The sequence below is a fragment of the Nocardioides sp. CFH 31398 genome (assembly GCF_022436705.1).
Lineage (GTDB): Bacteria > Actinomycetota > Actinomycetes > Propionibacteriales > Nocardioidaceae > Nocardioides.
In genome coordinates, this window is sequence record NZ_JAKUHT010000028.1 from 1 (window position 1) to 55,158 (window position 55,158).

A 55,158-nucleotide genomic window follows, 5' to 3' on the forward strand; every position below is an offset into this window, starting at 1 on the left:
GGCCCGAACGCCTCGTGCGGGTGGTCTCGACGACGCGGAGCCGCCGGCGCGGCTCGGCTGCTCGACCAGCTGGGGCCGGCTGCCACCGGTGGTCGAGGTGTGACGAGCCCTGGCGAGGAGCCTCGAGACCCGGTGAGAGGACCCGGGTCCGGTCGCGGTGGTCTCGACGACGCGGAGCCGCCGGCGCGGCTCGGCTGCTCGACCACCTGGGGCCGGCTGCCACCGGTGGTCGAGGTGTGACGAGCTCTGGCGAGGAGCCTCGAGACCCGGTGGGAGCACCCGGGTCTGGTCGCGGTGGTCTCGACGACGCGGAGCCGCTGGCGCGGCTCGGCTGCTCGACCACCTGGGGCCGGCTGCCACCGGTGGTCGAGGTGTGACGAGCCCTGGCGAGGAGCCTCGAGACCCGGTGGGAGCACCCGGGTCCGGTCGCGGTGGTCTCGACGACGCGGAGCCGCCGGCGCGGCTCGGCTGCTCGACCACCTGGGGCCGCGCGGGAGCCGTTGGCGCGGCTCGGCTGCCCGACCAGCTGGGGCCGCGCGCGGGTCAGGCGTCGAACCGGTAGCCCATGCCGCGGACGGTGGCGATGGTGGAGGCGCCGAACTTCCTGCGGAGGTAGCCCACGTAGACGTCGACCACGTTCGAGCCGGGGTCGAAGTCGAAGCCCCACACGTGGTCGAGGAGCTGCTCGCGGGAGAGCACCTGGCCCGGGTTGAGCATGAAGATCTCGGCGAGCGTGAACTCGCGGGCGGACAGGTCGACCTGCCGGCCGCCCACCGTGGCGCGGCGGGTGCGGAGGTCCAGGGAGACGTCGCCGACGGTGAGGGAGTCCTCCCGGACGGCGGGCCCGTCGGAGCCCTGGCGCAGCCGCAGGCGGATCCGGGCGAGCAGCTCGGCGAACCGGAACGGCTTCGGCATGTAGTCGTCGGCGCCGGTCTCGAGGGCCGCGACCGTGTCGGTGACCGAGTCCCGGGCGGTGAGCACGACCACCGGCACCCGCGAGCCCGACGAGCGGAGCTGGTCGAGCACCTCGAAACCGTCCATGACGGGCAGGCCAATGTCGAGCACGACCAGGTCGTAGGCACCCGACAGGGCCTCGTCCAGCCCGGAGCGGCCGTCGCCGACCGTGGTGGCGACGTGGCCGTCGGCCTTCAGCCCCTTGGCGACGAAGGACGCGATGCGGTCCTCGTCCTCGACGATCAGGATGCGGGCCACGGCTGCTCCTCGGGGGTGGGGGCGGGGTCGGACGCCGGGACGCGGTCGGTCCTCGGCGGGGCGGTGCGGGGGAGCGTCAGGACGAAGCGGGAGCCCCGGGGCTCCGCGTCCTCGACGTGGACGGTCCCGTGGTGGGCGGCGACGATCGCGGCGACGATCGACAGACCGAGGCCGAAGCCCTCGTCGCCGTCGCGGACGATGCTGCGTCCGAAGCGCTGGAAGATGCGGCCGCGGTCCTCCTCGGGCACGCCGTCGCCGGTGTCGCGCACCCAGAGACGCACCGCGGTGGCGTCGGCCGACGACCCGACGGCGACGACGTCCCCCGGGCCGGTGTGCTTGACGGCGTTGTCGGCCAGCTGCAGCAGGGCCTGGGTGAGGCGCTGGGCGTCGGCCTCCACGTGCGCGTCGGACACGCCGTCGTCCTGCCACGCACGGTCGCCCAGGGCGCGCGCCCTCGCGAGGACGCCGCGGGTCAGCGTGTCGACGCCGACGGGTCGCAGCCGCGTGAAGTCCGGGCGGCCGGCCTTCGCCAGCAGGATGAGGTCGCCGACCAGGCGGGACATGCGGTCGATCTCCTCCAGGAGGAGCTCACGGGTTTCCTCGACGTCCGTGGCGTCACGCGGGTCCAGCAGCTCGAGGTGGCCGCGGAGCACCGTGAGCGGGGTCTTGAGCTCGTGGCCGGCGTCGTCGAGGAACTGGCGCTGCGCGCCGAAGCCGTCCTCGAGCCGGTCCAGCATGGTGTTGACGGTCCGGGTCAGCGCCGTGATGTCGTCGTTCCCCCGCTCGGGGATGCGCCGCGACAGGTCGGTGGTCCCGATGTCCTCGGCCGTCTCCCGCAGGGTGCGCAGGGGCGCGAGCAGGCGACCCGACTGCGAGCCCGCCAGCAGGACGATGAGGCCCAGGCTGAGGAGGGCGACGATCGCGTAGGTCTCGATCGTGTTGCTGATCTCGTCGCGCTCGTCGGCGAGGAAGTTGACGATGACCAGCGCGCCGGGCGCCGGGCTGTCCTCCTCGCGCACGGGGACGACGGTCACCCACGTCTCGCCGTACGGGAAGTCGCCGAGCACGCGCGTCCCGCCGGTCCGGGCGAGGTCGTCGACCGCCTCCCGGTAGCCCGGCTCCGCGAGGACCTCGTCGCCGTCGCGGTTCGGCGTCCGCGCCGTCGGGCGGCCGCTGCCGGGCGGGTAGATCACCAGCATCTCGTCGTCGTCCGGCACGTTGCGCTGGATGAACAGCTCCAACAGCTGCTCGGCGCTGCGGAAGGGCTGCCCGGTGTCGGGGTCGAGGCCCCGCTGCAGCGCGCGGAACTCGGCGGTCTCCTGGTCGACCTGCTCGACGGTCTGCCGCTCGACGCGCGCCGCCTCGAGGACGTACACGAGCAGCCCGGCGCCGGCCATGGCCATGGCGGCGAGAACCGTGATGACGACGGTGATCCGGGTGCGGACCGAGAACGCGCCGGGCAGGCGACGGCGGGGAGAGGACTCAGTCGTCGTCCCCGTCGTCGTCATCGTCGTCCCCGTCGTCGTCGTCCTCGTCGTCATCATCATCGTCGTCGTCGTCCGCCGGGGGCGGGACGGGCTGCGGCTCCGGGGTGACGACCTCGACCCCGCCGTCGTCCACAGCCCCGTCGTCGACGTCGTCGCCGGCCCCGTCGTCGGCCCCGTCGTCGAGGTCGTCGTCCTCGGGACGCGGCTCGGGTGGGGGCCGCCTCTCGAAGCGCACCCCGGGCTCCACCACGCGCTCCCCGAGCGGCGCGGGGACCACGACCGCGGTCTGTCCCGACACGGACCCGGAGGTCGACGCGACCAGCGACCCGACGACGTACGCCCCCATGGGCACGACGAGCGCGAGCCCCAGGAGCACCTTCCAGACGACTGACATGCCCCGAGCATCGACGACGGACGTGGACGCCAGGTGAGACCTGCATGAGAGGTCTCTCATGTTCCGGGGTGGGCGGGACTACCCTGACGCCATTCCCCGCCACGTGATGGAGGTCACCTGTGCTCGTCCCGCTGACCGTGAACGACTTCATCGACCGGGCCACGACGGTGTACGCCGACCGCACCGGGGTCGTCGACGAGCCCGACCAGCCGGCGCCGTCGCTGGGCACGCTCACGTACGCCGAGCTGGGCGACCTCGCTCGGCGCCAGGCGGCCCGGCTCGACGAGCTCGGCGTGGGCGTGGGGGAGCGGGTGGCCGTGGTCTCCCACAACAGCGCCCGGCTGCTGGGCTCGTTCTTCGGCGTCGCGGGCAGCGGTCGCGTCCTCGTGCCGGTCAACTTCCGCCTCAGCCGTGACGAGGTGTCCTACATCGTCGAGCACTCGGGGGCCTCCGTGCTGTGGGTCGACCCGGAGCTGGAGGACGCACTGTCCTCGGTGACCGCCCCGGTCAAGCACGTCCTCGGCGAGGACGACGAGCTGTACGCGGCGCCGGGCTCCGTGCCGCGGGCCTGGGAGCCCGACGAGAACGCCACGGCCTGCATCAACTACACGTCCGGGACGACCGCCCGGCCGAAGGGCGTGCAGATCACCCACCGCAACATCTGGGTCAACGCCACGACGTTCGCGCTGCACGCCGGTGTGACGGACCGCGACGTCTACCTGCACACGCTGCCGATGTTCCACGCGAACGGCTGGGGCATGCCGTTCGCGATGACCGGCGTCGGCGTGCCTCACGTCGTCCTGCGGAAGGTCGACGGAGCCGAGATCCTGCGCCGCGTGCGCGACCACGGCGTGACCGTCATGTGCGCGGCCCCGGCGGTCGTGGCGTCGGTGCTCGAGGCCGCCCAGTCCTGGGACGGCGAGATCCCCGGCCGCGACAAGGTCCGGATCATCGTGGCCGGCGCCCCGCCGCCGACCCGGACGGTGGCGCGGGTCGAGGAGGAGCTCGGCTGGGAGTTCATCCAGATCTACGGCCTCACCGAGACCTCGCCACTGCTGACGGTCAACCGCACCCGCGCCGAGTGGGACTCCTTGTCGACGGAGGAGCGCGCGAGCAAGCTGGTGCGGGCCGGGGTCCCCGCCCTGGGCGTCCGGCTGTCCACGAACGAGGAGGGCGAGGTCCGGGCCCGGTCGAACGTCGTCCTCGAGGGCTACTGGGAGCAGCCGGAGGAGTCCGCCCGGGTCCTGCGCGACGGCTGGTTCCACACCGGCGACGGCGGCACGATCGGCGACGACGGCTACCTGACCATCGCCGACCGGCGCAAGGACGTCATCATCACCGGCGGCGAGAACGTGTCCTCGATCGAGGTCGAGGACGCCCTGTTCAGCCACCCTGCGGTGGCCGAGGTGGCGGTCATCGGCGTCCCCGACGAGAAGTGGGGCGAGACGATCCTCGCGCTCGTCGTCCTCGCGGAGGGCGAGGAGGCGACCGAGGCGGACCTGATCGCGCACTGCAAGGAGCGGGTGGCGCGCTACAAGGCGCCGACGCGTATCGAGTTCCGCGACGAGCTCGCGCGCACCGCCACCGGCAAGCTGCAGAAGTTCAAGCTGCGGGCGCCCTACTGGGAGGGCCGGGACCGCCAGGTCAACTGAGCACCTCCGGCGACCGGGGATGGCGTCGCTAGCCTGACCGCCATGCAGCGGACCCTCGCAGACCTGGTCGACCTGCTCCACACCTGGTACCCGCCCGCGACGGCGGAGTCCTGGGACGCCGTCGGGCTGGTGTCCGGCGACCCCGCGGAGCCGGTCCGCAAGGTGATGCTCGCGGTCGACCCCACCGAGGAGGTCGCCCGCGAGGCGGTCGCGTGGGGCGCCGACCTGCTGGTCTGCCACCACCCGTTGTTCCTCACGCCGGTGCACGGGGTCGCGGCCACGACGCCGAAGGGCCGCACGCTCGCGACCCTGACGAAGGGCGGGTGCGCGCTCCTCACCGCCCACACCAACGCCGACCACGCGGTCGGCGGGGTCTCCGAGGCGCTCGCCACGGTGCTCGGCCTGCGTGACCTGCGCCCGATCCGCCCGGCGCCGACCGAGCCGCTCGACCTCCTGGTCGCCTGCGTGCCGACGGACGCCGCCCCGCCGGTGCGCGCCGCCATCGCGGAGGCGGGCGCCGGAGCGATCGGCGACTACGACCACTGCACCTTCACCGTCCCGGGCCTCGGCCGGTTCCGCCCCCTGGACGGCGCCAACCCCGCGGTCGGCGAGGTGGGGTCGCTGACGGTCGTCGAGGAGGACCGCATCGAGGCCGTCCTGCCGCGTCGGCTGCGCGGCGCCGTGATGACCGCGCTGCTGGGTGCGCACCCGTACGAGGAGCCGGCGTACTCGCTGCTCGAGCTGGCCTCGCCGGGCTCGCGGGAGGCGGGGACCGGTCGCCGGGGCGACGTCGACCCCACGACCCTGCGGGGTTTCGCCGAGACGGTCGCCGGTGTGCTGCCGCGGACGGCGCAGGGCGTCCGGGTCCTGGGTGATCCCGAGCGGGTCGTGCGGAGGGTGGCGGTGTGCGGCGGCTCGGGCGACTTCCTGCTCGACGAGCTCGCCAGCTCCGACGTCGACGTCTACCTGACCAGCGACCTGCGCCACCACCGTGCGGCGGAGTTCGCGGAGCAGTCGGCGGCGTCCGGCGGGCCCGCGCTGATCGACGTGGCCCACTGGGCCGCCGAGTCGACCTGGCTGCCCGCCCTCGCGGAGCGGCTGACCGGAGCGGTGGGCGATACGGTGGAGGCTCGCGTCAGCACGACGCGCACCGACCCCTGGGACCTGCGGCTCTGACGCGTCCCGGGGCAGCGAGAAGGAGACCACGCTGAAGGCCGATCCCTCCGCCCAGCTCCGCCTGCTCGACGTGCAGGAGCTCGACACGCGGGCGGACCGGCTGCGGCACCGTCGCGCCCACCTGCCCGAGCTCGCGGAGATCACCGACCTCGAGGCCGAGCGTCGCCGCGTCGAGGACGAGACCCGCGACGCCCGGATCGCCGTCGACGACCTCGCGACCGAGCAGACGAAGGCGGACGCCGACGTCGAGGCGGTCCGGGCGCGTCAGCGTCGCGACCAGGAGCGCCTCGACTCCGGCGCCGTCGGACCGAAGGACCTCGAGCGGATCCAGGCCGAGCTCGTGTCCCTCGCCCGGCGCATCGCGTCGCTCGAGGACACCGAGCTCGAGGTGATGGAGCGCCAGGAGGAGGCCCAGGCCCGGTTGACGGGTGCCGAGGAGCGGCTCGAGGCGGTCGAGCACCGCCTGGCCGACCTGCGCGCCGCCCGCGACGCCGCCTTCGCCGAGATCGACGCCGAGCTCGTCACCGTGGAGGCCGAGCGCGGCCCGGTGGCCGAGCAGGTCCCCGACGACCTGACCGCACTCTACGAGCGGCTGCGTGCCGCCAAGGGCGGCGTCGGCGCGGCCCTGCTCCGGGCGCGGTCGTGCGGCGGGTGCCAGCTGACGCTCGACGCGGCCGAGATCAACGCCGTCAGGGCCGCGTCGCCCGACGACGTCGTGCGGTGCGAGGAGTGCCAGCGGATCCTCGTCCGGACCGCCGAGTCCGGCCTGTGACCACCGACCCGACCGCGACGCCCACGCCGCAGGCGCCCAGCCGCGGGTGGGGAGGCGGTGGAGGGCCGACGACCACGCTGGTCCTCGTCCGCCACGGCGTCACCGTGCACACCGCCGCGAAGCGCTTCTCCGGCGGCCTCGGCGGCGCCAACCCGCCGCTGTCCGAGGACGGCGTCGCGCAGGCGCGCGCCACCGCGGAGTGGCTCGCCCCCGAGCTGCCCGCCGACGCCGTCCTGGTGACCTCACCGGTCCGTCGGACGGTCGAGACGGCGGGGCTCCTGGCCGCGGTGACCGGACTCGGTCCGGCGGTCGAGGAGCCCGGCGTAGCCGAGACGGACTTCGGCAGCTGGGAGGGCCTCACCTTCGGCGAGGTCCGGGAGGCCGACGCCGCCGCCCTCGACTCGTGGGTCGCCTCGCCCGACGTCCCGGCGGGTGGGACCGGTGAGTCGTTCGCCGCGGTCCGCGAGCGGGTCCTCGCCGCGCGCGACCGCCTGCTGGCGTCGTACGCCGGGCGGACCGTCGTGGTGGTCAGCCACGTGACCCCGATCAAGGTGCTCGTCGCCGACGCCCTGGGCGCGCCGCTCGGCTCGCTCTACGCGATGGAGCTCTCGCCGGCGTCCGTCACCGTCCTCGCGCACGGGGGCGACTGGGCGTCGATGCGGGCCTTCGACGCGGGACCGCACGGCCTGCGTCTCTGACCCTGTCGCCCGGCCGGTCCTACGGCGAGGTGGGGAGCAGGACGTCGAGCCGCGTGCCGGCCGGCGTCGGCTCGTCGGTCTCGACGGCCCACCCGAGGTCGCGGAGCACCGCGGCGAGGGCGGTCGGGGTGCGGGGGTTGGCACCGTCGAGCAGCAGCGCGCGGACGAGCAGCCCCTTGGTGTGCTTGTTGAAGTGGCTGACCACGGTGCGGGTCCCGTCGTCCGCCACGTTGAGCACGCGCACGGTCGCGACCCGGCGCGCCATCGCGGCGGGCGGCTTGAGGAACGCCGCGTAGGTGCCCGAGCGCAGGTCGACCAGCAGCCCGTCCCCGCGGAGCTCGTCCAGGGCGGGGCCGAGGTGCCGGCGCCAGTGGGCGGCGACCGGCCCGAGGCCCGGCAGGGTGACGGACCCCGACAGGCGGTACGCCGGCACGCGGTCCCCCGGGCGCAGCACCCCGAACAGCGACGAGGTGATCGCGACCCGCGAGGAGGCCCGCCGCCGGGCCGCGGTGTCGAGACCGGCGGGGTCGAGCGCGTCGTACAGGACGCCGGTGTAGACGGCGTCCGCCCGCGCGGTGGGGGCGTGCGGCAGGTCGACGTTGGCGTGGACCAGGTCGTGCTGCCCGGCGCTCAGGCCGAGGACGCCGGCCGCCGTCGCCGGGTCGCCCGCGCACAGCTCGACGAGGGCGTCGAGGACCTCCTGCCGGGCGGGACGCAGGCCCGGCGACGTGAGGGTCGACAGGTCCAGCGGGCGACCTCGGCGGGGGGCCGTCTTGCCCTCGCTCGGGGGCAGCAGCATGAGCACCGCGCCAGCCTAGGAGGCCGTCGGGTCGCCGCTCCCGGGGCCCTGGCACCCTTGTCCCGTGTCCGCGCAGACCTTCGTGATCGCGTCCGTCGTGGCCGGTGTGCTCACCGTGGTCGTGCTGCTGTGGGGCCTGAACATGATCAAGCTGCGCTCGTCGCGGCTGTTCGCGCTGAAGGTCGGCGGCTGGACCGTCCTCGGCGGACTGGCCCTGTGGTTCGTCGGCGGGATCGCCCTGAACATCCTGGAGAACTAGGACGCCCGGCCCGGGTGCGGATGGGCTGGCTCGTAGGCCGGGTTCTGTTCCCCGGGACGCCTCGCGACGCCCCGGCTGGCGACCATCCATCTAGGGCCGCCGTTGCCGACGGCCTCGGGCGGTCCACCCGCGAGCTCGGGCGGGCAGCCCTCCAGCACTCGCGCACCGCCCCGAGGGGCGGCTTCTTGACCTTGCTCCAGGTGGGGTTTGCCGAGCCGCGCCGGTCGCCCGGCGCGCTGGTGGTCTCTTGCACCACCCTTTCACCCTTACCGCCCGGCCGGAGCCGGGAGGCGGTCTGCTCTCTGTGGCACTGTCCCGCGGGTCGCCCCGGGTGGGTGTTACCCACCACCTCGCCCTGTGGAGCCCGGACCTTCCTCGGCCCTCCGTGAGGAGGAACGCGGTCGCCCGGCCAGCCCATCCGCACCCGAGACTCTAGGGCATGCGCAGGAGTAGGTTCGCCCCGTGAGCGACGAGTACTACTACTGCGTGAAGCACAAGACGGTCGAGGGTCCCGAGGGGTGCGCGGCCCGTCACCGCCTCGGCCCGTACCCGACGCGGGCGGCCGCCGAGCACGCTCTCGAGACGGTCGCGGAGCGCAACGAGGCCTGGGACGAGGCCGACCGCGACGACTGAGGCCCCGCGCCCGTGCGTGACCGCGTCTCGCCCTGGCCGTTCGCGGCCCTCGTGGGGATGACCGGCGTCCTCTTCCTCTACGGCGTCGCCTTCGGCGTGCTGCCGTGGTGGGCCGCCCTGCTGCTGCTCGCCGTGTGGGCGGCCCTGCTGGCCGTCGTCCTGCGGTGGTTCCGCACCCGCCCGCGGGCCACCGTGCTCGTGCCGGTGCTCGCCCTGGCGGTCTGGTTCGCCGCGGTCGTCGGTGGGTCGCGGGTGCTCGGGTCCTAGGCCATCGCCGGTCGGGCTCGTCGAGACCCGGTGGAGAGAGGGTGTCGACGAGCCCGCGCCGGGGCCCGGCGCGGGGGGGGGGCCCCCCGGGGGGGCGCGCGCCCCCCCCCCCCCCCCCCCCCCCCCCCGACGGGGTTGCGAGGGTCCCCGCCCGCGTCAGCCGCGCGGGTGCACGCGGAGGACCGCGTCGTTCGAGCCGTTGGCGGTGGTGATCAGCAGGTCGCCGTTGGGGGCGCGGGTCACCGACCGCAGGCGCCCGAACCGCGTCAGTGCCGCCGGGCGGCGCACGCCCTGGAGCTTGCCCTGCGCGTTGAAGCGCATGAAGCGGACGCTGTTGTCCTTGAGCGCCGCCACGGCCAGCGTGCCGTTGTAGCTCCGCCACTGGGCGCCGGACACCCACTCGGCCCCGGAGGTCGCCTTGGTCGGCTCGCCCGACCTCCAGCGCGCACCGACCTGGGGGCCCGGCAGCGAGAAGTCGGTCATGGGGACGCTCTCGTCGTAGCCCGGGCCCGGGTCCCAGCCGTAGTTGCCGCCGGCGCGGAGCTTGTTGACCTCGTCGTCACGGCTCGGGCCGTGCTCGACCGACCACAGCGAGCCGTCCCTGCGCTGCGCGAGCCCCTGGACGTTGCGGTGGCCGTAGGTCAGCACGTAGCGCTTGTTGCGGTTGCCCGCCCTCGGGAACGGGTTCTGCGGCCACGGCCTCCCGGAGAACCGGTTGAGGCGGAGCGTCTTGCCACCCAGCGAGGTCAGGTCCTGCGGGTTGCTCGACACGGCGGCGTCACCCGTCCCCACGACGAGCGCGCCGTTGCGGGCGACGAGCAGGCGGCAGCCGCCGTGACGCCCGCCGTTGGTCGGCAGGCCGGTGAGCAGCACCCGCGCCCGGGTGGCGCGGGTCGCGGCCTGGTTGAGCGTCCAGGCGACGACGCGGACGTCGCGGGCCCCACCGGAGCGGAAGCCGCCGAAGCACGTGTAGAAGCGGCGGTTCTGGCCGAACGCGGGGTCGGTCTCGACCGACATCAGCCCGGTCTCGCCGTTGGCCCAGGACCGGGCGGGGAAGGCGACACGACGCACCTGGCCGCCGTCGGCGACGAGCAGGCGGCGGGTCTCGCGCTCGGTGACGAGCAGCCGGCCGCCGTCGATGACCGCGACGTCCCAGGGCTGGCTGAGGCCGGTGACGGCGCGGGTCACCCGCAGGCCGGGGGTCGCGCGTCCGGCGTCGTTACCCGACGACGACGCCGACGACACCGACGAGACGGACGGGGCGGCCGGAACGGAGGGGGCGGCCCCCGCCGGGAGCCCGGCCAGTGGCAGCACGAGCAGCCCGGCGAGGGGCAGCGAGACGAGGAGGGGGAGTGGTCGGCGCATGCAGCGAAACTAACCCGGACGACCGACAGCCGGGAGGAGCTCGGGCCCTTCGATCGCGGGAAGCGCCCGGGTCAGCTCTCGAAGGAGTGCTCGGGCGCGGGGAACGTGCCGTTGCGGACGTCGTCCGCGAAGGCCCTGGCGCCCTCCAGGAGCGCGCCGTGCAGGTCGGCGTACTGCTTGACGAAGCGGGGGATCCGCCCGGTCCGCAGCCCGAACGCGTCCGGCCACACCAGCACCTGGCCGTCGCACTCGACCCCGGCGCCGATCCCGATCGTGGGGATGCCGACCTCGGCGGTCACGCGGGCCGCGGCCTCGGTCGGCACCATCTCGAGGACCACCGCGAATGCCCCGGCGTCACGGACGGCGCGCGCGTCGGCCAGCAGCGCCTCGACGGCGTCCCCGCGCCCCTGCACCCGGTAGCCCCCGAGGGCGTGCTCGCTCTGCGGGGTGAAGCCGAGGTGGGCCATCACGGGGATCCCGCCCTGGCTCAGCCGCTCGATCTGCGGGGCCATGGCCACCCCGCCCTCGAGCTTCACGCAGTGCGCGCCGCCCTCCTTCATGAAGCGGGCGGCGGTGAGGTACGCCTGCTCCGGCGAGGCCTGGTAGGAGCCGAACGGCAGGTCGCCCACCACGAGCGCCCGGGTGACCGCCCCGGAGACGGCGGCCGTCAGGGGGATGAGCTGGTCGACGGTGACCGGCACCGTCGTCGAGTAGCCGTAGACGTTGTTGCCCGCGCTGTCGCCGACGAGCAGGACCTCGATGCCCGCGGAGTCGAAGATGCCCGCGGTGTACTGGTCGTACGTCGTGAGCATCGCGAACCGCTCGCCCGCCTCCCGCATCTGCTGCAGGTGGTGGGTGCGGATCCGCTTGCGGGTCGGTCCGCCGGACGCCGCGGCGGGCGCGTCCGGCTGCGTGGTGCCGTACGGCGGGGGCTGCTCGTCGTTCATGGCCTCATCCCACACCACGTCCCCGGGTCCGCGGCAGGCGTCTCGTCAGCAGCACCGCCGCTGCGGGTTCCGCTCCAGGTGCTCGGAGCGGTGCCGTTCGTACTCCCGACGCGACATCGGTGCGACCCCGTCGCGCTCGCACCGGGCGAGGTAGTCGTCCCACCTCGCCTCGCCGGTGAGCTCGCGGGCGTACCAGCGCACGCCCGCGGCCCACCGCCGGACGAGGGTCGTCACCGTGACGCCCCCGCGGTCTGCTCGCGCTCGGCCTCCCAGGCGCGCACCGCCTCCTTCTCCTGCGCGGTGGCGAAGAAGTCGGCCGGGGCCACGACCTGCGACGGCGTGTGCGGGACCTCGGTGGTCGGCAGGGAGCCGGCGCGGGCGGCCTTGACCCAGATCCACGCCGCGTTGGCCACGATCACGAGGACGAGCACGGCGAAGCTGGCCTGAAGGAACCCGTTGACGGTGGAGTTGAACACGACGGTGTCCATCTGGGAGGCCTCGGTCGCCGGCGCCAGGACCTCGCCGGCGTCGCGGGCGGCGCGGTAGCGGTCGGCCTGCGCGAAGTAGCCGATGGCCGGGTTGTCGGAGAACACCTTCTGGTAGCTCGCGGTCATGGTGACGACGAGGTCCCACACCAGCGGGACCGCCGGCACCCACACGAACTTCCACCAGCCGTGCTTGCAGAACAGCGTGACGCACAGCGTCAGCGCGATCGCGGCGAGCAGCTGGTTGGCGATGCCGAAGAGGGGGAAGAGCTGGTTGATGCCGCCGAGCGGGTCGGTGACCCCGACGTACAGCATGTAGCCCCAGGCGCCGGTGGTTGCGGCGGAGGCGGCCCAGGCGGCCGGCCGCCAGGAGGTGTCGCCGAACTTGGGCCAGACGTTGCCGATGGTGTCCTGCAGCATGAAGCGGCCCACGCGGGTGCCGGCGTCGATGGCGGTGAGGATGAACAGCGCCTCGAACATGATCGCGAAGTAGTACCAGAACGCGGTCATGCCGGAGCCGAACGCCTCGCTGAAGATGAGCGAGATGCCGAACGCCAGCGTCGGGGCGCCGCCGGTGCGGGAGACCAGCTCGGTCTCGACGGACTCGGAGAAGGCGTTCAGCTGGTCCGGGGTGATGGTGAACCCGAGGGTGCGGACGAACTCGGCGGCGCCCTCCGCGGTGCCGCCGGTGACACCGGCGGGGGAGTTCATCGCGAAGTAGAGGCCCGGGTCGATGACGCAGGCGGCGATGATCGCGCTGACGGCCACGAAGGACTCCATCAGCATCCCGCCGTAGCCGACCATGCGGACGTGGCTCTCCTTGGCGATCATCTTCGGGGTCGTGCCCGAGGAGATGAGGGCGTGGAAGCCCGAGAGGGCGCCGCAGGCGATGGTGATGAACAGGAACGGGAAGAGCGAGCCCGCGAAGACCGGGCCCTGGCCGTTGCCGGCGAACGGGGTCACGGCCTCGGTCTGCAGGACGGGGCGCGCCAGGATCAGGCCGATCGCCAGCAGCAGGATGACGCCGACCTTCATGAAGGTCGACAGGTAGTCGCGCGGCGTCAGCAGCATCCAGACCGGCAGGATCGAGGCGACGAAGCCGTAGACGACCATGAGGATGGTCAGCGTCTCGGGGGTCAGCTCGAAGGCGGACGCGAGGCCCGAGTTCTCGACCACGCCGCCCAGGGCGATGGCGCCGAGCAGCAGGAACACGCCGATCGCGGTGACCTCCATGACCCGACCGGGCCGCAGGAACCGCAGGTAGACGCCCATGAACAGGGCGATGGGGATCGTCAGGCCGATGGCGACGACGCCCCACGGCGACTCGGCGAGGGCGTTGACGACGACGAGCGCGAGGACCGCGAGCAGGATGATCATGATCGCGTAGACGGCGATCAGCGCGGCGACGCCGCCGACGACGCCCAGCTCCTCGCGGATCATCTGGCCGAGGCTCTTCGCGTCGCGGCGCATCGAGAAGAACATGACGACCATGTCCTGCACCGCGCCGGCGAGGATCACGCCGGCGACGATCCAGATGGTGCCGGGCAGGTAGCCCATCTGCGCGGCGAGGACGGGACCGACGAGCGGACCGGCGCCGGCGATGGCGGCGAAGTGGTGCCCGTACAGCACGCGACGGTCGGTGACCTCGAAGTCGCTGCCGTCCTCGAGGCGCTCGGCCGGCGTGGCGCGGGTGTCGTCGAGGCGCAGCACCCGGTTCGCGATGAACTTCGAGTAGAAGCGGTAGGCGATGAGGTAGGACGCCACCGCCGCGAAGAGGATCCACAGCGCGGAGACGTCCTCGCCGCGGTGCAGCGCCAGGACGGTCCAGCAGGTGGCACCGACCACCGCGACCAGGACCCAGATCGCGATCGACAGCGGCGTGGGACGGCGTCCGGTGGGCCGCTTCGCGGCGTCGCCCGGCGGCGGGCCGGCGGGCCCGGAGGCCCCGGGCGGGGTGGTGGTGTCGGTGGCCATGGTCGCTCCCGTGCTCGGCGTCGGACTCGCCGTGCACGCGGCGCCGGCCCGGTCGGGACCCGCCGGGTCGGCTGCACGGCCGACCCACCATATGCCCGGGCTGTGTGACGGTGACCACGGGCGCGCCGAACCGTGACCTCCGGGCTTGCGCATTGCTTGTGGGTTCGTTGCGGGTTCACCTACTGGTACGCCCACCGGCGGTCCGGCATGATTCTTCTCGTACCGAGGAACTGACCCGAGACGGTTTCTCGGTACTCCAGAACCGCGGAGCTGACCCGAGACGGCTCCGCGGTTCTGCACATTTCGGGGTCCTCCCTCCCGGATCCGGCCGGCGCCGGTGCCATGCGGGAGACTGGGCGGCGTGGACGCCGCCACCTTCACCTCCGCGTACGCCCAGGGCTTCGCCCGGGTCGCCGCCTGCACCGCGCCCGTCGTCCCGGCCGACCCTGCGTCCAACGCCCGGACCGTGGTCGAGCAGGCGCGCGCCTGCCACGAGCGCGGCGTCGCGGTCGCGACGTTCCCCGAGCTGTGCCTGTCGGGCTACGCGATCGACGACCTCCTGCTGTCGGACACGCTGCTGGACGGCGTCGAGGCGGGGCTGGCCGAGGTCGTGGCCGCGTCGGCCGAGCTGCTGCCGGTGCTGGTCGTCGGGGCGCCGCTGCGGGCGGGGAACCGGCTGTTGAACTGCGCGGTGCTCGTGCACCGCGGCGCCGTCCTCGGGGTGGTGCCGAAGTCCTACCTCCCGACGTACGGCGAGTTCTACGAGCGGCGTCACTTCGCCGCCGGCGACGAGCACCGCGGCGGGACCCTGACCGTGCTGGGCACGGAGGTGCCGCTCGGGCCCGACCTGCTGCTGGACGTCGTCGACGTGCCGGGCCTGGTCGTCCACGTCGAGGTGTGCGAGGACCTCTGGGTGCCCGTGCCGCCCTCGGCGGAGGCGGCGCTGGCCGGGGCGACGGTGCTGCTCAACGTGTCGTCGAGCCCGATCACCATCGCGCGCGCCGACGTGCGGCGGCTGCTGGTGCGGAGCGCGAGCATGCGCGGCCTCGCGGCCTACGTCTACGCCGCCGCGGGCGCGGGGGAGTCGAGCACCGACCTGGCGTGGGACGGCCAGACGATGGTCTACGAGGCCGGCGACCTGCTCGCCGAGGGCCCGCGCTTCGCGGCGGGCGCGCAGCTGACCGTCGCGGACGTCGACCTGCGCCGCCTCGCGGCCGAACGGCGTCGCCAGGGCACCTTCGACGACAACCGCCGCACCCTCGCCGACCGCGTCGGCGGGTTCCGTCGCGTGCCGGTGACCCTCGACCCGCCGACGGGCGACGTGGGCCTGGAGCGGCCGGTCGACCGCTACCCGTTCGTGCCCGACGACCCCGAGCGGCTCGCGCAGGACTGCTACGAGGCGTGGAACATCCAGGTGGCGGCCCTCGAGCGGCGCCTGACCTCCATCGGGTCGCCGAAGATCGTCATCGGCGTCTCCGGCGGGCTCGACTCGACCCACGCGCTGATCGTCGCCGTGCGGGCCATGGACCGCCTGGGCCGCCCGCGCAGCGACGTCCACGCGATCACCATGCCCGGGTTCGCGACCGGCGCGACGTCGAAGGACCTCGCCACCCGGCTGTGTGCCGCCCTGGGGGTGGGGTTCGAGGAGCTCGACATCCGTCCCGCGGCGACGCAGGTGCTGGCGGACCTCGACCACCCCGTCGCCCGCGGCGCGAAGGTGTACGACGTCACCTTCGAGAACGTCCAGGCCGGGCTGCGCACCGACTACCTCTTCCGGATCGCCAACCACCGCGGCGGCATCGTGCTCGGCACCGGTGACCTGTCCGAGCTGGCGCTCGGGTGGTGCACGTACGGCGTCGGCGACCAGATGTCGCACTACGGCGTGAACGCCGGGGTGCCGAAGACGCTGATCCAGCACCTCATCCGCTGGGCGGCCGGCTCGGGCGAGCTCCCGGACGAGGCCTCACCGGTGCTGCGCGAGATCCTCGAGCAGGAGATCTCGCCGGAGCTCGTGCCCGCCGAGGAGGGCGAGGCGCCCCAGTCGACCGAGGCCGCGGTCGGCCCCTACGCTCTCGCGGACTTCGCGCTCTTCCACCTCGCCCGCCAGCACCACGGGCCGTCCCGGATCGCGTTCCTGGCCTGGCACGCGTGGCGTGACGCCGGGGCGGGCGCCTGGCCGCCCGACCACCCGGAGGCCGGGCGGACGGCGTACGACCTGGCGACGGTCAAGCACTGGCTCGAGCTGTTCTGCCGGCGGTTCTTCGCCTCGCAGTTCAAGCGCTCCGCGCTGCCGAACGGGCCGAAGGTGTCGTCGGGCGGCACCATGAGCCCGCGCGGCGACTGGCGGATGCCGTCCGACGCCTCCGCGGCGGCCTGGTTGGCCGAGCTCGCGGAGGTGCCGGACTCCGTCTGACGACGGTCGGGCTCAGGCGCTCAGCGCCTCGCGGACGGCGTCGCGCAGAGGGAGGGGGGCACGCCCGAGCAGGCGGGTGAGGTCGTCGGCCGGCACCTGCAGCTCACCGGCGGCGATGCCGCGGTCGACGTCGGCGTACGTCTGCGCGGCGGGCTCAGGCAGCCCGGCCCCGAGGAGCACCTGCTCGAGCTCGGGGACGGTGACGTCGTGGTGGGCGACCTCGCGGCCGGTGGCCTCGCTGACGGCCGCGGCGATCTCGGCGAGGGTGACGGCCTCGCCGCCCAGCTCGTACGTCGTGCCGGCGTGGCCGTCGGTGAGCAGGACGGTGGCGGCGGCCTCGGCGTACTCGCGGCGCAGCGCGACGCTGACGCGACCGTCGCCGGTCGCGCCGACGAGGCCGTGCTCGAGGTAGGTCTCGACCTGGCCGGTGTAGTTCTCGACGTACCAGGCGTTGCGGAGCAGGACCGCCGCGACCGGCGCGTCGAGGAGCACCTGCTCGGTGGCGGCGTGCTCGGCGGCCAGCGCGAGCGAGGTGGTCGCGGCGTACGGCGCCGAGGTGTAGGCGACCAGGCTCGCCCCCGCCTCGACGGCGGCCTCGATGACGGCGGTGTGCTGCGCGACCCGCTGGCCGAACTCGGTGCCCGAGACGAGCAGCACCTTCTCCGCGCCCTCGAGCGCCCTGCGGAGGGAGGCGGGGTCGGAGTAGTCGGCGCGGCGGACGTCGACGCCGCGCTCGACGAGGTCGGCCAGGGCCTCGGGGCGCCGGGAGGTCGCGACGAGGGAGGCGGGGTCGGCCCCGCGGGCGAGCAGGGACTCGACGACGGCGCGGCCGAAGTGGCCGGAGGCGGCGGTGACGACGATGGACATGGGGTTCCTCCCGGGTTCGTGGGCCCCAGGGTCGGGGCGGTCGTGGGGTGAACGGGAACACCGAGCGGGTACTTCCCGTTGGAGAGCAGGCACCTCGAAGTGCCGTAGCAACCCGGAGGAGAGCGATGGACTTCCTGCCCGACCCGTACTCGCGGCAGTGCCCCAGCCGGCAGCTGCTGGACCGCATCGGGGACAAGTGGACGGTGCTCGTGCTCGGGGTCCTCGCGCCCGGGCCGCGCCGGTACGGCGACCTCGCCCGCGCCATCGAGGGCGTCAGCCAGAAGATGCTGACGCAGACGCTGCGCCACCTCGAGCGCGACGGGCTGGTGACGCGGACCGTCCACGCGAGCGTGCCGGTGCGCGTCGACTACGAGCTCACCGACCTGGGACGGTCGCTGACCGGGCCGCTGGCCGTGCTGACGGCCTGGGCCACCGACCACCTGCCCGCCATCGAGGAGGCGCGCGCCGCCTACGACGCGACCCGTGACGCCGGGGCGCCGGCGCGGACCGACACCAGGGCGAGCGCGCCCGTGGCGACGTACCAGGCGACGACCGGGTAGATCGCGATCCGCTCGGCGAGACCGGTGGTGCCGTCGCCGACGAGCAGGACGACGCCCAGCACGCCCACCCCGGTGGCGACGAGCGTGGCGAGGGCGTAGCGGCGGAGCGCCGGGTCGGCCAGCGCGGCGACCCCCGTGACGCCGACGGCGAGCGTGGCGCCGCCGATGGCCGCCGTGGCCGCGACGTAGTGGGCGCCGGTGACGCCCTCGCCCAGCGGGAACAGCCCGACCCCCGCGTTGCCGGCGGCGGTGATCGCGAAGAGGGCCACGACCGCCGGCCGCCACCGGGGGAGCAGGGGTGCCAGCAGGCCGGCGCCGAGGATCACCAGCAGCCCGTGGACGCCCAGGGAGGCGTTGAACGCCGCCGCCCACGGCGAGCACCCGCCGTCCGGGAGGCACGCGGGGCGACCGAGGTCGCTGACCACGTCACGGGCGGCGTCGTACGACGTGCCCGTCCAGGCGGCGACGGCCAGCAGCTCGACCACGACGTACTGGACGACGAGGAGCCAGACGAGACCGCCCGTGAGGGCACGGGCGCGCGACGGACGGGGCATCGCCACGAACCTAGGTCCCGGCCCCCACCGTGGACACGGTCGGGGCCGGCGCCTCGGGGCGTACGGCGCGGCCGGCAGGTCCGCCGCCGACCCGTCGAGGAGGCTGGCCGGAACCTTTGCCCGGCCTTAGGGGAACGCTGGTTCGTCCTTAGTCGCGACCGGCGCACTCTTCTTCTCGTCACCCCGACACACATCCCCGAGGAGAACCCCATGAACATCGTCACCCGCACCGCCGCCGTCGTCGGCACCGCCGCCGCCCTCGCCCTGCCCGTGACCCTGCTCAGCGCCACCCCGGCCAACGCCGCCGAGCGCGTCGGCAACTGCGGCGGCGCCCGGTTCGACTTCGACGTCGAGCGCGACGACGACCGTCGTGGCATCTACGACGTGAGCTTCGACCTCGACCGCGCCGCCGACGTCCGCTACCGCGTCGTGCTGAAGCAGAACGGCAACACCTACTACAACCAGGTCCGCACCCCGGACCGCGAGGGCGACATCGAGGTCGAGCGCAACCGCCCGAACACCGCCGGCCAGGACCGCTTCCTCTTCCGCTACAAGAACCTCGCCTCCGGCGTGACCTGCAGCCGGACCATCACCGTCGGCTGACGACACCAGCGGGTCTCCTCTTCCACCCGCTGACGCACCCGCCCCCGGCCCGCACCCGCGGACCGGGGGCGACGTGCGTCCGGCCCCGGGTCGGCTCAGCGCGGGGGCCCGAGGCGGACGGCGACGCGGGCGCCGCCGAGCTCGCTGCGGCCCAGCTCGACGTCGCCGCCGGAGGCCTCGGCGGTGCGGGCGACGATCGACAGGCCGAGCCCGGTGGAGCCGCTGCCGGACTCCCCGCGGCCGGCGACGTCGAGGCCCTCGGGGAAACCGGGTCCGCCGTCCTCGACCACGACGACGGCGCCGCCGCCGTCCGCGCGCCGGCAGGAGACCCGGAGGGCGGCACCCTCGGGCGTGTACGAGAAGGCGTTGTCGAGCAGGACGTCGAGGGCAGCGGCGAGGTCCTCCTCCCCGGACGCCACCGGTGCCGCGCGCTCCGGCAGGTGCACCCCGAAGCTCCGCCCCTGGTCCTCCGCGAGGGCGCCCCAGAACTCGGCACGCTCGCGGACGACGGCGACGGCGTCGGTCTGCGCGACGATCCCCTCACGCTGGGAGCGTCGGGCCTCCCGGACCACGGAGTCGACGGCGTGCTCGAGATCCTCGAGGTCGCGGGTCAGCCGGAGCCGGCCCACGGGGTCGTCGAGCTGCTCGATGCGCAGCCGCAGCGCGGTCACCGGGGTCCGCAGGCGGTGGGAGAGGTCGGCCACGCTCTCGCGCTCGCGCTCGAGGAGCTCCTCGATGCGGCCCACGAGACGTCCCAGCGCCGTCCCCAGCTCCTGCACCTCCGAGGGACCGCCCACCGGCACCGGCTCGGGACGGGTCCGCGCGCCGAGGTCCTGGGTCCAGCGCGCCAGGGCGCGGATCGGTGTGGTGAAGGTGCGCCCGAGCCGCTCGGCGAGGAGCACGGCACCGATGAGCAGCAGGATGCCGAGCAGCAGCAGGACGAGGTAGGCCGTCAGCACCCCGGAACCCAGTCCGGGTTGCTCGACGTCGACCTGGATGACGGGGATCGCGGCGGCGGTCGACCGGCCGACGGAGACCGGCACCAGCATCCGCGCCCCGCCGCCCGGCAGGTCGTCGAGGCGGGCCTGCCCCGTGTCGCGGGCCTCCAGCACCCGCTCGTCGAGCTCGGCCACCGGGCCGAGGACCCGGTCGTCGCTGGTGAGCACGCTCGTGGTGGTGCCGTCGTCCTCGGCGTTGATCCGCTCGAGGTAGACCTCGATAGAACCCGGCTCGCCCTCGCCCATCGCCACTGCGGTCTCCGTGGCCTGCACCTCGAGCGCCGCCTGGGCGATCCGGTCCTCCAGGGCGTAGCCCTGCACCAGCACCGCCATCGGCACGAGCATGGCCAGCAGCACGATCGAGACCACGGCCGCGACGGTGAGGCGGAGCTGGCCCCTCACGTGGGGCTCACCCCGTCGGTGCGGACAGGCGGACGCCCACCCCGCGGACGGTCGTCAGGTAGCGGGGCTCGGTCGCGGTCTCACCGAGCTTGCGCCGCAGCCACGACAGGTGGACGTCGACGGTCTTGTCGGACCCGCCCCACGCCTGCTGCCACACCTCGCTCAGCAGCTCACGCTTGGTCACGACGTCCCCGGCCCGCTCGGCGAGGTGCACGAGGAGGTCGAACTCGCGGGGGCTCAGGTCCAGCGCGGCACCGTCCAGCGTCGCGCGACGGGCGGCGACGTCGATCTCGAGCCCACCGACCAGCAGGTTCTGCCGGGGCGCCTTCCCCGATGCCGTGCGTCGCAGCACCGCGCGGATCCGAGCCTCGAGCTGGGTGGTCGTGTACGGCTTCACCACGTAGTCGTCCGCGCCGGTGTCGAGCGCGCTCACCAGCGACGGCTCGTCGTCCCGGGCGCTGGCCACGATGACCGGAACCTCGCTGACCGCCCGGAGCATCGACAGGACCTGCGTGCCGTCGACGTCCGGCAGCCCGAGGTCGAGGACGACGAGGTCGGGCCTGGTGTCGACGGCGGCGGCGAGGCCGGCCATCCCGGTGCGCTCCGAGGAGACCGCGAAGCCGTGGTCCGACAGCGAGCGGACGACGAGCGGACGGATCCGGTCGTCGTCCTCGATCACCAGCACCTGGACCACGCCGGAACGGTACCGGGGCCCCCGCGCGCCACGGTCCTTATCCGCGGCTTAACCGTCCTTTGGTGGGGGCCAGGAATTGACGGTCCAGACTGTCGTCGTGGACAAACGGGCCGGGTACGTCATCGCCTGGGTGGTCTGCGCCGTCGTGGCCATCGCCATCGGCCTGCTCGCCGTCAGCACCGTGGGCGCCTCCGTGAGCGACCGGGGGCCGCTGGGGGACGGAGACGTCAGGGACCCGTCCTCGAACGAGGCGGGGCCCGACACGGAGGCCTCGCCGCTGCCCGGCGCCGAGACCGTCCGCGCCACGATCCGCCGGGAGTTCGGTGAGCTGGACGTCGAGTGCCGCGGCGCCGTCGCCTACGCCACGGACGCACGCCCCGACACCGCCGCCGGGTGGGACGTCGTCTCCTTCGAGCCCGGGCCCGACGACGACGTCGACGCCGTCTTCAGCAACCGTGGGCGTTCCATCGAGTTCGAGGTCTTCTGCAACCGCGGCGAGCCGACGCTGGCCGACTACGAGGAGAACACGCTCCCCGAGGACGACGACTGAACCGGTAGGTCAGACTGACGCCATGGGCAAGCAGGAGGACTTCGTCATCCGGGCGCTGGAGGAGCGCGACGTCCGCTTCGTGCGGCTGTGGTTCACCGACGTGCTGGGCTCGTTGAAGTCCGTGGCCGTCGCGCCAGCGGAGCTCGAGGGCGCCTTCAACGAGGGCATCGGCTTCGACGGCTCGGCCATCGAGGGCTTCGCGCGGGTCCAGGAGGCCGACATGCTGGCCAAGCCGGACCCCGCGACCTTCCAGATCCTCCCGTGGCGCGGCGAGGGACCGGCGACGGCGCGGATGTTCTGCGACATCGAGATGCCCGACGGCTCCCCGTCGTACGCCGACCCGCGGCACGTGCTCAAGCGGAACCTGCAGGCCGCGGCGGAGAAGGGTTTCACCTTCTACACGCACCCCGAGGTCGAGTTCTACCTCTTCAAGAACCCGCCCGAGCCCGGTGTCGAGCCGGTGCCGGTCGACCGCAGCGGCTTCTTCGACCACACCGCGCAGAGCCAGGGCGCCGACTTCCGGCGCGAGGCGATCACCATGCTCGAGTCGATGGGCATCTCGGTGGAGTTCAGCCACCACGAGGGCGGGCCGGGCCAGCAGGAGATCGACCTGCGGTACGCCGACGCCCTCAGCACCGCGGACAACCTCATGACCTTCCGCACCGTCATCCGCGAGGTCGCGCTCGGCCAGGGCATCTGGGCGACCTTCATGCCGAAGCCCTTCACGACCCACCCCGGCTCGGCGATGCACACGCACATGTCGCTGTTCGAGGGTGACTCGAACGCGTTCTTCGAGGCCGGCGCGGAGTACCAGCTCTCCGGCACCGCCCGCAGCTTCGTCGCCGGGATCCTGCGCCACGCCGCCGAGATCACCTGCGTCACCAACCAGTGGGTCAACAGCTACAAGCGCATCCTCGGCGGCGGTGAGGCCCCGTCGTACATCTGCTGGGGGCACAACAACCGCTCCGCCATGGTGCGCGTGCCGATGCACAAGCCGAGCAAGGGCCAGTCCACCCGCATCGAGCTGCGCACGGTGGACGCCGCCTGCAACCCCTACCTCGCCTACGCCGCGATCCTCGGCGCCGGCATGAAGGGCATCGAGGAGGGCTACGAGCTCCCGCGCGAGGCCGAGGACGACGTGTGGTCGCTGACCCACCGCGAGCGCCGCGCCCTCGGCATCGAGCCGCTGCCCGGCAGCCTCGCGGAGGCCATCGAGGTCGCGGAGGGCTCCGAGCTGCTGGCCGAGATCCTCGGCGAGCACGTCTACGACTTCTTCCTGCGCAACAAGCGCGCCGAGTGGGACGACTACCGCGGTCACGTCCACGCCTACGAGCGCGACCGGATGCTGCCGGTCGTGTGAGCGGCCCGCAGCGGGACGCCGCCGGACGCACGCTCACGGTCGGGCTGTGGGGGCTGACGGCCCCGGTCGTCCTGCTGGTCGTCGCCGCCGTGGTCGTGTTCGTCGCGGCGGCGACCTCGGACTCCGACGCCGGCGGCTACGCCGTCCTCTTCGCCCTGGGTTTCCTCGGGCCCGCCGTGCTCGCGTCGCCGTTCCCGATCCTCGGGTGGTCGCTGCGGGTCCGTCACCCGCGCGGGAGCGCCGTCGTGGTGCTGGTCGGTGGGCTGCTGCTGGGTCTCGTCGCCGGGCCGAACGCCGTCGGCGAGCTCGTCGGCGGCGGGCCGTCACCGTTCGCCGGCGCGGCGCTCGTCGGCGTGCTCCTCGCCGCCGTCCTCGTGTGGTCGGGGTGGCGCTCCCTGGCGCTGCTGCGGCCCAGGGCGTGAGCCGCGACACCCGTACCCGCCCCCTACGATCGGGTCCGCCCGCCTGACCCTGCACCGTCCGAGGAGCCCGATGTCCACCCCCGTCCGGACCAGCACCAGCGGCCCGTTCCTCCTGGTGGGTCTCGTGCTGTCGAGCGTCCTGTGCCTGGCCTGCCTCGTCGTCCCGGTGACGTGGATCGTCCAGGACCTCGCGAACCCCGACGCCGAGTACGCCGGGCTCGGCCTGGTCATCGGCGCCATCAGCCTCGTGCTGCTCGCCGTGCCCGCGCTGCTGCTCGCGGTCGCCTGGGTGCTGGCCGCGCGGGCGCGGGCAGCCGTCGCGGGGTGGCTGGTGCTCGTCGCGTCGTTCGCCCTGCTGCTCGCCGCGCCGGTCGCGGCCGGGCAGACCGCGCGGGGCTGGCTGGTGCTGCTCGCCACCGTGGTCCCGGTCCTCGCCGGCGCCTGCGCCGTCATCGCGCTGGTGCGCGGCCGCCGGGCCGTCGTCGGCCGGTAGGTTCCCAGGGTGAGCGAGCGCACCGGGCCTCCCGACCCCACCGACGAGCCGGCCGGCCGGCCCCTCGTCCGGGTGGTGCAGCACCAGGGCGACTGCGCGCCCGCCTGGTTCGGCACCTGGCTGGAGGCCGCCGGCTGCGACGTCGAGGTCCTCCAGCCGTGGCGGGGCGAGAAGGTCCCGGCGCGGGTCGACGCCGACGGCCTCGTGGTCCTGGGCGGCTCCATGGGCGCCCACGACGACGACACGGTGCCCTGGCTCGGCCCCGTCAAGGCGCTGCTGCGCTCGGCCGCGGACGACGGGACACCGACGCTGGGGATCTGCCTCGGCCACCAGCTCGTCGCCGTCGCGCTCGGCGGACGGGTCGCGCGGAACCCCGCGGGCCAGACGGTCGGCCTGACGACGATCGGGTGGACCGAGGACGCGGCGTCGGACCCGCTGGTCGCCCCGCTCGTGGCCCCCGGCTCGGCCTCGCAGCGCGGCGTCCACTGGAACGACGACGTCGTGGTCGAGGAGCCTGCCGGGACCGTCGCGCTGGCCCGCACGGCCGACGGGTCGCTTCAGGTGGCGCGCTTCGCGGCGACGGCGTGGGGCGTCCAGCTGCACCCCGAGGCCGACCGCCGTGTCGTCGACCCCTGGGCCGCCGGGGACGCCGTGCGCCACGCGGAGCAGGGCCGCGACCAGGCCGGGCTGCTGGCACGGATCGAGGACGCCGGCCCGGAGCTCGCCACCGCCTGGGAACCGTTGGCGCGCTCGTTCGCCGGGCTCTGCCGACGTCGGTCCGCCGATCGCCCGGCCGATCGCTCCGCCCTGGGGGCGGGCCGCCGATGAACCGCGGCACGCTGCGCGGGGCCCTGCTGCGTGCGGGGTTCGTCGACACCGAGCGTGCCGAGTCGTCGCTCGCCGCGATCCGGGAGGTCGCCGGCGACTACTCCTCCGACGCCCTCGTCGCGCCGCTCGGGGCGACCGCCGACCCCGACCGTGCGCTGTCGACGCTGGTCGACGTCGCCGAGCAGCTGGACGACGCCTCCGAGCTGTGGGCGACCCTCGCGGACGACGAGGGCACGGCGATGCGCCTGCTCAGCGTCCTCGGCGCCAGCGAGGCCCTCGGCCGTCACCTGTGTCGTCACCCGGAGCAGTGGCAGGAGCTGCGCGACCCCCTGCTCGGGTCGACCCGACCCGCGGCGTACGCCCTCCGCGCGTCGCTCCTCGCCGCGGTCGGCGCCGAGGCGCACCCCTGGAGCGGGCCGGAGGGGCCCGTGCCGGTCGCCGGCCTCGACGCCGACGAGGCGATGGACGCGCTCCGGGTGGAGTACCGGCGCCTGCTGCTGCGCCTCGCCTCCCGCGACCTCGCCCACCACCTGGGCGTCGACGACGTCGCCGCCGAGCTCTCGGACCTCGCGGCCGGGACCCTCGAGGCCGCGCTCGCCGTCGCCCGCCGCGTGGTGGGGGAGCGCCACGCCTGCGCGCGGCTCGCCGTCCTCGCCTTCGGCAAGTGCGGCGGCCACGAGCTGAACTACGTCTCCGACGTCGACGTGGTCTTCGTCTTCGAGGCCGCCGACGGCGAGGACGAGAACGAGGCCCGCCGGGTCGCCACCCGGCTGGCGACCGAGCTGATGAAGGTCTGCGGCGAGCACACGGGCGAGGGCACCATCTGGCCGGTCGACGCCAACCTCCGACCCGAGGGCAAGGCGGGCCCGCTGGTCCGCACCCTCGCCGGCCACGTGGGCTACTACGAGCGGTGGGCGGCCACCTGGGAGTTCCAGGCCCTGCTGAAGGCGCGGCCGGTGGCGGGTGACCTCACCCTCGGCGCGGCGTACGTCGAGGCGCTGTCGCCGATGGTGTGGCACGCGGCCGAGCGGGAGAACTTCGTCGCCGACGTCCAGCGGATGCGGCGCCGCGTCGTCGAGCACATCCCCTCCGACGAGGCCGAGCGCCAGCTCAAGCTGGGCTCCGGCGGCCTGCGCGACGTCGAGTTCGCCGTGCAGCTGCTCCAGCTGGTGCACGGCCGCGGTGACCCCGAGATCCGCGAGCCCACGACGCTGAGCGCGCTCGCGGCGCTCACGCGGGGCGGGTACGTCGGCCGCGAGGACGGCCAGGCGCTGCACGACGCGTACGCGTTCCTGCGCACCCTCGAGCACCGGATGCAGCTCGAGCAGCTGCGCCGCATCGCCGTCGTCCCCGACGACGAGGACGCGCTGCGCCGGCTCGGGCGGTCGACCGGGGCGCTGAAGGACCCGGCCGGTGAGCTCGACCGGTGGTGGCGCCACCACCGCCGTGAGGTCCGCCGCCTCCACGAGAAGCTCTTCTACCGTCCGCTGCTCGGTGCGGTGGCCCGGATCCCCGGCGAGGACACCCGCCTGTCGCCGGACGCCGCACGGACGCGTCTCGCCGCGCTCGGGTACGACGACCCGGCGGCTGCCCTGCGCCACCTCGAGGCCCTGACGGCCGGGGTCTCCCGCGCCTCCGCGATCCAGCGCACGCTCCTGCCGGTCATGCTCGAGTGGTTCGCGGACGCCCCGGACCCCGACGCCGGCCTGTTCGGCTTCCGGCGCATCAGCGAGAGCCTGGGCGACACGCCCTGGTACCTCCGGCTGCTGCGTGACGAGGGCCAGGTCGCGCAGCGGCTCGCGTCGCTGCTGGCGACCTCCCGCTACGCCACCGACCTGCTCCAGCGCGAGCCCGAGGGCGTGCGGATGCTGGGCGACGCCCTGCGACCGGTGGAGTCGGAGGCGCTGACGGCGGAGATGCTCGGCGTCGCCCGCCGCCGGGCCAACGCGGAGGAGGCCGTCCGTGCCGTGCGCGGCGTCCGGCGACGCGAGCTGTTCCGCACGGCCGCCGGCGACCTCGCGGGGACCGTCGACGTCACCGAGGTCGCCGAGGCACTGTCCCGTCTGACGGACGCCACCCTCGAGGCCACCCTCGAGATCGCCCTGCGCACCGTGGCCGAGCAACGCGGCCTCGACGAGCGTCCCGCCCGGATGGCGGTCGTCGCCATGGGCCGCTACGGCGGCTTCGAGCTGTCGTACGCCTCCGACGCCGACGTCATGTTCGTCGCCGAGGCCGCCCCCGGCACCGCCGGCGAGGACGACCCGCAGCTCGTGACGTCGTACTCGCGGGCCGTGGTCGGCGAGCTGCGGCGGCTGCTGTCGCTGCCCGCCTCCGACCCGCCGCTCGAGGTGGACGCCGACCTGCGCCCCGAGGGCCGTCAGGGCCCGATGGTGCGCACGCTCGCGTCGTACGGCGCCTACTACGCGCGCTGGTCGCACGTGTGGGAGTTCCAGGCGCTGCTCCGCGCCGACGCGGTCGTGGGCGACGAGGACCTGCGCCGCCGCTTCCACGACATGATCGACCCGCTCCGCTTCCCCGAGGGCGGGCTCGACGCCCACGGCGTCACCGAGGTGCGCCGCATCAAGGCGCGCGTGGACGACGAGCGGTTGCCCCGCGGCGCGGACCGTCGTACCCACCTCAAGCTCGGCCGTGGTGGCCTCGCCGACGTCGAGTGGACCGTCCAGCTCCTGCAGATGCAGCACGCCGGGAGGATCGAGTCCCTCCGGACCCCGCGCACCCTGCCCGCGCTGGAGGCGGCGGTCCGGGCCGACCTCATCGACGAGGGGGACGCCGGCCTCCTGGCCGACTCCTGGCGCCTGGTGAGCAGGCTGCGCAACGCCGTCACGCTCGTGAGGGGCAGGGCCGCCGACCAGATCCCGTCGGACCCGCGCGAGGCGGCCGGCGTGGCCGCGCTGATGGGGTACGCGCCGGGCCACACCGACGAGCTGCTCAACGACCACCTGCGCACCACGCGCCGGGCCTCCGAGGTCGTCGAACGCGTCTTCTGGGGCTGAGACGGAACCCCTCGTGCGGGGTTTCGCTGGGGTTTGCGGGTGTCTTGAGGATGTCGTGTGGGGGCTTGCGGATGTGCTGAGTGTGCTTGCGTGAACCACGGGTGTTCCGTGCTGGTTGGTCGGCTCCTGGCTTGAGGCTGGGCGTTCAGAGTTGTCCTCATCAAGCCAGTGACCTGGGCCGGGGGGCCGAGGCCGATCACTCAGGAGCAGACATGAGCACCAAGGGCACTCGCAAGGCCGTCAAGTCCGTCTCGAAGTCCAGCCGTCGTTCGACCTCGGCGAAGGTTCTCGCCTCGGTGGTGCTGGTGGCCGGCGCGGCTGGTGTGGCGGGTCTGGGGACGTTCGGTTCGTTCACGTCCTCGACCGCGGCGGACCAGGCGGTCTCCTCGGGCAAGGTGACGCTGAGCTCGGCGGGTCAGGCCACGCGGGGCTTCGACGTCGCGGCGTCGAACCTGGTGCCGGGCGACACGGTGCAGCGTGCGGTGCAGCTGACGCGGGCCAACGACTCCGAGACGTTCGGGTCGGTGAAGCTGACCACGACCGCGGCGAGCAGCAACCTGCTGACCTCCGACGCGACGAACGGTCTGAAGCTGAAGGTCGACCAGTGCTCGGTGGCGTGGACCAAGGCGGCGAACAGCAACGAGCTGACCTGCTCGGGCACCACGACCAACCTGGTCGCGCAGCGTGCGGTGATCGGTCAGAACCTCGACCTGGGTGCGGCCACCACGGCGCTGAACGGCTCGGGCAAGGTCGCGAACCTGCGCGCCGAGCTGGTGCTGCCCACGGCTGCGGACAACACCTTCCAGGGCCTGTCCAACACGGTGACCTTCACCTTCGACGCCACCCAGCGCACCGCCGACTACCGCTGACCTCACCACCTGACCGCACCACCTGAACGCACCCGGACTGCCGGGCGGGCGCTGACACCTGGGGGGGAGCAGCGTCCGCCCGGCCTACACCACTCGATGCCGCACGCACCTCCACCGGTGCGGGCGGCATTGAGCGTTTCTTGAGCAAAGCCCTCCGGGCTTGAGCAAACCTCTCGGGTTCCCTGGTCGTCCACGGGCTCCTCGCTTGAGCCCGGACCGCCAGAGTTGACCCATCACCAGCAGCACGGACCACCACGCACCGGGAGCCACCATGTCGATCGCCTCGCTCGGGCAGCGCGCCGACACCGCACCGCGCCACCGCGGCCACCGCGCGGACCGCACGGAGCACGCCGACCAGGCGGGCCGCGCCGTCCGGACGCCGCGCGCCGCGGCCGCCGGCTCCCGCAGCTCCTCCTCGGCCGCCGGCCTCCGCGGTCTGCGCCGGCTGGGCACCGTCGTGCTCTGGACGGCGATGGCCTTCGGCATCGCCACCTTCGCCTTCCTCGCCATCGGGCCCCACGTGCTCGGCTACCGCACCGCCACCATGCTGACCGGCTCCATGGAGCCCGGCATCTCGCCCGGCGACGTCATCGTCTCCGTGCCGCGGCCGGCCTCCGAGGTCGCCGTCGGCGACGTCATCAGCTACCACATCCCCGTCGAGGACCACCGCGTCGAGACGCACCGGGTCGTCGAGGTCTCCTACGCGGAGGACGGCGCCCCGGTGGTCGTCACCAAGGGCGACGCCAACCCCAACAAGGACCCCTGGACCGCGCACCTCGCGGGCGACACCGTCTGGCAGCAGGTCGCCGTCGTCCCGCACCTGGGCGAGGTCGTCCAGGTGATGCGCTCGCCGCTAGTCCAGAAGTACGTCTTCTGGGGCGCGCTCGCCTCGCTCGTGCTGCTCATGATGAGCATGATCTGGCGCGGGGAGCCCGGCGACGGCGACGACGAGGGGGAGGACGTCGACCGCGACGGCGTCGAGGGCTCTACGATCGGCACTGCACAGGTCGCCGGACAGGTCGCCGGGACGGGGGGGAACCGATGAGCGACGACGCGTCGAGGCTCGCCGACGGGCAGGCCCTCGACCGGGCCGCGCTGGACAAGCTCGCGTCGGACATGGAGGACGAGTCCTTCGCCCTCGCGTTCGCGCGGCGCTACCAGCAGCTCCTCGAGCGGCGGGTCAGCCGGATCGAGAGCGCCCTCGAGGACGCCGACCTGGACCGCGCCATGGATGCGCTGCTCAGCCTCAAGGTGTCCTCGACGACCGCCGGGACCCGAGAGCTCATGCGGCTCGCCACGGACATGGAGGCCGACGTCCGCACGATGGACCTCGGCTCGGCCCGCCGCCGGGCCGACGGGCTGCGCGACGCTGCCGCGCGGGCCGACCGGGCGCTCGCGGCGTACCTCCGCGTCTGACGAGCCGACGAGGGCCGAGGGGGCCGACAGCGAGGACAGCGAGGACCGTGAGGGCCTTGCCCCGGGCGCTCAGGCCGTGACCGCGGCCTCCATGCGGTAGCCCACGCCGCGGACGGTGCGGATGAACCGCTGGTCGCCGGCGCCCTGGCTGAGCTTGCGGCGCAGGTTGCCGACGTGGACCTCGACGAGGTGGGTGTCGGACGCCCACTCGTTGCCCCAGACCGACCGCAGCAGCGCCTCGCGGCTCCACACCCGGGCGGGCGTGCGCATCAGCTCGGTGAGCAGGTCGAACTCGGTGCGGGTGAGCTCGAGCTCCTCGCCGTTGCGGTGCACCTGGCGACCGTCGACGTCGACGGTGAGCATGCCGTGGCGCAGCACCTCGTGGTCCTCGCCCGGCATCGCCGGTGCGGCGATCTCGGGGCTGGGCGTGGCCTCGGCCTGCGGACCGCGGCGGGGGCGGCGGAACATCGCGTTCACGCGCGCGGCCAGCTCGCGGGAGCTGAACGGCTTGGCGAGGAAGTCGTCGGCACCGGTCTCCAGGCCGATGAGGCGGTCGACCTCGTCACCGCGGGCGGTGATCATGACGACGTACGCGTCGGTCTCGGATCGCACGCGACGGCAGACCTCGAGGCCGTCCAGACCGGGCAGGCCCAGGTCGAGGGTGATGAGGTCCGGGTCGAACTCCGGCACCGCGGTGACCGCGGACGGCCCGTCGTGCACGGTGCGGACCTCAAAGCCCTGCTTGGCCAGGGTGAACCCGATGAGCTCGCTGATGTCCTCGTCGTCCTCGACGACCAGGGCGCGACGCTCGGTCGTGGCGGGGGTGCTCATGAGGGCAAGGATGCCAGACCTTGCACTTACCTTGAGCGCGAACCACCACGCGCTTGCGACCTTCCCGACACACTGGTGACACCGGTCGGGGGGCCGGCGTCCAGACGCTGACGGGAGGACACATGGTCGACCACGTACGACGCGCCGTCGTCGTCGTCCTCACCGCGCTGGCGTTCATCGTCGCCCCGCAGGTCGCGTCCGCGACCTTCTCCGACCCGGAGTCGCCCGCCCTGGCCGTCTCCACCGCGTCCCTAACGGAGCCCGCCAACGTCGCCGTCACCGGCTCCTGCGGCGGCGGCGTCCTGTCGCGGGGCATCACCGTCTCCGTCAACGGCTTCGCCGGCAACGACTACGCCGGGGCGACCTTCGCCTACACGCTCTACCGCGGCACCGGCAGCAGCGTGGCCGACACCGAGACGACCTCCTCGCGGACCGTGACGCTCACGGCTCCGAACCAGTTCCTCGGCAGCGGCACCTTCCGGGTCACCATCCAGCCGCGGCTCGCGAGCTGGACGGGTCCGACCTTCACCCGCACCTTCACCTGCTGAGCCGCACTCCGCCACGGGCCCCCGGTCACCGGGTCCCTAGGGTGTCGCCATGTCCGGCGTACCCCTCCGCGTGGCCCTGGTCAACGACCACGCGCTCGTCGTCGCCGGGACCGCCGGCCTGCTCGCCCCCTTCGCCGGCCGGATCCGGCTCGTCGAGCAGGCCGTCGAGGTCGCGCACGACCCGGACGTCGAGGTGGACGTCGTCCTCTACGACACGTACGCCCTGCCCGGCGAGGCGTCGATCGACCTCGACCGCGCCCTCGCCGGCAGCGACGCCCGGCTGGTCGTCTACAGCTGGAACGTCGACCCGGACGTCGCCGAGCGGGCGCTGGCCGCCGGCGCCAGCGGGGTGGTGTCGAAGGCGGCCAGCGCCGAGACCCTGGTCGAGAGCCTCGAGCGGATCCACGCGGGGGAGGAGCTGGTGGTCCTGGGTGAGCCCGGCGTCCGCGGCGACGCCGCAGCGGGCGACGACGGCGCCGCCCCCGGTCGCTGGCCCGGTCACGACCACGGCCTGAGCCCACGGGAGTCCGAGGTGCTGGCCCTGATCTGCATGGGGCTCAGCAACGTCGAGGTCGCCGAGCGTGCCGTCCTCGGTGCGAACACGGTCAAGAGCTACGTCCGGTCGCTCTACCGCAAGATCGGCGTGACCACGCGGGCGCAGGCCATCCTGTGGGGCGTGGAGCACGGCTTCCTGCCGGACCGGGTGCGCCGGGTGCACCACGGCGACGGATGAAGTGCCGGTCCGGCGCCCGGCCCCCGAGGGCGCGGCCTCCGGCTGCGTGAGTGGAGCTCACGGCCGCCCGGTGGGCGCCGGACCGGCCCCCCTGCCTGCATCCCAGCCCGGCCGGAGGGGGCCCGACCACACCCGCAGGGGTGATCCGGGTCTCCCTGGCCCCTGGCGCGGTCAAGACTGACTGTACGCTCGCCGCATGTCGCTCCCCGAGGTCCTGGCCCGCCCGCTGCGCCTGCCGGTCGTCGCGTCACCCATGTTCATCGCCTCGGGTCCGGCGCTGGTCCAGGCCGAGTGCCAGGCCGGCGTGATCGGTGCGTTCCCGGCGCTCAACGCACGCCCGGCCGAGGTGCTCGACGAGTGGTTGACCGAGATCGAGGAGGGCAACGCGGCGTACGCCGCGGCGAACCCCGACGCGATCGTCGCCCCCTTCGCGGTCAACCAGATCGTGCACCGCTCGAACGGCCGCCTCGAGGAGGACATGGCCACGATCGTCGAGCACCGGGTGCCGATCGTCATCACCTCGCTGGGCGCCCGCACGGAGATCAACGACGCCGTCCACTCCTACGGCGGGATCGTGCTCCACGACGTCATCCACGACCGTTTCGCGCGCAAGGCGATCGAGAAGGGCGCCGACGGGCTGATCGCCGTCGCGGCCGGGGCCGGCGGCCACGCCGGCGCGCAGTCGCCGTTCGCGCTGCTCGGCGAGATCCGGCAGTGGTTCGACGGCCCGCTGCTGCTCTCCGGGGCCATCGCGCACGGGCGGTCCGTCCTCGCCGCGCTCGCCGCCGGCGCGGACCTGGCCTACGTCGGCTCCGCCTTCCTGGCCACGACGGAGGCGAACACCGAGGAGAGCTACAAGCAGATGATCGTCGAGTCCGGGGCCGGCGACATCGTCTACTCCGACCTGTTCACCGGCGTCCACGGCAACTACCTGCGCGGCAGCATCGAGGCGGCCGGCCTGGACCCCGACGACCTCCCGACCTCGGACCCCTCGGCGATGGACTTCGGCTCCGCCGACGGGTCGGCGAACTCGGCGAAGGCGTGGCGCGACGTCTGGGGCTCCGGTCAGGGCATCGGCGCCGTGGACGCCGTGGTCACCACCGCGGAGCTCGTCGCCCGCCTCGAGCGCGAGTACGACGAGGCGCGCTCGCGGCTGACCTCGCTGACGGCCTGACCCCCGGGGCGGCGGCTAGTCGCCGAAGCGCGCCCGGCGGCGCTCGCGGAACGCCGCGGCCCCCTCGGCGAAGTCCGCGGAGCCCAGCAGCCGCCGCTGCTCGCGGCGCTCGGTCTCGAGCGCGTCGGTGAACGCGGGCAGCCCGCGGGCGTCGACGGCTCGCTTCGCGGCGGCGTACGCGTGCCGCGGGCCCGCGGCCAGCCGGGCCACCAGCGCCGCCGACTCCTCGGCGAACGTCGCCGCGGGCCAGACCCGCGCGAACAGCCCGAGGCGCAGGGCCTCGTCGGCCTCGACGCGGTCGCCGAGGACGGCGTACGCCAGGGCGCGGGGGCGCCCGAGCGCGGCGACGAGGTACGCCGTCGCCCCGCCGTCCGGCATGAGGCCGATGGCGTCGAAGCCGCCCTTGAGGTACGCCGCGTCGCTCGCCACCACCAGGTCGGCGCCCATCGCGAACGAGGCGCCGACCCCCGCGGCCGGGCCGTTGACGAGCGCGACGACGAGCTGCGGCACCTCGCGGAACGCGAGGGCGAGCCGGTTGACGCTGTCGAGGGTGGAGGCGTCGGGCAGGGCCCCGTCGTCCGCGACCCCGAGACCCGCCGCACCCAGGTCCGCCCCGGCGCAGAACGCCCGACCGGCGCCGGTCAGCGTGACGACACGGACGTCGTCGCGCTCGCCGGCGGCCTCGACGAGGTCGACGACGCGCAGGACGAGGTCGGTGGTGACCGCGTTGAGGGCGTGGGGCCGGTTCAGGGTCAGCGCCAGGACGCCGTCGTGGTCCTCGACGAGCAGGTCGGAGTCGCTCATCCGGGCACTATACGGTCACCGCTGACCGTTGTAGCGTGCGTCACTCCCGCCCCCGGAGGTCGTCATGCATCCCGGTACGCACGCCGCCACCCACCCCGACAAGGCCGCGATCGTGCACACCGACAGCGGGGTCGTCCGCACCTACGCCGACCTGGAGTCACGCTCGACCCGGCTGGCGCGGTACCTGCGCGAGCAGGGTCTCGGCGAGGGGGACGACGTCGCCTTCCTGTCCGGCAACCTGCCGGAGGTCTTCGAGGTCTACTGGGCCGGGCTGCGGTCCGGGTTCGTGGTCACCGGCGTCAACCACCACCTGACGGCGGGGGACGTCGCCTACATCCTGGACGACTGCGACGCGCGGGCGCTGCTGGTCTCCCGCTCCTGCCTCGACCTGGCCCAGGAGGCGCTCGGCGGGCTGGAGCACGTCGGCGTCCGGGTGCTGCTCGACCCGGGGCCCGGGGGCGCGCCCCGACGGCTGGACGTCGTACGAGGAGGTCATGGCGTCGACCTCCGACGCCCCGCTGGGCTCGCAGCCGCGCGGCGTCGACATGCTCTACTCGTCGGGCACCACGGGCCGGCCGAAGGGCGTCAAGGCACCGCTGCCCGGCCACGAGATCGACGAGCGCCTCGACCTGTTCACGATGGTCTTCGCGCCGGCGTACGGCTTCGACACCGACACCGTCTACTACAGCGCGGCCCCGACGTACCACGCGGCGCCGCTGCGGTTCGGCGGCGTCGTCCACGCCGTCGGCGGCACCCTCGTCATGTCCGACCGGTTCGAGCCCGAGGCCGCGCTGGCCGCGATCGAGACCCACCGGGTCACGCACAGCCAGTGGGTGCCGACGATGTTCGTGCGCATGCTGAAGCTGCCCGACGCGGTGCGGTCGGCGTACGACGTCTCGAGCGTGTGGGTCGCGGTGCACGCGGCGGCGCCGTGCCCGGTCGAGGTGAAGCAGCGGATGATGGAGTGGTGGGGCCCGGTGCTCCACGAGTACTACTCCTCGACGGAGGCCAACGGCATCACGATGGTGACGCCGACCGAGTGGCTGGAGCGCCCGGGGACCGTCGGGCGGGCCAGGCTCGGCACCCTGCGCGTCTGCGGCCGTGACGGCGCCGAGCTGCCGGCGGGGGAGACCGGTGTCGTGTACTTCGAGCGCGACGTGCGGCCGTTCAGCTACCACAACGACGACGCCAGGACGGCCGCCGCGACCCACCCCGACCACCCCACGTGGACGACGACCGGCGACATCGGCCACGTCGACGCCGACGGCTACCTCTTCCTCACCGACCGGGCGGCGTTCACGATCATCTCGGGCGGCGTCAACGTCTACCCGCAGGAGATCGAGGACGCCCTCGCCCTCCACCCGGACGTCCTCGACGTGGCCGTCGTCGGCGTGGCGGACGACGACCTCGGGCAGGTCCCGGTCGCCGTCGTGCAGCCCGCGGACGGCGTCCGGCCGACACCCGAGCTCGCCCAGCGGATCCTCGCCGACCTCGACGGGCGCCTGGCACGGTTCAAGATCCCCCGCACCCTGCACTTCACCGACGCGCTGCCGCGCTCCGCGACCGGCAAGCTCGTGAAGAAGGACCTCGCCGCGCGGTTCGCCCGAGGCGTCTCCGGCGGCTGAGGTGTGGGTCGAGGCTCAGCCCAGCAGCTCGCGGCGGGCGACCTGCTGCCAGGCGGCGACCTGAGGGTCGGTGCCCGGGTCGCGCGGGGCGAAGGAGTAGGTCAGGGCGACGCCGCGCATGCTGGTCGTGACGACCTCGCGCACCGCCGGGTAGTGGGGGTGCGCCACGAGGTCGGGGCCGAACATCGCGTCGGTGGACCGGCGGATGTCCTGGCCGAGGGCGTGCTCGAGGGGTCGCAGCGCGTCGGCGAGGGCGCGGTGGTGGCGCGCGGCGAGCCACAGCTCGGTGGCGGCCCAGAAGAAGCCCTGCTGGTAGCCACGCCACATCTCCCCGATGGCCTCGTCGATCCGCTCGCCGGGGTCGGTCGGCCAGTCGGTGCGCTCGCGCTGCGCGGCCAGGCGGGCCTGGACGAGGTGCTGGACGGCCGCCACCAGCAGGGCGTCGCGCTGGGGGTACTGGTGCAGCAGCCGGCCGCGGCTGACCCCGGCCCGCTCCTGGATCCGGAGCGTCGAGGCACCCGCGTAGCCGTGCTCGATGAGGACCTCCACGGCCGCGTCGAGCACGTGCTGCTGTGTACGGCGGCTGCGCTCGGCGAAGTCCGGACGGTCGCGGCGGGCGATCCCGCCGTCGGCGTCGGGGTCGGCCGAGGTCATGGACCCACGCTAGGCGCACGCCTCCGCGCCGTCCCGACGGGTGTCGGCGGGTCGTCGTACGGTCCGCGCATGGCGGCGAGGCGACCGGACCCGGACCCGTCACTCGCCGTGCGGGTGGCGCCGTACGCGCTGGCCCTGCCGGGGGCGTACGAGGAGGACGCGTGGACGGGACTGCGGTGGCGGGTCCGCGGGCGCACCTTCGCCCACGTCATGGCGCTGCACCACGCGGACGCCGTCGCGCGGCTCGGGGCGGCGCCCGACGCGGTGGTCACGGTCGTCCGCCTGCGGTGCGTCGGGCCGGAGCGGGCCGCACTGGCGGCGATCGGGCAGCCGTACCTGCCGGCGGACGACGACGAGGTGCTCTCGGTCGTCCTCGGGCCCGACACCGACTGGGAGGAGGTGGGGGAGCTGGTGACCGAGAGCTGGCGGGTGCTGGCGCCCGCCCGGCTGGTGGCCGAGCTGGACACCGGACCCGGGCCCTGACGCGGCCGGATGGCTCACACCCCCGCGGGGGACGCGAGGACGTCGAGCAGCTGGAGCCGTTCGTGGCTCGGGGTGCCGGGGATCGCGGTGTAGACGAGCAGCGAGTGCCCGTCCTCCGGGTCGAGCAGCGTCTGGCAGGTGAGGTCGAGGCGGCCCACCTCGGGGTGGAGGAAGGACTTCGTCCCGTTCGGCCGGACGCCGATCTCGTGGCGCTCCCACAGCGTCACGAACTCGTCGCTGGCCTCACGCAGGGCGGCAGCCATGGCGTCGGCGCGCGACCCCGGCCCGCGCTTGGTCACCATCGCGCGGGCCTGCGAGGTGAACAGCCGGGAGAGGTGGTCGTGCTCGTCGGGGTGGTAGATCCGTCGCGTCTCGGGGCGGGTGAACCAGCGGAACGGCAGGCTGCGCTCCCAGCCCTCGAAGCGGGTCGAGTCACCGGTGAGGGCCCGCCCGAGACGGTTCTGGCGCAGCGTCTCGCCGAGCTCGGTCACCACCTCGGCGGGGGTGTCGTCGAGGCGGTCGAGGATGCGGAGCACACCGGGGCTGAGGTGCCGGCCCGCACCCGACCCCGTGGGTGGGGCGTGGCCGACGAGCCGGAACAGGTGGTCGCGCTCGTCACGGGTGAGGTGGAGGCCCTGCGCCATGGCCGCGACCATCTGCTCGGAGGGCCGGGGCCCACGCTCCTGCTCCAGCCGGGAGTAGTAGTCGGTGGACATGTGGCACAGCACGGCGACCTCCTCGCGCCGCAGCCCCGTCGTCCGTCGTCGCTGCCCGCGGGGCAGGCCGACGTCCTCCGGCTGCAGCGACGAGCGACGCCGCCGCAGGAAGTCGGCCAGTCCGGTCCGGTCCACGCCGTCCCCCCCCGTCTGCTCGGTCGCGGTCGTCTCCGTTCTACCGTCCCGCGCCCGGCGCATCCACGGACCGCCGATCCCTGGTTCGACCGGCCCTGGATGGCGCCGCCGGGACGCCGCAGGGTGGAGGCACCGGCCGGCGGACCGCCGGCCCCACCCCAGGGAGCCACCCATGCCTCGCACCCCTCACCTCGACCTCCCCGACCTCACCGGTCGTCTCGCCGTCGTCACCGGCGGCAGCGACGGGATGGGCGTGCCGCTGGCCGCCCGCCTGGCCGGGGCGGGCGCAGAGGTGGTCCTGCCGGTCCGCAACCGCGCGAAGGGCGAGCGCGCGCTCGCGGCGATCGCCGACCGCGTGCCCGGGGCGCGGGTCTCGCTGCGTGACCTCGACCTGTCGTCGCTCGACTCGGTGGCCGCGCTCGGCGCGACGCTCCGCGAGGAGGGACGCCCGGTCCACCTGCTGGTCAACAACGCCGGGGTCATGACGCCGCCCGAGCGGCGGACGACCGCCGACGGCTTCGAGCTGCAGTGGGGCACCAACCACCTCGGTCACGTCGCCCTCGTCGCCCACCTGCTGCCGCTGCTGGCGGCCGGGCGGGCGAGGGTGACCTCGCAGACGTCCATCGCGGCCAACCGCAACACCGTGAGCTGGGACGACCCCGGCTGGGAGCGCTCCTACGACGGGATGCGGGCCTACAGCCACTCCAAGATCGCCGTCGGCCTCTTCGCCCTCGAGCTGGACCGCCGCAGCCGTGCCGCGGGGTGGGGCATCAGCAGCAACCTCGCCCACCCCGGGGTCGCACCCACCAGTCTGCTCGCCGCCCGGCCCGAGGTGGGTCGCAGCCGCGACACCGCCGGCGTCCGGGTGATCCGCCTGCTGTCGCGGGTGGGCCTGACCGGCACCGTCGAGTCGGCCGCGCTGCCCGCCGTCCTGGCCGCGACCGCGCCCGAGGCGGGTGGACGGTTCTACGGTCCCCGCGGACCCGGCCACCTGGGTGGCGGACCCGCGGAGCAGTCGTTGTTCGACAACCTCCGCAGCCCCGAGGACGGCGCCCGCATGTGGGAGCTGTCCGAGGAGCTGGTCGGTGTGCCGCTCACCGTCGGGTGACCCGGGGCACCCGACGGCGTGGGGCCCTCAGCGCGGGGTGAGCCCCGACGACGCGCCGAACCTCCTCGACCCGGCGTACGTGGCCCGCGCGCGGGCGTCTCGAGGAGCGACCGGTGTCTCGACGCGGGCGGTGCCGTCCTCGAGCCGCACCCGGCGCGTCCTGCCGTCGACCGTCACGGCGACGGTGCCCGTGGGTGCGACGCCGGTGTCGGTGTTGCGGACGGTCACGACCGCGACGCCGCCACGGTCCGGGCTCGGGGTGCGACGCCACTCGACGGTGGTGGCCGTGCGGGCCGGGCGGACCGTCAGCTCCTCGACGACGCGGGCGCCGTCGACGTCGCTGTCGGTGTCCGGCACGAAGACGAACGTGAGGCGCTGCTCGCCGGTGCCGAGCCGGGTCCCGTCGAGCTCCGGACGGGCCACGCCGTCCACCACGGGGGCGGTGGCGACGAGGGTGCCGGCGCGGCGCACCCGGACGGTGCCGCTGACGTCCGTGGCGTCGGCCCCGGCCTCGCTCACGCGGACGCGCGGGCGCAGGTCACGGCCGTAGCGGACCGCGTCGGGCAGGCCGCGCACGGTCAGCTCGGCCTCGCCCCGGGTCAGCCGGTCGACGCCGAAGATCGTCGTCGTGCCGGAGACCTCGTTGCCGACCGCGACGAGCGGTGCGCCCGTCGGGGAGTCCGCGGCGCCGATGAACTCGACGCCCTCGGGGCCGAGGTCGCCGGCCTGGTCGAGCACGGCCTCCGGGTCCTCGGCGTCGCCGACGGAGACGGAGAAGTCGCGGTTGTTGACGTAGGTGACGAACGCGGAGTCCGCCGGGTCCGTGACGTCGAAGACCATGAGCCCGCCGATGCGCTCCAGGCCGACGAAGGCGTAGGTGCGCCCGCCGACGCGGCCGACGTCCAGGTTCTCCGGCTCCGGGCCCTTGTCGTCGGAGCGGGTGTCGAAGGTGGTCGTGTCGTGGGCGGAGTTGAAGAAGTCGGGCACCGCCTCGGCGGTCAGCTGCTCGAACGCGTCGGCGGAGTCGAAGACCCGCTCGCCGTCGGTGGTCCAGACGGAGAACGAGCGGGAGCCGAAGGAGTACAGCTCGGCGTAGCAGGCGCCGGCCTCGTCGTAGCCGGACGCCGTGGTGACGTTCAGGCGGCCCAGCTCGGTGTCGCCGAGCAGGCCGGCGGCGGGGGAGTCGGCGCACACGGTGAGGTCCCCGGCCCGCTCGGGCTCGGCGTAGTCGCCCCACTCGCGGGCGTCGCCCTCGTTGGCGGTGACCAGGTACGTCGTCCCGCCGGCGGTGTAGGACTCGATGCCGTCGGGCATCGGCAGGCCCTGCACCGGGCGCGGCTCGATCGCGACCTCGCCGTCGCGGTCGGAGGTGTCGAGACCGTGGCCCTCCGCGGAGTGGTCGACCGGCTCGAGCGGGAGCAGGTCGGTGACCTCGGCGCCGTCGAGGTCGACCACCGCGACGGCGTTGTTCTCCTGCAGCGCGACGTAGGCGGTGGGGCCGTCGGTGGTGACGTACTCGGGCTCGAGGTTGCGGGAGACCCGGAAGCCCTCGCCGACCTCCGGGCCGAACACGCGGACGCCGGAGGGGAGCGGCCGGGACCCGCCCTGCTCGAACGCGTGGAAGTCGGCGGTGCGGACGTCGTCCTGGACCGGGGCGGTGAGGCCGGTGGGGAGCTCGACGACGGCGACGGAGCCCTCGGGGTCGACCGAGTAGTCGTCGGCCGGCTCACCCTCGTTGGCGACGACGGCGCGCTCGCCGTCGTCGGTGATCGTCACCATGTCGGGGAGGGCGCCGACCTGCACGTAGCCGAGCCAGTCGAGGCTCTCCGCGTCCGCGAACGCGATCCAGCCCGGGTCGGTCTTGACGGGCGCCTCGAGCGCGACGGCCAGCAGCCCGTCCTCGCGGACCGCCACCGAGTTCGCGGTCACCCCGTCGTCCGGCAGGCCGGGGACGTCGGAGGCGAGCAGCGAGGTCTCCTTCGTCGGGTCCGCCGGGTCCGAGGCGTCGAGGACGTCGAGCGCGCCGGAGAGCGCGTTGACGACGAACAGGCGCTGCGTGGCGGCGTGGAAGTGGACGATCTCCGCGGCCGACTGGTCGAAGACGCCGGTGCGGTAGGTCCCGAGCGGCTCGACCGACAGCGCCGCGTCGTCGGCCGAGAGGACGACGGGGTCGGGCACGGCCGACCCCGCGCCCGAGGCGGTCGGCAGACTGGCGAGCAGCGGCGTGCCGAGGGCGGCGAGGGCGAGCGGGACGGCGTACGACGCGGGGCGTCGGCGGTGGCGGCGCGGAAGCATGCGCGCACGGTAGGGACGGCGGGGGCCACGCGCGGTGCGCCGGGGCGAGGAGCAGGTGACGGCGTGGCGAACAGTCGGGGTGCGGGCCCGGCGGCGCGCGTGGTGCGACAGTGACGCCCATGAGCCTCGACGCCCCGGCGTACCGGACCACGACCGTCGCCGTCGACGGCGGCGACCTGACCGTCGGCGTCTGGGGCCCGGACGACCCGGACGCCCCCACCGTCGTCGCCGTGCACGGCATCACCGCCTCGCACCGGTGCTGGCCGCTGGTCGCCGAGGCCCTGCCCGGCACGCGCGTCGTCGCCCCGGACCTCCGCGGTCGTGGCCGCAGCGCCGACCTGCCCGCGCCGTACGGGATGGCACGGCACGCCGCGGACGTCGCCGCCGTCCTCGACGCCCTGGTGCCCGGGCCGGTGACCCTCGCCGGCCACTCGATGGGCGGGTTCGTCGTCGTCCACCTGGCCGCGCTCGTGCCCGACCGGGTCACCTCGCTGCTGCTCGTGGACGGCGGCCTGCCGCTGCCCGCGCCGTCCCGTCCCGCCGAGCCCGCCGAGCCCGCCGAGCCCGCCGGGGACGCGGGTGGGCCGGACGTCGCGGCCGCCCTGGGGCCGGCGGCGCAGCGCCTGACGATGACGTTCGCCTCCCGCGAGGCCTACCGGGACTTCTGGCGCGACCACCCGGCGTTCGCGTCCGAGTGGAACCCCGCGGTCGAGGACTACCTCGACTACGACCTGCGCGGGACCGAGCCGGAGCTGCGACCGAGCACGAGGGTCGAGGCGATGGCCGCCGACGGCGCCGAGCTGTTCGGCCACCCCGCCCACCTCGCCGCGCTGGACGCCGTCGCCGAGGCCCAGGTCCCGGTCACGTTCCTCCGTGCGCCGCGCGGTCTCATGGACGAGCCCGAGCCGCTCTACCCGACGGCCGCCGTGGAGGCCGCCGCCGAGCGCCTCCCGCTGCTCGCGGCGTACGACGTCGAGGACGTCAACCACTACACGATCCTGCTGAGCCCCGCCGGCGCGCTCACGGTCGCGGAGCGCCTGCGCGGCTGACGTCTCAGCCCTCGCCCTCGGAGCTGTCGTTGCCGTGGCGGCGGAGCAGGGGGCGCACCGCGGTGCGGGCGGTGCCGGGGCCGAGGACGCCCACGCCGATCACCTCGTCGAGGACGCTGATGACGACCTCCAGCGACTGGATGAGCGCGCCGTAGACGGGCCACGACCGGCCGGGCAGCCCGACCTCGTCCAGCTCGTCGACGAGGACGGCGAGCCGGCGGCGCAGGTCGCCGACGTCGGGGTCCCACTGCGTCGCGAGCTCGCCGGTCTCGCACAGGATGGCCAGCCAGGGCTCGCGGAAGCGGGGGTCCCACTCGGCGGCGGAGACGACGGCCTCGGCGATGATCCGGGCGATCGACCGGGTGCGGGCGATGGCGTCCTCGAGGCGGATCAGTCGCTCCTCGCTGACCTTGACGTCGGTCGCCCGGCGGGAGCGGCGGCGGCGGGCGTTCCAGCGGTGGCTCTCGCGGGTGAACTGCAGCAGCTCCTCGGCGCGGTCGAGGTCGCGGTCGATCTCGCGGGTCTCCTCGATCCAGGCCTCGGTGTGCTCCTGGCGCGCGGGCAGGGACATGTCGTCGGCCATCTGCTTGAGCAGGCGGCCGAGCCGGGTGGTGACCTCGTCGAGCTGGCGGCTGGCCAGGCCGTGGTCGAGCGGCGGGACGATCACCATGTTGACCACGAGCCCGACACCGACGCCGAGGAGCGTGTCGAGCAGGCGGTGGGTGAGCACCGTGTCGTTCTGCGCGAAGCCCGCGGTCAGCACGAACAGCGCGGTCGTCGCGACCGTGGCGCCCTCGGTCCGCAGGCCCTTGACGTTGCTGATCAGCAGTCCGACGAGCACGGAGACGGCGAGCGCCGCCGCGCCGTACCCGAGCAGCTCGACGGCCGCGAACGACAGCAAGATCCCGAGGAACGAGGCCAGGACGATCTGCGAGCCGCCCTTCACCGAGCGGAACACGGTCGCGCTGACGGTCAGCATCGCCGCCCACGGCGCGAGGAACGGCTGCTGCAGTCCGAGCCACGTGTCCGCGAGCGCCCACGCCGCCGACACCGCGATCGTCGCCTTCAGCGCCTGCAGGATCGGGGTCCGGACCTCGGCCTTCGTGATCGTGCGGACGCTGCGCCACGAACGCGCGCGGCCGAGCCGCTCGTCCATCTGGGTCACCGACGTGTCCTCCCTCCCTCGCTGGCCCCCGGGCAGACAGTAGGGCAGGACGGCCCGGTCCCGGTCGAGCCCTCGGGGCGGCGGACGTCGCCCGGCGGTCCCGACGCGCTCGACCACCTCAGGTGGTGAACGAGAAGCGCTGCACGGGGTCCCAGGGGCCGCCGACGTAGCGCCAGACGGCGAGGGCGTCGGCGGTGGCGGTGGTGGGGGTGAAGGAGCCCCGCAGTCGCTCGAGGGTGGCGCGGGCCACCTCGGGCGTCGCCTTGTTCTGGACCGTCACGTGGGGGCGGAGGCCCTGGGAGTCCTGGCGGGTGAGGTCGTCCGCCCAGGCCTGCTGCAGCCGCCGGTGCAGCGCGACGAGCTCGGGCGCCTCCAGCCGGTACGCCGCGCCGCGGCCGAGCGCCATCACCTCGGTGACGCGCAGCGTGAACGCCGGCCGGTCGGCCTCGGCGGCGACGTCCGCGAGCACCCGCTCGAGCCGCTCGCCGGGGACGGCGTGGAACAGCGTCAGGTGAGCACCGACCGGCGAGCGAGGGAACAGCTCGGCGCGCTCGGCGTCGAAGCGCTGCTGGTGCTCGGCGTCGAGCTCGAGGGTGACGACGAGGGGGTCCACGGCCTCGGGGTACCCCGACGCGTGCACCTCAGCCCGGTCGGACCCCCAGGCGGACGCCGAGGCGGGGGTCCTCGTCGTACTCGGTGCGGAACAGGCCGCGTCGCTGCAGCTCGGGGACGACGAGGTCCACGAACGACTCCACGCCGTCGGGGGAGGAGTCGACCATGAGCACGAACCCGTCGGCCGCGCCCTCGGTGAACCAGCGCTCCAGGTCGTCGGCCACCTCGGTGACGTCGCCGACGAGCGAGCGGTGACCGATGGAGCCCTCGCGCAGGAAGTCGCCGACCGTGCGGCCCGGGGTGTCGAAGAACGACACGACGGCCTGGCGGAACCCCTCGGTGCCGCTGGTGGTCGGCACCCGCGCCGCGTCCGGGATCGTCTCGTCGACCCTGAGCGAGCCCGGCTCGAGGCCGAGGAAGTACTCCAGGCTGGTGAGCCGTGCCGGGGCCCCGCCCACGAGGTCGTCGAGGGCGGCGCGCTTGGCGACCGCCTTCTCCTTCGTCTCACCGACGACGACGGTGACGCCGGGGAAGAGGGTGACGTCGTCCGCCGCCCGGCCCGCGGCGACCGCGCCGGCGCGCAGGCCGTCGCGGTAGTCGCGCGCCGACTCCAGCGTGAGCTGGGCGGCGAAGACGGCGTCGGCGTACCGCGCGGCGAGGTCGCGACCCGGCCCGGACGCGCCGGCCTGGAACAGCACCGGCCGGCCCTGCGGGGGCGGCGGCACCTGCAGGGGGCCGGCCACGGTGAAGAACTCGCCATCGTGGTCGACGGGGTGCACCTTGGCGGTGTCGATGAAGGTCCCGGACGCCGGGTCGAGCGCGAGGGCGTCCGGCTCCCAGCTGCTCCACAGCGCGCCGACCACGTCGAGGAACTCCCCGGCGCGGCGGTAGCGGTCGGCCTTCTCCGGCAGGTCGGCCAGGCCGAAGTTCCGCGCCGAGTTCGGGTCGAAGCTCGTCACGACGTTCCACCCCGTGCGCCCGCCGCTGACGTGGTCGAGGGAGGCCACGACGCGGGCGACCTGGTACGGCTCGGAGAAGGTCGTGCTGATCGAGCACACCAGGCCGAGGTGCGTCGTCTCCGCCGCCAGCGCCGACAGCAGGACGACGGGGTCCAGCGTCCACCGCGGCTGCCGCGACGACTCCGGCTGGAGGGCGAGGAAGTCGGCGAGGAACACCCCGTCGATCCGACCGCGCTCGCAGGCGCGGGCGATCCGTCGGTAGTTGTCGAGGTCGACGAACGCCCTCGGGTTCGCCCCGGGCGCCATCCACGCGCCCTGGTGGACGCCGGAGGGCTGCATGTTGACGATCAGCTTCATCTGCCGCTGGTCCCGGCTCATGGCTGCTCCCTGGTGTCGTGGGCGGTCAGGTCGAAGGCGAAGTCGGGGTCGCCGGCGGTGAGGTCGAGCAGCGCGTGCTCCCAGGCGAAGTAGTCGCGGTACCAGGCGTCGCGCGCCGGCCCGAAGTCCGGTGGTCCGACGTGGTCGACGACCTCGCCTCCCGCGACGCGCTCGTCGTCGGTCGTGGCGGGCAGGTCCGGCGACCACGACAGCACGACGGCGTCCACCCCGGCCCCGCGCAGCTCGGCGGCGGCCCACGCGGCCTCGACCGGGTGTCGCGGTGGCGCCTGCAGGTCGTGGCCCTCGGGGGCGGGCAGACCGCCGCCGCCGACCAGGACGACCCGGCCGTCGACCCCGGTGGTGAGCGCCGGCAGGTCATCGCGACGCGACAGGACGGCGCCGGGCAGGTGTCCCTCGCGGTAGTGCGCGGAGGTCCGCAGGTCGAGCACCAGGTCGTCGCCGTCCGGCACGGTGCCGGGAGGCAGCACCGGCACCGCCGGCGGGGCGGGCGGGGCGGGGGAGGGTCCGACGAGACCGGGGTCGTGGACGGCGACCGCCAGCGGCCCGTCGTGCAACGGCCGCAGCCACCGGGCGGTCGTGGCGGCCCGGACCAGGTCGTCGGAGTCGACGAGCACCACCCGCGCGCCGAGGACGGCGAGGTGGTCGTCGGTCGCCTGCACCAGCTGGCCGCCCTGGATGCCGCGGGCGCCGGCGACGACGCCCGCCGCGTGCTCGGCGGGGCTCCGCACGTCGACGAGGTACGTCGTCCGGCCGCCCTCCTCCGCGACCGGCAGGTCGACCACCGGCACCCCGAGCGCGCCGAGGGCGGCGCGGGCCCGCGCCCGGACGTCGTCCGGCACGTCGCCCGGCGCGGGGAGCGCCTCGCGGGCGCCGGACTCGACGTCCAGCCCGGCCCAGCCCCACGCGGGCAGTCCGTGGTGCAACGAGTGCACCGGCTGCACGACGCCGAGCTCGCGCAGCGTCTGCGCGCCGACGATGCCGCGGGTGCGACCGGCGCAGTTCACGACCACCCGGGTGGTGGCCGGCAGGGCGGCGAGCGCGGGCAGGGCACGCAGGGCGAGCTCGGCGCCGCCGCCGGTGTCGAGACCGCCGGGCACGTGGTGGTGGACGTACTCCGCGTGCGGGCGGGCGTCGAGGACGACGACGTCCTCGCCCGCCGCGCGCCACCCCTCGACGGTGGCGGCGTCGACGGTCGGGGTGCCGAGGTCCCGCTCGACCTGCTCGCCGAGCGTCTTGGGCCGCACCCCGCTGCCGGTGTGGAGCCGCTCGCCGGCCGCGGCCCACCCGGCCGCCCCGCCGTCGAGCAGGGAGACGTCGTCGTACCCGAGGCCGGCGAGGACCCGCGCGGCCCAGGCGTCGAGGTCGGGGTCGGAGGCGAGCACGACCGGGGTCGACCGGCGGGGGACGAGGGCGGTGACGCGCTCCTCGAGCCCGTGCAGCGGGACGCCGCTGCTGCGGGCGAGGTGGCCGCGGCTGCGGGCCAGGGGGGAGCGGACGTCGAGCACGGCGAGCTCCCGCCCGTGGGAGTCGGGGCCCGTCAGCAGGGAACGCAGCGCGGCGGGGGTCACAGGGCGAGCCTCCTCTTTGTCGATCGATCTTGTACGGTTCGTCCTGCGCCGGCCCGGTGTGGGGCCGGGCCGGCGCCCCTCAGGCCCGCAACCGCGCTCCCGAGGCCGTGTCGAAGACGAAGACGTCGCCCGGGTCGACCGCGACGTGCACCGTCTCCCCCCGGGTGGCGCCACCACCGGGGACGGCCCGCCCGTCGGTGCGGACGACGAGCGGCAGGACGTCGATCCCGGCGCCCGCGCGGCGGGCGTGGACGTAGGAGTCGGCGCCGAGCTCCTCGACCACGAGGACCTCGGCCTCGAGACCCCTCTCGGCGGCGCCGACCAGGCGCCACGACTCGGGCCGGACCCCCAGCGTCACCGGGCCGGTGACCTGCGCGGCGACCGCCGGCGCCAGCGGGACGGCGTACGCGCCGACGCGGGCGTGGTCGCCCTCGACGTCCGCCTCGACGAGGTTCATCTGCGGGGAGCCGATGAAGCCCGCGACGAACAGGTTGGCGGGGTCGCGGTAGAGCGCGAGCGGGGTGTCGACCTGCTGCAGGACGCCGTCCTTCATCACCGCGACACGGTCGCCCATCGTCATCGCCTCGACCTGGTCGTGGGTGACGTAGACGGTCGTCGTGCCGAGCTCGGCCTGGACCCGCGCGATGTCGGCGCGGGTCTGCACCCGCATCTTCGCGTCGAGGTTCGACAGCGGCTCGTCCATGCAGAAGACCTGCGGGCTCCTCACGATCGCGCGGCCCATCGCCACCCGCTGCCGCTGACCGCCGGACAGCGCCTTCGGCTTGCGGTCGAGGTAGTCGGTCAGGCCGAGCATCGCCGCGGCCTTCTCGACGCGTGCGCGCCGCTCGGCCCTGCCCACGCGCCCGACCTTGAGGGCGAAACCCATGTTGTCGGCGACGGTCATGTGCGGGTAGAGCGCGTAGGACTGGAACACCATGGCGATGTCGCGGTCCTGCGGCGGGACGGCCGTGACGTCACGGTCCCCGATGAGGACCCGGCCGCCGTCGACCTCCTCGAGCCCGGCGAGCATCCGCAGCGTCGTCGACTTGCCGCAGCCCGAGGGGCCGACCAGCACCATGAACTCGCCGTCGGCGATGTCCAGGTCGATGCCGTGCACCGCCGGCTCGGAGGAGCCGGGGTAGACCCGCCGGGCCTTCTCGAACCTCACGCCGGCCATGGGACCTCCTGGGGGTGCTCGTCGTGGGCCAGCCACTGCCGCACCTCGGGGGCGGCGAAGCGGCGGGCGTCGCGCAGGATCCTCTCCCGCGCGCCCGGGTCGGGGTCGGGACCGACCAGGCGGAACACGTCGGCGCTCTGCGCGACGCGGGGGAGCAGCGCGCGCAGCAGGGCGTCGTCGCCGAGCCGGTCGGGGGTCGGGTCGACCCCGGCGAGGCGACCGAAGCGCAGCGCCATCTCGTGCTGCTCGCGGTAGCCGACGTGGTGGCCCTCGCGGACGCACGCCTCCAGGCCGGCGCGCATCGCCGCCTCCCCGTACGCCGGGGCGCGTCCGCTGAACGTGTACGCGATGAAGCGGGCCTGCTGCTCCAGCGGGACGGCGTAGGGCCCCAGCTGGGCCCACAGGCCCGCGAGCGCGAGGCCGGGGAGGTCGGGGTGGAAGGTGAAGTCCGCGGCGGTGCAGCCGTGCGGCCCGAGGCCGAGGGTGGTGCTGATCCGTGCGTCGAGGAACGGCAGGTCCAGGACGAAGCCGGTGGCCGCGAGCAGGACGTCGACGTCCTCCACGTCGCCGTCGGCGAACCGCACGGTGCGCCCCGCCGTGCCGGTGGGCCAGCCGTGCAGGACGACGCGGTCCTCGGCGACGAGGTTGAGGTACGACTGGCTGCCCGTGACGCCCGCGAGGGCGAAGTCGGGGTGGGGCGCGGGCGCGCCGTAGTCGGCGGGGTTGCCCGCGAGGCGCAGGACGCGGGCCTCGGCGGCGGCGACCTGCTGCGGCAGCGGGGTGCTCGTGACGCCCTCGGCGAGCGCGCGGGTGAAGACGTAGGACTCGACCGGCGTGCCGACGTACATCTTGGGCATGACGTAGCGCTGCCGGCGCTGCGCGAGGTGGACCTCGGCGGCGCCGCCGGTCGCGAGGTCGGTGAGGACCTCCAGCGCGGAGATCGCGCCCCCGCACACCACGACCCGCTGGTCGCGGAAGGCCTCGGGGCCGGGGTAGTCGAAGGCGTGCTCGGTGCGGCCCCCGAAGGTGTCCCAGCCGGGGACCGGCGGCGGCTCGGGCGTGGTGTAGCGGCCGGTGGCGACGACGACCCGCGGCGTCTCGACGGAGGCGGTGGTGCCGGCGCGCGTCCAGGTGACCCGGTAGCCGCCCCGCTCGAGCAGGGCCACCTCGTCGACGCGCGCACCGAACGTCAGCGACTCGTGGAGGTCGTGCTGCGCGGCGTAGGTGCGGAGCAGGTCGAGGACCTCGCCGTTGCGGGGGAAGACGGCGGTGCCGTCGGGGTGGTCGACGTCGGAGAACCGGGTCAGGAACGAGGCGGTGTTCGTCCGCATCTGCGGCCACACCCCGGACGACGGGTTGTCGCGGTGCCACTGCCCGCCGAGGTCGTCGTACGCCTCGAGGGTGAGGACGACGAAGCCCTCCGAGCGCAGCCACCGCGTCGCGGCGAGGCCGGCCATCCCGGCGCCGACCACGACGACGTCGGGTCGGCGGGTCGCCGCGGTGCCGCTCATCCGCGGCCCCGCAGCCGGTCGAGCTCGGCGACGAGGACCTCGGCGAACGCCTCGTCGTTCACGTGGTGCTCGGAGGTGACGACCCGGACGTCGTCGCCGGCCGTGCGACGCAGCGCGGCGCGGAACGCCTCGTCGGCCTCCGGGTCCCAGAAGTCGCCGCCGGGCACGTCGAGGGCGGACACCCCGCCGAGGGGCAGGACGACAGTGGTCGTGGCCGGCGAGCGGGCGACCCGCTCGCCGACGAGCTCGCCCAGCCGGGCCGACTCCTCGGCGTCCGTGCGCACCAGCGTGACGAACCGGTTGTGCTGGTGGATGGTCCGCCCCCGCATCGCCGGGGGGACGGTGTCGGGCGGCCCGAAGTTGATCGTGTCGAGCGCGCCGGGGACGACGACCTGCGGGACGCCGGCCGCCGCGGCCGCCGTCAGCCGGTCCTCGCCGGCCGACAGGGTGCCGCCCGCGACGAGGTCGGCGAGCTCGGTCGTGGTGACGTCGACGACGGCGTCGACCAGGCCGTCGGCGACCAGCCGTTCCATCGAGGCGCCGCCCGTGCCGTTCGCGTGGAAGGCGAGGACCTCGTCGCCGCGGGCCTCGAGCCGGTGCCGGACGTGGCCGACGCAGGGCGTGGTGATCCCGAACATCGAGACCGCGACGGTCCCGTGCGGCTCGGCCCGCATCCCGGTGGTCTCGCCCGGCGACGGTGTCGCCCGGGCCGCGTGGTGCTCGGTGGCCTGCGCCGCCAGGGACGCGGCGGTACGGTCGAGGACCGAGCGCAGCACGTGGTTGTCGCCCTCGACGTCGACGACGGGGAAGACGAGCTGGGCGTCCAGGCCCTGCAGGTAGGGGCGGGTGTCGCCCGCGACGATGGTCGAGACGAGCACCTTCGGGACGCCGAAGGGCAGGGCGGGCAGGACGGCGGCGAAGACGTCCGCCCCGCCCGACCCGGCGGCCGAGACGAGCCCGTCGACCCGGCCCGCGGCGTGCAGGCCGGCGACGACCTCGGCCGCGGCGGCGCCCATCGCGGCGAGCGTGGCGGCGCGGCCGGCGTCCCCGCCCCGGTCGACGCCCGTCCGGTCGGCGAGGTCGGCGGCCGTGGTCTCGGCGTCGGCGTCCGAGCGGGTCCCGAAGTCGACCCGGTGGACGGCGCAGCCGCGGGCCCTCAGGCCGTCGACCAGCCGGCCGAGGGGCTCCGCCTTGGTGTCCCAGGCGCCGAGGACGACCACCGTCGGCCGGTCGCTGGCGGGTGCGCTCACGGCAACGGACCCATCGGCAGCTGCTTGAACGTCGAGACGACGTCGGCGATGGGCTCCTCGATCGGGATCCGCTCGATGCTGGACGCGCCGACGAACCCGACGGTCGTCGTCCGACCCAGCACGTAGGCGACGTCGTCGGGCCCGGCGAGGGGTCCGCCGTGGCTGACGACGAGCACATCGGGGTTCACCTTCCGTGCCGAGGTCGCGATCTCCTCGATCAGCGCGACGCAGTCGTCGAGCGACGTGGCGAAGTCGCTGCTCGCGCCGATCGACCCGCCGACGGTCAGGCCCATGTGGGCGACGACGACGTCGACCCCGGCCTCCGCCATGCGGCGGGCCTCGTCGGGGGTGAACACGTAGGCCATCGTGAACAGGCCCAGCTGCGAGGCGGTCGCGATCATGTCGACCTCGCGGTCGTAGCCGAAGCCGGTGGCCTCCAGGCTCTCGCGCCAGCGGCCGTCGATGATCCCGTGGCTGGGGAAGTTGATGACCCCCGCGAACCCGGCCTGCTCGAGGGTGCGCAGGAAGCGCGGCATGACGCGGGTCGGGTCGGTGCCGTTCACGCCGGCGATGACGGGGACGTCCTGCACCACCGGCAGCACCTCCCGCTCGCCCATCTCGAGGACGATCGCGTTCGCGTCGCCCAGCGCCAGCAGCCCGGCGTTCGAGCCGTGCCCGGCCATCCGGAAGCGGCCCGAGTTGTAGATGAGGATCAGGTCGGCCCCGCCGCGCTCGGCGAACTTCGCGCTGATGCCCGTGCCGGCGCCAGTGCCGACGATCGGTCGGCCCTGCTCCACCTGGGCGCGCAGCCGGGCCAGGACCTCGTCACGGGTCGTCATCGGTGGCTTCCTTTCGTGGCGCCCGAGAGGGCGGCTTCCTGGCTGGTCGTGGAGCTGGGCGTGAAGGGCGGCACGGCGACGGGCGCCCCGTGCCGCAGGGAGGACTCGTGGGCGCAGATGCCCGGCGCGGTGAACCGCGCGGACGTCACCGCGTCCAGCGGCGGCTGGGTGCCGGTGACGCAGGCGGTGACGAACTCGTGCACCAGCCGGGGGTGGGAACCGCCGTGCTCGGCGCCCCGGCGGAGCGTGCCGCCGGCGCCGTCCGGGACGTCGAACGCCGACAGGTACGGCGTCACCTCGACCGGGAGACCGGCGGTCTCGTCGACCGGCTCGAGGGGGGTCAGGGTCGAGCGTCGCCCGCGCAGGCCGCGGTCGGGCAGCGTGGGGTCGAGCGCCTGCATTGCGTAGTGGCGCAGCGGGTCGCCGTCCACGCGGGGCCACTCGACGCTGCCGGCGTCGCCGTACACGTCGAAGCCCTCCGTGTAGGGCCGCGCGGTCTGGAAGAACGACAGCGTCACCTGGGCGAGCAGGTCCGAGCCGGCGAGGGTGAACAGGCCCACCTGGGTCGGGAACGGGTTGCCGGAGGCGCCGAGGCGGTCGGGGGTGAGGCGCCCGGAGCCGAGGCAGACGACCTGCTCGACGTACGTCTGCTCCAGCGCGAGCGCCGGGGCGAGGGCGTGGGTGGCGTACTGCATCGGCGGGTAGCCGCGCCAGTACTCCGGGTAGCCGTCGAGGTTCTGGACGTGGAAGCCGTGGTAGCCGGTCAGCGTGCCCAGCGCCCCGTCGCGGTGCAGCCGCTCGACCGCGGCGTACTCGCGGCCGCGGACGGCGGTCTCCATCATCGTGTAGACGAGCCCGGTCCTGGCCTGCGTCTCCACGAGGGCGTGGACGTCGTCCAGCGAGGTGGCCATCGGGACGGCGCACGCGCAGTGGCGGCCCGACTCGAGCACGGCCAGGCTGAGCGCGGCGTGGAACGAGACCGGCGCGAGCACGTGGACGGCGTCCCAGGCGTCGGTGGCGAGCAGGGCGTGGACGTCGGTGAACCGGTCGGGGACGCCGTACCGGTCGCCGACGTCGGCGAGCCGACGCTCGTCGGTGTCGACGATCGCGACCCGCCCCACGGCGGGGTGGGCCTGGTAGACGGGCAGGAAGTCCTCCCCGAACCCCAGGCCGACGATCGCGACGTCCACCGTCGTGCTGCCGCTCACAGGTCGACCTGCTCCTGGGTGCCGCGCAGGAAGACGACGCCGCCGGTGGCGAACCTCGGCACGTCCGCCGACGCCGCCTGCCCCTCCGGCGAGGCGAGGACGGCGTCCATCGCCTCGGCCGACTCGGCGAGGAGGTCGACGACGAGGTACACGTCCCCACCGACCGCCGGGGACTCCCCGGTCTGGTCGTCGGTCCACGTGAGGTTCCACCCGGTGAGCCCGCGCATCTTCTCCGCGATCGGCAGGTGGACCTCCCGGTAGTACCGGTCGAACTCCGCCGGGTCGTCGGGGCGGCCGTAGAGGATGGTCATGCGGTGCACGTCATCTCCTTGTCGTCGTCGTCGTCGTCGGTGGCCGGGGCGCGCCACCCGAGGTGGTCGAGCGGTGACCGAGCGGCGCCGGGGCTCGCTCCCTGCCCGCCCACCGGGAGCGCCCTCACTTCACCGCTCCCACGGACAGCCCCTCGACGAGGCGGCGCTTGGCGACGAGGAAGACGACCAGCAGCGGGATCGACGTCAGCAGCGCGAGCCCCATCAGCCGGTTCCAGCTCGTCGCGTACAGCGAGGTCTGCTGCGCCAGCAGCCCCGACACGGGCAGCTGCGCGGGGTCGGTCAGCAGCGTCGTGGCGTAGATGAACTCACCCCACGTGATGATGAAGACGATCGCGCCGACGGTGGCGATGCCGTTCGGCAGCATCGGCAGCACGATCGACCGGAAGGTGCGGAAGCCGGAGGCGCCGTCCATCTGCGCCGCCTCGTACAGCTCGGTGGGGATGCCCAGCACGAAGGGTCGCATCAGCAGCACCGCGAACGGCGCGAGCAGCGCGACGTCGGCGAGCACGAGGCCCCACACGTCGTTGACGAGCTGCCACTCGGCGAGGATCCCGTACAGCGGGATGACGGCCATCGGCTGCGGCACCATCTGCAGGACGAGGAAGAGCGCCAGGACCCAGGCCACGACCCGCGCCCACCAGGGGCCGGTCCGCCGGCCCAGCGCGTACGCCGCGGGGACGGCGACCGCGAGCACGAGCACGGTCACCGCGGCGGCGACGCGGAACGACGTCCACACCGAGGTCGACGCGACCTCGAGGATGTCGGAGAACGTCGACAGCGAGGGCGTGAACACGATCGCGTTTGGCTGGGAGGCGATGACCTCGTCGGACTTCAGCGCGGTCAGCACGATCCACAGCAGCGGCACGAGGTAGACCACGCCGAGCAGCAGCGCGACCAGGGTGCCGGGGCGCGGCAGCCGCACCGGACGCCGGGCGGGCGAGGTCAGGGCACTCACGCCGACTCCTCCTTCCGGACGCCCCACGCGTAGGGGACGGCGAGCAGGGCGATCACGACCATCAGCACCGAGGCGATGGCGGCACCGATCCCGAAGGAGTAGGTGCGGAACGCCTCCTGGTAGGCCAGGAACGGCAGGGTCGTGGTCACGGTGCCGGGCCCGCCGGAGGTCATGACGTAGACGAAGTCGAAGCTGCGGAAGGCGTAGAGCACGACGAGGATCGTCAGGACGGCGAGCGTCGGGCGCAGCAGCGGGATCACGACGCTGACCGCCTGCCGCACCGGGCCGGCGCCGTCCAGCGAGGCCGCCTCGAGGACCTCCGTCGGGATGGCGAGCATCCCGCCGCGGATGATGAGGATCGCGAACGGCAGGCTCGCCCACGCCGCCACCAGGCTCACCGACCACAGCGCGAGGTCGGGGTCGCTGAGCCAGTCCACGGCAGGCAGGCCGACCAGCTCGAGCGTCGAGTTCACCAGGCCGTCGCCGGCGAGCAGGAACTTCCAGACGCTCCCCGAGACCAGGGGCGGCAGCGCCCACACGAACACCATGAGCGACAGCACCGCGCTGGTGAGCCGACTGGGCCGGGCGAGGACCGCCGCGGCGACGTAGCCGATGACGAGGTCGACCACGAGCAGCACGCCGGTGAAGACCAACGTGGCCCTCACGGCGGGCCAGAAGGTGTCGGAGTCGAGCACCTCGCGGTAGTTCTCGGCGCCGAGGAACTCCCAGTCGGCGATCAGGGTCGCCGGGCCGACGTCGCTGACCGACATCCGCACCATCTGCACGATCGGGTAGACGCCGAGAGCGGCGCAGACGACCACGGCGGGCACGAGGTACGCCGCCAGGTGCGGCCGAGGGAGCCCGC

At 74.4% G+C, this 55,158-nt stretch carries 55 protein-coding genes, 1 other RNA gene and 1 pseudogene (1 of these 57 only partly in view); 27 read left to right on the forward strand and 30 right to left on the reverse strand.

The genetic code is table 11. From position 1 onward, the window contains the following. Positions 1-543 precede the first annotated feature (543 nt). The 3 genes from MJ876_RS18260 to MJ876_RS18270 are packed head-to-tail and all read right to left on the reverse strand — an operon-like array spanning position 544 to position 3,093. The gene (locus tag MJ876_RS18260; protein ID WP_240238618.1) at positions 544-1,212 is read right to left on the reverse strand and encodes a response regulator transcription factor; all 669 of its coding nucleotides are present in this window, start codon (positions 1,210-1,212) and stop codon (positions 544-546) included. After that, positions 1,197-2,720, reverse strand: coding sequence for a cell wall metabolism sensor histidine kinase WalK (locus MJ876_RS18265; RefSeq protein ID WP_240238619.1), 1,524 nt, complete (start codon positions 2,718-2,720; stop codon positions 1,197-1,199). Before MJ876_RS18265 ends, MJ876_RS18260 begins: the two co-directional genes overlap by 16 nt. After that, positions 2,695-3,093, reverse strand: a complete 399-nt coding sequence (locus MJ876_RS18270; protein WP_240238621.1) for a hypothetical protein — start codon at positions 3,091-3,093, stop codon at positions 2,695-2,697. Before MJ876_RS18270 ends, MJ876_RS18265 begins: the two co-directional genes overlap by 26 nt. A 119-nt stretch (positions 3,094-3,212) precedes the next feature. Here MJ876_RS18270 and MJ876_RS18275 point away from each other — a divergent pair, with 119 nt between their 5' ends. The 4 genes from MJ876_RS18275 (at position 3,213) to MJ876_RS18290 (ending at position 7,391) form a co-directional block, all read left to right on the forward strand. Further along, entirely contained in the window at positions 3,213-4,745 is a 1,533-nt protein-coding gene (locus MJ876_RS18275) for an AMP-binding protein (RefSeq protein ID WP_240238623.1), read from the forward strand. Between the two features lie 42 nt (positions 4,746-4,787). Further along, on the forward strand, positions 4,788-5,921 hold the full coding sequence (locus MJ876_RS18280; protein ID WP_240238626.1) for a Nif3-like dinuclear metal center hexameric protein: 1,134 nt from the start codon (positions 4,788-4,790) through the stop codon (positions 5,919-5,921). 70 nt (positions 5,922-5,991) lie between these two features. Next, the gene (locus tag MJ876_RS18285) at positions 5,992-6,693 is read left to right on the forward strand and encodes a zinc ribbon domain-containing protein (protein WP_240238627.1); all 702 of its coding nucleotides are present in this window, start codon (positions 5,992-5,994) and stop codon (positions 6,691-6,693) included. After that, on the forward strand, positions 6,690-7,391 hold the full coding sequence (locus MJ876_RS18290) for a histidine phosphatase family protein (RefSeq protein WP_240238629.1): 702 nt from the start codon (positions 6,690-6,692) through the stop codon (positions 7,389-7,391). Before MJ876_RS18285 ends, MJ876_RS18290 begins: the two co-directional genes overlap by 4 nt. 19 nt (positions 7,392-7,410) lie before the next feature. Here the strand turns inward: MJ876_RS18290 and yaaA are convergent, their stop codons facing one another. Next, positions 7,411-8,190 carry a peroxide stress protein YaaA gene (gene yaaA, locus MJ876_RS18295; RefSeq protein ID WP_240238761.1) on the reverse strand — a complete coding sequence of 260 codons (780 nt, stop codon included), beginning with the start codon at positions 8,188-8,190 and terminating at the stop codon, positions 7,411-7,413. 64 nt (positions 8,191-8,254) lie between these two features. Between yaaA and MJ876_RS18300 the strand changes: the two genes are divergently transcribed. After that, entirely contained in the window at positions 8,255-8,449 is a 195-nt protein-coding gene (locus MJ876_RS18300) for a hypothetical protein (protein WP_240238631.1), read from the forward strand. 17 nt (positions 8,450-8,466) lie between these two features. Here MJ876_RS18300 and rnpB read toward each other — a convergent pair. Beyond that, an RNA gene (gene rnpB, locus MJ876_RS18305) (RNase P RNA component class A) lies at positions 8,467-8,866 on the reverse strand. 45 nt (positions 8,867-8,911) lie between these two features. Between rnpB and MJ876_RS18310 the strand changes: the two genes are divergently transcribed. Together MJ876_RS18310 and MJ876_RS18315 are read left to right on the forward strand one after the other, a co-directional pair. Then, positions 8,912-9,082, forward strand: a complete 171-nt coding sequence (locus tag MJ876_RS18310) for a hypothetical protein (protein WP_240238633.1) — start codon at positions 8,912-8,914, stop codon at positions 9,080-9,082. A gap of 12 nt (positions 9,083-9,094) precedes the next feature. Then, complete coding sequence (locus MJ876_RS18315) at positions 9,095-9,349, forward strand: hypothetical protein (RefSeq protein ID WP_240238635.1); 255 nt, start codon at positions 9,095-9,097, stop codon at positions 9,347-9,349. A 156-nt stretch (positions 9,350-9,505) separates the two neighbouring features. Here MJ876_RS18315 and MJ876_RS18320 read toward each other — a convergent pair whose 3' ends face one another. The 4 genes from MJ876_RS18320 to MJ876_RS18335 form a co-directional block, all read right to left on the reverse strand. Beyond that, positions 9,506-10,714, reverse strand: coding sequence for a sorbosone dehydrogenase family protein (locus MJ876_RS18320; protein WP_240238638.1), 1,209 nt, complete (start codon positions 10,712-10,714; stop codon positions 9,506-9,508). Positions 10,715-10,785: 71 nt separating this feature from the next. Further along, positions 10,786-11,661, reverse strand: coding sequence for a 3-methyl-2-oxobutanoate hydroxymethyltransferase (gene panB / locus MJ876_RS18325; protein WP_240238640.1), 876 nt, complete (start codon positions 11,659-11,661; stop codon positions 10,786-10,788). A gap of 45 nt (positions 11,662-11,706) precedes the next feature. Beyond that, a complete protein-coding gene (locus MJ876_RS18330) occupies positions 11,707-11,895 on the reverse strand; it encodes a YbdD/YjiX family protein (protein ID WP_240238642.1) in 189 nt (62 codons plus the stop codon). Then, positions 11,892-14,120 carry a carbon starvation CstA family protein gene (locus MJ876_RS18335; RefSeq protein ID WP_240238644.1) on the reverse strand — a complete coding sequence of 743 codons (2,229 nt, stop codon included), beginning with the start codon at positions 14,118-14,120 and terminating at the stop codon, positions 11,892-11,894. Before MJ876_RS18335 ends, MJ876_RS18330 begins: the two co-directional genes overlap by 4 nt. Before the next feature lie 361 nt (positions 14,121-14,481). Between MJ876_RS18335 and MJ876_RS18340 the strand changes: the two genes are divergently transcribed. Further along, positions 14,482-16,533, forward strand: coding sequence for an NAD(+) synthase (locus tag MJ876_RS18340; protein ID WP_240238645.1), 2,052 nt, complete (start codon positions 14,482-14,484; stop codon positions 16,531-16,533). 12 nt (positions 16,534-16,545) lie between these two features. Here the strand turns inward: MJ876_RS18340 and MJ876_RS18345 are convergent, their stop codons facing one another. Then, positions 16,546-17,400, reverse strand: coding sequence for an SDR family oxidoreductase (locus tag MJ876_RS18345; RefSeq protein WP_240238646.1), 855 nt, complete (start codon positions 17,398-17,400; stop codon positions 16,546-16,548). Between the two features lie 125 nt (positions 17,401-17,525). Here MJ876_RS18345 and MJ876_RS18350 point away from each other — a divergent pair, with 125 nt between their 5' ends. Continuing rightward, positions 17,526-17,960 (forward strand): helix-turn-helix domain-containing protein, encoded by a 435-nt coding sequence (locus tag MJ876_RS18350; RefSeq protein ID WP_240238647.1) that lies wholly within the window; start codon positions 17,526-17,528, stop codon positions 17,958-17,960. Here the strand turns inward: MJ876_RS18350 and MJ876_RS18355 are convergent. Beyond that, on the reverse strand, positions 17,870-18,514 hold the full coding sequence (locus tag MJ876_RS18355; protein ID WP_240238648.1) for a DUF998 domain-containing protein: 645 nt from the start codon (positions 18,512-18,514) through the stop codon (positions 17,870-17,872). The two genes, MJ876_RS18350 and MJ876_RS18355, sit on opposite strands and share 91 nt — an antisense overlap. A gap of 210 nt (positions 18,515-18,724) precedes the next feature. On the opposite strand from MJ876_RS18355, the gene MJ876_RS18360 reads away from it, so the two are divergent. Continuing rightward, positions 18,725-19,117 (forward strand): hypothetical protein, encoded by a 393-nt coding sequence (locus MJ876_RS18360; RefSeq protein ID WP_240238649.1) that lies wholly within the window; start codon positions 18,725-18,727, stop codon positions 19,115-19,117. A 95-nt stretch (positions 19,118-19,212) separates the two neighbouring features. Here MJ876_RS18360 and MJ876_RS18365 read toward each other — a convergent pair whose 3' ends face one another. Together MJ876_RS18365 and MJ876_RS18370 are read right to left on the reverse strand one after the other, a co-directional pair. Further along, positions 19,213-20,517 carry a HAMP domain-containing sensor histidine kinase gene (locus MJ876_RS18365; RefSeq protein WP_240238650.1) on the reverse strand — a complete coding sequence of 435 codons (1,305 nt, stop codon included), beginning with the start codon at positions 20,515-20,517 and terminating at the stop codon, positions 19,213-19,215. 7 nt (positions 20,518-20,524) lie between these two features. Beyond that, the gene (locus tag MJ876_RS18370; RefSeq protein ID WP_240238652.1) at positions 20,525-21,211 is read right to left on the reverse strand and encodes a response regulator transcription factor; all 687 of its coding nucleotides are present in this window, start codon (positions 21,209-21,211) and stop codon (positions 20,525-20,527) included. A gap of 97 nt (positions 21,212-21,308) precedes the next feature. On the opposite strand from MJ876_RS18370, the gene MJ876_RS18375 reads away from it, so the two are divergent. From MJ876_RS18375 to MJ876_RS18415, 9 genes are all read left to right on the forward strand, one after another. Next, positions 21,309-21,761 carry a hypothetical protein gene (locus MJ876_RS18375; RefSeq protein ID WP_240238654.1) on the forward strand — a complete coding sequence of 151 codons (453 nt, stop codon included), beginning with the start codon at positions 21,309-21,311 and terminating at the stop codon, positions 21,759-21,761. Positions 21,762-21,783: 22 nt separating this feature from the next. Further along, positions 21,784-23,121 carry a glutamine synthetase family protein gene (locus MJ876_RS18380; protein WP_240238656.1) on the forward strand — a complete coding sequence of 446 codons (1,338 nt, stop codon included), beginning with the start codon at positions 21,784-21,786 and terminating at the stop codon, positions 23,119-23,121. Continuing rightward, positions 23,118-23,543 (forward strand): hypothetical protein, encoded by a 426-nt coding sequence (locus tag MJ876_RS18385; protein WP_240238658.1) that lies wholly within the window; start codon positions 23,118-23,120, stop codon positions 23,541-23,543. The genes MJ876_RS18380 and MJ876_RS18385 overlap by 4 nt, the downstream gene beginning before the upstream one ends. A 70-nt stretch (positions 23,544-23,613) precedes the next feature. Then, positions 23,614-24,036 (forward strand): hypothetical protein, encoded by a 423-nt coding sequence (locus MJ876_RS18390; RefSeq protein ID WP_240238660.1) that lies wholly within the window; start codon positions 23,614-23,616, stop codon positions 24,034-24,036. Positions 24,037-24,045: 9 nt separating this feature from the next. Next, positions 24,046-24,864, forward strand: coding sequence for a type 1 glutamine amidotransferase (locus MJ876_RS18395; RefSeq protein ID WP_240238662.1), 819 nt, complete (start codon positions 24,046-24,048; stop codon positions 24,862-24,864). Continuing rightward, positions 24,861-27,878, forward strand: a complete 3,018-nt coding sequence (locus MJ876_RS18400; protein ID WP_240238664.1) for a bifunctional [glutamine synthetase] adenylyltransferase/[glutamine synthetase]-adenylyl-L-tyrosine phosphorylase — start codon at positions 24,861-24,863, stop codon at positions 27,876-27,878. Before MJ876_RS18395 ends, MJ876_RS18400 begins: the two co-directional genes overlap by 4 nt. 212 nt (positions 27,879-28,090) lie before the next feature. Then, a complete protein-coding gene (locus MJ876_RS18405) occupies positions 28,091-28,747 on the forward strand; it encodes a TasA family protein (protein ID WP_240238666.1) in 657 nt (218 codons plus the stop codon). 271 nt (positions 28,748-29,018) lie between these two features. Then, positions 29,019-29,792, forward strand: a complete 774-nt coding sequence (locus tag MJ876_RS18410; protein ID WP_240238668.1) for a signal peptidase I — start codon at positions 29,019-29,021, stop codon at positions 29,790-29,792. Further along, positions 29,789-30,163 carry a hypothetical protein gene (locus MJ876_RS18415; protein ID WP_240238670.1) on the forward strand — a complete coding sequence of 125 codons (375 nt, stop codon included), beginning with the start codon at positions 29,789-29,791 and terminating at the stop codon, positions 30,161-30,163. Before MJ876_RS18410 ends, MJ876_RS18415 begins: the two co-directional genes overlap by 4 nt. 69 nt (positions 30,164-30,232) lie before the next feature. Here MJ876_RS18415 and MJ876_RS18420 read toward each other — a convergent pair whose 3' ends face one another. Next, positions 30,233-30,994: a response regulator transcription factor gene (locus tag MJ876_RS18420; protein WP_240238672.1), complete on the reverse strand. Its 762-nt coding sequence runs from the start codon at positions 30,992-30,994 to the stop codon at positions 30,233-30,235. Between the two features lie 122 nt (positions 30,995-31,116). On the opposite strand from MJ876_RS18420, the gene MJ876_RS18425 reads away from it, so the two are divergent. The 3 genes from MJ876_RS18425 (at position 31,117) to MJ876_RS18435 (ending at position 33,449) form a co-directional block, all read left to right on the forward strand. Continuing rightward, positions 31,117-31,542 carry a hypothetical protein gene (locus MJ876_RS18425; protein ID WP_240238674.1) on the forward strand — a complete coding sequence of 142 codons (426 nt, stop codon included), beginning with the start codon at positions 31,117-31,119 and terminating at the stop codon, positions 31,540-31,542. Positions 31,543-31,591: 49 nt separating this feature from the next. Beyond that, on the forward strand, positions 31,592-32,275 hold the full coding sequence (locus MJ876_RS18430) for a response regulator transcription factor (RefSeq protein ID WP_240238676.1): 684 nt from the start codon (positions 31,592-31,594) through the stop codon (positions 32,273-32,275). A gap of 196 nt (positions 32,276-32,471) precedes the next feature. Next, entirely contained in the window at positions 32,472-33,449 is a 978-nt protein-coding gene (locus tag MJ876_RS18435) for a nitronate monooxygenase family protein (RefSeq protein ID WP_240238678.1), read from the forward strand. A gap of 15 nt (positions 33,450-33,464) precedes the next feature. Here MJ876_RS18435 and MJ876_RS18440 read toward each other — a convergent pair whose 3' ends face one another. Next, complete coding sequence (locus MJ876_RS18440; RefSeq protein WP_240238680.1) at positions 33,465-34,253, reverse strand: enoyl-CoA hydratase-related protein; 789 nt, start codon at positions 34,251-34,253, stop codon at positions 33,465-33,467. A gap of 64 nt (positions 34,254-34,317) precedes the next feature. Between MJ876_RS18440 and MJ876_RS21970 the strand changes: the two are divergent. Continuing rightward, a pseudogene (locus MJ876_RS21970) lies at positions 34,318-34,647 on the forward strand (AMP-binding protein); the annotation flags it as partial. 100 nt (positions 34,648-34,747) lie between these two features. Then, a complete protein-coding gene (locus MJ876_RS21975; protein ID WP_275695297.1) occupies positions 34,748-35,878 on the forward strand; it encodes an AMP-binding protein in 1,131 nt (376 codons plus the stop codon). Between the two features lie 15 nt (positions 35,879-35,893). On the opposite strand, the gene MJ876_RS18455 is transcribed toward MJ876_RS21975, so the two are convergent. Then, positions 35,894-36,532 carry a TetR/AcrR family transcriptional regulator gene (locus tag MJ876_RS18455; RefSeq protein WP_240238682.1) on the reverse strand — a complete coding sequence of 213 codons (639 nt, stop codon included), beginning with the start codon at positions 36,530-36,532 and terminating at the stop codon, positions 35,894-35,896. A 69-nt stretch (positions 36,533-36,601) separates the two neighbouring features. On the opposite strand from MJ876_RS18455, the gene MJ876_RS18460 reads away from it, so the two are divergent. After that, positions 36,602-37,015: an MmcQ/YjbR family DNA-binding protein gene (locus MJ876_RS18460; protein WP_240238684.1), complete on the forward strand. Its 414-nt coding sequence runs from the start codon at positions 36,602-36,604 to the stop codon at positions 37,013-37,015. 14 nt (positions 37,016-37,029) lie between these two features. Here MJ876_RS18460 and MJ876_RS18465 read toward each other — a convergent pair whose 3' ends face one another. Beyond that, on the reverse strand, positions 37,030-37,866 hold the full coding sequence (locus MJ876_RS18465) for a helix-turn-helix transcriptional regulator (RefSeq protein ID WP_240238686.1): 837 nt from the start codon (positions 37,864-37,866) through the stop codon (positions 37,030-37,032). Between the two features lie 172 nt (positions 37,867-38,038). On the opposite strand from MJ876_RS18465, the gene MJ876_RS18470 reads away from it, so the two are divergent. After that, positions 38,039-38,974: an SDR family oxidoreductase gene (locus MJ876_RS18470; RefSeq protein ID WP_240238687.1), complete on the forward strand. Its 936-nt coding sequence runs from the start codon at positions 38,039-38,041 to the stop codon at positions 38,972-38,974. A gap of 27 nt (positions 38,975-39,001) precedes the next feature. Here MJ876_RS18470 and MJ876_RS18475 read toward each other — a convergent pair whose 3' ends face one another. Continuing rightward, positions 39,002-41,269 carry a choice-of-anchor I family protein gene (locus MJ876_RS18475; protein ID WP_240238689.1) on the reverse strand — a complete coding sequence of 756 codons (2,268 nt, stop codon included), beginning with the start codon at positions 41,267-41,269 and terminating at the stop codon, positions 39,002-39,004. A 119-nt stretch (positions 41,270-41,388) separates the two neighbouring features. On the opposite strand from MJ876_RS18475, the gene MJ876_RS18480 reads away from it, so the two are divergent. Then, positions 41,389-42,318, forward strand: a complete 930-nt coding sequence (locus tag MJ876_RS18480; RefSeq protein WP_240238691.1) for an alpha/beta fold hydrolase — start codon at positions 41,389-41,391, stop codon at positions 42,316-42,318. Between the two features lie 4 nt (positions 42,319-42,322). Here the strand turns inward: MJ876_RS18480 and MJ876_RS18485 are convergent, their stop codons facing one another. The 12 genes from MJ876_RS18485 to MJ876_RS18540 all read right to left on the reverse strand — a co-directional run. Next, positions 42,323-43,474 (reverse strand): aromatic acid exporter family protein, encoded by a 1,152-nt coding sequence (locus tag MJ876_RS18485; RefSeq protein WP_240238764.1) that lies wholly within the window; start codon positions 43,472-43,474, stop codon positions 42,323-42,325. A gap of 127 nt (positions 43,475-43,601) precedes the next feature. Beyond that, the gene (locus MJ876_RS18490) at positions 43,602-44,096 is read right to left on the reverse strand and encodes a 2'-5' RNA ligase family protein (RefSeq protein ID WP_240238693.1); all 495 of its coding nucleotides are present in this window, start codon (positions 44,094-44,096) and stop codon (positions 43,602-43,604) included. A gap of 28 nt (positions 44,097-44,124) precedes the next feature. Beyond that, positions 44,125-45,432 (reverse strand): NtaA/DmoA family FMN-dependent monooxygenase, encoded by a 1,308-nt coding sequence (locus tag MJ876_RS18495; protein WP_240238695.1) that lies wholly within the window; start codon positions 45,430-45,432, stop codon positions 44,125-44,127. Beyond that, positions 45,429-47,021 (reverse strand): rhodanese-like domain-containing protein, encoded by a 1,593-nt coding sequence (locus MJ876_RS18500; RefSeq protein ID WP_240238697.1) that lies wholly within the window; start codon positions 47,019-47,021, stop codon positions 45,429-45,431. Before MJ876_RS18500 ends, MJ876_RS18495 begins: the two co-directional genes overlap by 4 nt. Positions 47,022-47,100: 79 nt before the next feature. Continuing rightward, the gene (locus tag MJ876_RS18505) at positions 47,101-48,198 is read right to left on the reverse strand and encodes an ABC transporter ATP-binding protein (RefSeq protein WP_240238699.1); all 1,098 of its coding nucleotides are present in this window, start codon (positions 48,196-48,198) and stop codon (positions 47,101-47,103) included. After that, the gene (locus MJ876_RS18510) at positions 48,186-49,709 is read right to left on the reverse strand and encodes an NAD(P)/FAD-dependent oxidoreductase (protein ID WP_240238701.1); all 1,524 of its coding nucleotides are present in this window, start codon (positions 49,707-49,709) and stop codon (positions 48,186-48,188) included. Before MJ876_RS18510 ends, MJ876_RS18505 begins: the two co-directional genes overlap by 13 nt. Continuing rightward, positions 49,706-50,959: a Tm-1-like ATP-binding domain-containing protein gene (locus MJ876_RS18515; protein ID WP_240238703.1), complete on the reverse strand. Its 1,254-nt coding sequence runs from the start codon at positions 50,957-50,959 to the stop codon at positions 49,706-49,708. The genes MJ876_RS18510 and MJ876_RS18515 overlap by 4 nt, the downstream gene beginning before the upstream one ends. Next, complete coding sequence (locus MJ876_RS18520; protein ID WP_240238705.1) at positions 50,956-51,798, reverse strand: phosphoenolpyruvate hydrolase family protein; 843 nt, start codon at positions 51,796-51,798, stop codon at positions 50,956-50,958. The genes MJ876_RS18515 and MJ876_RS18520 overlap by 4 nt, the downstream gene beginning before the upstream one ends. After that, the gene (locus MJ876_RS18525) at positions 51,795-53,006 is read right to left on the reverse strand and encodes a Gfo/Idh/MocA family protein (RefSeq protein WP_240238707.1); all 1,212 of its coding nucleotides are present in this window, start codon (positions 53,004-53,006) and stop codon (positions 51,795-51,797) included. Before MJ876_RS18525 ends, MJ876_RS18520 begins: the two co-directional genes overlap by 4 nt. Further along, positions 53,003-53,317, reverse strand: coding sequence for an EthD family reductase (locus tag MJ876_RS18530; RefSeq protein WP_240238709.1), 315 nt, complete (start codon positions 53,315-53,317; stop codon positions 53,003-53,005). The genes MJ876_RS18525 and MJ876_RS18530 overlap by 4 nt, the downstream gene beginning before the upstream one ends. Before the next feature lie 124 nt (positions 53,318-53,441). Continuing rightward, positions 53,442-54,293, reverse strand: a complete 852-nt coding sequence (locus tag MJ876_RS18535; RefSeq protein ID WP_240238711.1) for a carbohydrate ABC transporter permease — start codon at positions 54,291-54,293, stop codon at positions 53,442-53,444. Continuing rightward, positions 54,290-55,158, reverse strand: partial view of a carbohydrate ABC transporter permease gene (locus tag MJ876_RS18540; RefSeq protein ID WP_240238713.1) — the 3' portion only. 94 nt of this gene lie beyond the right edge of the window; only the last 869 of its 963 coding nucleotides appear in the window; the start codon falls outside the window, past its right edge; its stop codon occupies positions 54,290-54,292. Before MJ876_RS18540 ends, MJ876_RS18535 begins: the two co-directional genes overlap by 4 nt.

Bases quoted from the DNA above. Each gene is read 5' to 3' on its own strand.
- MJ876_RS18265 (WP_240238619.1), bottom strand. From the start codon at position 2,720: ATGACGACGACGGGGACGACGACTGAGTCCTCTCCCCGCCGTCGCCTG.
- MJ876_RS18270 (WP_240238621.1), bottom strand. From the start codon at position 3,093: ATGTCAGTCGTCTGGAAGGTGCTCCTGGGGCTCGCGCTCGTCGTGCCC.
- MJ876_RS18280 (WP_240238626.1), top strand. From the start codon at position 4,788: ATGCAGCGGACCCTCGCAGACCTGGTCGACCTGCTCCACACCTGGTAC.
- yaaA (WP_240238761.1), bottom strand. From the start codon at position 8,190: ATGCTGCTGCCCCCGAGCGAGGGCAAGACGGCCCCCCGCCGAGGTCGC.
- MJ876_RS18320 (WP_240238638.1), bottom strand. From the start codon at position 10,714: ATGCGCCGACCACTCCCCCTCCTCGTCTCGCTGCCCCTCGCCGGGCTG.
- panB (WP_240238640.1), bottom strand. From the start codon at position 11,661: ATGAACGACGAGCAGCCCCCGCCGTACGGCACCACGCAGCCGGACGCG.
- MJ876_RS18335 (WP_240238644.1), bottom strand. From the start codon at position 14,120: ATGGCCACCGACACCACCACCCCGCCCGGGGCCTCCGGGCCCGCCGGC.
- MJ876_RS18345 (WP_240238646.1), bottom strand. From the start codon at position 17,400: ATGTCCATCGTCGTCACCGCCGCCTCCGGCCACTTCGGCCGCGCCGTC.
- MJ876_RS18350 (WP_240238647.1), top strand. From the start codon at position 17,526: ATGGACTTCCTGCCCGACCCGTACTCGCGGCAGTGCCCCAGCCGGCAG.
- MJ876_RS18355 (WP_240238648.1), bottom strand. From the start codon at position 18,514: ATGCCCCGTCCGTCGCGCGCCCGTGCCCTCACGGGCGGTCTCGTCTGG.
- MJ876_RS18360 (WP_240238649.1), top strand. From the start codon at position 18,725: ATGAACATCGTCACCCGCACCGCCGCCGTCGTCGGCACCGCCGCCGCC.
- MJ876_RS18380 (WP_240238656.1), top strand. From the start codon at position 21,784: ATGGGCAAGCAGGAGGACTTCGTCATCCGGGCGCTGGAGGAGCGCGAC.
- MJ876_RS18390 (WP_240238660.1), top strand. From the start codon at position 23,614: ATGTCCACCCCCGTCCGGACCAGCACCAGCGGCCCGTTCCTCCTGGTG.
- MJ876_RS18400 (WP_240238664.1), top strand. From the start codon at position 24,861: ATGAACCGCGGCACGCTGCGCGGGGCCCTGCTGCGTGCGGGGTTCGTC.
- MJ876_RS18405 (WP_240238666.1), top strand. From the start codon at position 28,091: ATGAGCACCAAGGGCACTCGCAAGGCCGTCAAGTCCGTCTCGAAGTCC.
- MJ876_RS18410 (WP_240238668.1), top strand. From the start codon at position 29,019: ATGTCGATCGCCTCGCTCGGGCAGCGCGCCGACACCGCACCGCGCCAC.
- MJ876_RS18415 (WP_240238670.1), top strand. From the start codon at position 29,789: ATGAGCGACGACGCGTCGAGGCTCGCCGACGGGCAGGCCCTCGACCGG.
- MJ876_RS18420 (WP_240238672.1), bottom strand. From the start codon at position 30,994: ATGAGCACCCCCGCCACGACCGAGCGTCGCGCCCTGGTCGTCGAGGAC.
- MJ876_RS18425 (WP_240238674.1), top strand. From the start codon at position 31,117: ATGGTCGACCACGTACGACGCGCCGTCGTCGTCGTCCTCACCGCGCTG.
- MJ876_RS18430 (WP_240238676.1), top strand. From the start codon at position 31,592: ATGTCCGGCGTACCCCTCCGCGTGGCCCTGGTCAACGACCACGCGCTC.
- MJ876_RS18435 (WP_240238678.1), top strand. From the start codon at position 32,472: ATGTCGCTCCCCGAGGTCCTGGCCCGCCCGCTGCGCCTGCCGGTCGTC.
- MJ876_RS18440 (WP_240238680.1), bottom strand. From the start codon at position 34,253: ATGAGCGACTCCGACCTGCTCGTCGAGGACCACGACGGCGTCCTGGCG.
- MJ876_RS21975 (WP_275695297.1), top strand. From the start codon at position 34,748: ATGGCGTCGACCTCCGACGCCCCGCTGGGCTCGCAGCCGCGCGGCGTC.
- MJ876_RS18455 (WP_240238682.1), bottom strand. From the start codon at position 36,532: ATGACCTCGGCCGACCCCGACGCCGACGGCGGGATCGCCCGCCGCGAC.
- MJ876_RS18460 (WP_240238684.1), top strand. From the start codon at position 36,602: ATGGCGGCGAGGCGACCGGACCCGGACCCGTCACTCGCCGTGCGGGTG.
- MJ876_RS18470 (WP_240238687.1), top strand. From the start codon at position 38,039: ATGCCTCGCACCCCTCACCTCGACCTCCCCGACCTCACCGGTCGTCTC.
- MJ876_RS18475 (WP_240238689.1), bottom strand. From the start codon at position 41,269: ATGCTTCCGCGCCGCCACCGCCGACGCCCCGCGTCGTACGCCGTCCCG.
- MJ876_RS18480 (WP_240238691.1), top strand. From the start codon at position 41,389: ATGAGCCTCGACGCCCCGGCGTACCGGACCACGACCGTCGCCGTCGAC.
- MJ876_RS18485 (WP_240238764.1), bottom strand. From the start codon at position 43,474: ATGGACGAGCGGCTCGGCCGCGCGCGTTCGTGGCGCAGCGTCCGCACG.
- MJ876_RS18495 (WP_240238695.1), bottom strand. From the start codon at position 45,432: ATGAGCCGGGACCAGCGGCAGATGAAGCTGATCGTCAACATGCAGCCC.
- MJ876_RS18505 (WP_240238699.1), bottom strand. From the start codon at position 48,198: ATGGCCGGCGTGAGGTTCGAGAAGGCCCGGCGGGTCTACCCCGGCTCC.
- MJ876_RS18510 (WP_240238701.1), bottom strand. From the start codon at position 49,709: ATGAGCGGCACCGCGGCGACCCGCCGACCCGACGTCGTCGTGGTCGGC.
- MJ876_RS18520 (WP_240238705.1), bottom strand. From the start codon at position 51,798: ATGACGACCCGTGACGAGGTCCTGGCCCGGCTGCGCGCCCAGGTGGAG.
- MJ876_RS18530 (WP_240238709.1), bottom strand. From the start codon at position 53,317: ATGACCATCCTCTACGGCCGCCCCGACGACCCGGCGGAGTTCGACCGG.